This is a genomic window from Niallia oryzisoli, assembly GCF_043641075.1.
GTDB lineage: Bacteria > Bacillota > Bacilli > Bacillales > Cytobacillaceae > Bacillus_BD > Bacillus_BD oryzisoli_A.
On record NZ_JBHZRC010000001.1, the window covers coordinates 1,296,225 to 1,353,094 of the forward strand.

At 37.7% G+C, this 56,870-nt stretch carries 67 protein-coding genes and 1 riboswitch (2 of these 68 cut by a window edge); of the genes, 9 read left to right on the plus strand and 58 right to left on the minus strand.

Translation table 11 applies throughout. From position 1 onward, the window contains the following. The 7 genes from ACHUFV_RS06580 to ACHUFV_RS06610 form a co-directional block, all read right to left on the minus strand. Positions 1-383: the 5' portion of a hypothetical protein gene (locus ACHUFV_RS06580; protein ID WP_394232789.1), read on the minus strand. The gene continues 334 nt to the left of window position 1, outside the view; only the first 383 of its 717 coding nucleotides appear in the window; it begins with the start codon at positions 381-383; its stop codon lies beyond the left edge, outside the window. Between the two features lie 27 nt (positions 384-410). Continuing rightward, on the minus strand, positions 411-614 hold the full coding sequence (locus ACHUFV_RS06585; protein WP_394232790.1) for a DUF2768 domain-containing protein: 204 nt from the start codon (positions 612-614) through the stop codon (positions 411-413). Positions 615-869: 255 nt separating this feature from the next. Beyond that, positions 870-1,925 (minus strand): NAD(P)H-dependent glycerol-3-phosphate dehydrogenase, encoded by a 1,056-nt coding sequence (locus ACHUFV_RS06590; RefSeq protein WP_394232791.1) that lies wholly within the window; start codon positions 1,923-1,925, stop codon positions 870-872. Between the two features lie 25 nt (positions 1,926-1,950). After that, positions 1,951-3,261, minus strand: coding sequence for a ribosome biogenesis GTPase Der (der, locus tag ACHUFV_RS06595; RefSeq protein WP_394232792.1), 1,311 nt, complete (start codon positions 3,259-3,261; stop codon positions 1,951-1,953). A 109-nt stretch (positions 3,262-3,370) separates the two neighbouring features. Then, a complete protein-coding gene (locus ACHUFV_RS06600; RefSeq protein WP_394232793.1) occupies positions 3,371-3,556 on the minus strand; it encodes a capping complex subunit for YIEGIA in 186 nt (61 codons plus the stop codon). Then, positions 3,553-4,449 (minus strand): YIEGIA family protein, encoded by an 897-nt coding sequence (locus ACHUFV_RS06605; protein ID WP_394232794.1) that lies wholly within the window; start codon positions 4,447-4,449, stop codon positions 3,553-3,555. Before ACHUFV_RS06605 ends, ACHUFV_RS06600 begins: the two co-directional genes overlap by 4 nt. Further along, a complete protein-coding gene (locus ACHUFV_RS06610; RefSeq protein WP_394232795.1) occupies positions 4,446-5,054 on the minus strand; it encodes a YphA family membrane protein in 609 nt (202 codons plus the stop codon). The genes ACHUFV_RS06605 and ACHUFV_RS06610 overlap by 4 nt, the downstream gene beginning before the upstream one ends. A 157-nt stretch (positions 5,055-5,211) precedes the next feature. Here ACHUFV_RS06610 and ACHUFV_RS06615 point away from each other — a divergent pair, with 157 nt between their 5' ends. Continuing rightward, on the plus strand, positions 5,212-5,355 hold the full coding sequence (locus ACHUFV_RS06615) for a YpzI family protein (RefSeq protein ID WP_394232796.1): 144 nt from the start codon (positions 5,212-5,214) through the stop codon (positions 5,353-5,355). A gap of 16 nt (positions 5,356-5,371) precedes the next feature. Here ACHUFV_RS06615 and fni read toward each other — a convergent pair whose 3' ends face one another. From fni to prsW, 9 genes are all read right to left on the minus strand, one after another. Further along, a complete protein-coding gene (fni, locus tag ACHUFV_RS06620) occupies positions 5,372-6,445 on the minus strand; it encodes a type 2 isopentenyl-diphosphate Delta-isomerase (protein ID WP_394232797.1) in 1,074 nt (357 codons plus the stop codon). Between the two features lie 12 nt (positions 6,446-6,457). Then, positions 6,458-7,594 (minus strand): 30S ribosomal protein S1, encoded by a 1,137-nt coding sequence (gene rpsA, locus ACHUFV_RS06625; RefSeq protein ID WP_394232798.1) that lies wholly within the window; start codon positions 7,592-7,594, stop codon positions 6,458-6,460. Positions 7,595-7,753: 159 nt separating this feature from the next. Next, a complete protein-coding gene (locus ACHUFV_RS06630) occupies positions 7,754-8,320 on the minus strand; it encodes a lysophospholipid acyltransferase family protein (RefSeq protein WP_394232799.1) in 567 nt (188 codons plus the stop codon). Between the two features lie 17 nt (positions 8,321-8,337). Next, on the minus strand, positions 8,338-9,012 hold the full coding sequence (gene cmk / locus ACHUFV_RS06635; protein WP_394232800.1) for a (d)CMP kinase: 675 nt from the start codon (positions 9,010-9,012) through the stop codon (positions 8,338-8,340). Positions 9,013-9,157: 145 nt separating this feature from the next. After that, on the minus strand, positions 9,158-9,337 hold the full coding sequence (locus ACHUFV_RS06640) for a YpfB family protein (RefSeq protein WP_394232801.1): 180 nt from the start codon (positions 9,335-9,337) through the stop codon (positions 9,158-9,160). 57 nt (positions 9,338-9,394) lie between these two features. After that, positions 9,395-10,081 carry a flagellar brake protein gene (locus ACHUFV_RS06645; protein ID WP_394232802.1) on the minus strand — a complete coding sequence of 229 codons (687 nt, stop codon included), beginning with the start codon at positions 10,079-10,081 and terminating at the stop codon, positions 9,395-9,397. Between the two features lie 173 nt (positions 10,082-10,254). Further along, positions 10,255-11,607, minus strand: coding sequence for a germination protein YpeB (gene ypeB, locus ACHUFV_RS06650; RefSeq protein ID WP_394232803.1), 1,353 nt, complete (start codon positions 11,605-11,607; stop codon positions 10,255-10,257). A gap of 14 nt (positions 11,608-11,621) precedes the next feature. Further along, positions 11,622-12,554, minus strand: a complete 933-nt coding sequence (gene sleB, locus ACHUFV_RS06655) for a spore cortex-lytic enzyme (protein WP_394232804.1) — start codon at positions 12,552-12,554, stop codon at positions 11,622-11,624. 111 nt (positions 12,555-12,665) lie between these two features. Continuing rightward, on the minus strand, positions 12,666-13,349 hold the full coding sequence (gene prsW / locus ACHUFV_RS06660) for a glutamic-type intramembrane protease PrsW (protein WP_394232805.1): 684 nt from the start codon (positions 13,347-13,349) through the stop codon (positions 12,666-12,668). Between the two features lie 159 nt (positions 13,350-13,508). Between prsW and ACHUFV_RS06665 the strand changes: the two genes are divergently transcribed. Next, on the plus strand, positions 13,509-14,474 hold the full coding sequence (locus ACHUFV_RS06665) for an asparaginase (RefSeq protein WP_394232806.1): 966 nt from the start codon (positions 13,509-13,511) through the stop codon (positions 14,472-14,474). Positions 14,475-14,527: 53 nt separating this feature from the next. Here the strand turns inward: ACHUFV_RS06665 and ACHUFV_RS06670 are convergent, their stop codons facing one another. The 4 genes from ACHUFV_RS06670 to ACHUFV_RS06685 form a co-directional block, all read right to left on the minus strand. Then, the gene (locus ACHUFV_RS06670) at positions 14,528-15,505 is read right to left on the minus strand and encodes a YpdA family putative bacillithiol disulfide reductase (RefSeq protein ID WP_394232807.1); all 978 of its coding nucleotides are present in this window, start codon (positions 15,503-15,505) and stop codon (positions 14,528-14,530) included. Positions 15,506-15,669: 164 nt separating this feature from the next. Further along, entirely contained in the window at positions 15,670-16,947 is a 1,278-nt protein-coding gene (locus ACHUFV_RS06675) for a Glu/Leu/Phe/Val family dehydrogenase (RefSeq protein WP_394232808.1), read from the minus strand. A 252-nt stretch (positions 16,948-17,199) separates the two neighbouring features. Further along, on the minus strand, positions 17,200-17,775 hold the full coding sequence (locus ACHUFV_RS06680; protein ID WP_394232809.1) for a genetic competence negative regulator: 576 nt from the start codon (positions 17,773-17,775) through the stop codon (positions 17,200-17,202). Positions 17,776-17,898: 123 nt separating this feature from the next. Then, entirely contained in the window at positions 17,899-18,684 is a 786-nt protein-coding gene (locus tag ACHUFV_RS06685) for a metallophosphoesterase (protein WP_394232810.1), read from the minus strand. A gap of 174 nt (positions 18,685-18,858) precedes the next feature. Here ACHUFV_RS06685 and ACHUFV_RS06690 point away from each other — a divergent pair, with 174 nt between their 5' ends. The 3 genes from ACHUFV_RS06690 (at position 18,859) to ACHUFV_RS06700 (ending at position 20,012) form a co-directional block, all read left to right on the plus strand. Then, a complete protein-coding gene (locus tag ACHUFV_RS06690) occupies positions 18,859-19,089 on the plus strand; it encodes a spore coat associated protein CotJA (protein ID WP_394232811.1) in 231 nt (76 codons plus the stop codon). Next, complete coding sequence (locus ACHUFV_RS06695) at positions 19,086-19,346, plus strand: spore coat protein CotJB (protein ID WP_394232812.1); 261 nt, start codon at positions 19,086-19,088, stop codon at positions 19,344-19,346. The genes ACHUFV_RS06690 and ACHUFV_RS06695 overlap by 4 nt, the downstream gene beginning before the upstream one ends. A gap of 96 nt (positions 19,347-19,442) precedes the next feature. Then, a complete protein-coding gene (locus ACHUFV_RS06700; protein WP_394232813.1) occupies positions 19,443-20,012 on the plus strand; it encodes a manganese catalase family protein in 570 nt (189 codons plus the stop codon). 45 nt (positions 20,013-20,057) lie between these two features. Here ACHUFV_RS06700 and ACHUFV_RS06705 read toward each other — a convergent pair whose 3' ends face one another. The 5 genes from ACHUFV_RS06705 to ACHUFV_RS06725 all read right to left on the minus strand — a co-directional run bounded on the left by ACHUFV_RS06705 (position 20,058) and on the right by ACHUFV_RS06725 (position 24,498). Continuing rightward, a complete protein-coding gene (locus ACHUFV_RS06705) occupies positions 20,058-20,516 on the minus strand; it encodes a YpbF family protein (RefSeq protein ID WP_394232814.1) in 459 nt (152 codons plus the stop codon). A gap of 70 nt (positions 20,517-20,586) precedes the next feature. Further along, positions 20,587-21,297 carry a LysM peptidoglycan-binding domain-containing protein gene (locus ACHUFV_RS06710; RefSeq protein WP_394232815.1) on the minus strand — a complete coding sequence of 237 codons (711 nt, stop codon included), beginning with the start codon at positions 21,295-21,297 and terminating at the stop codon, positions 20,587-20,589. Between the two features lie 13 nt (positions 21,298-21,310). Beyond that, the gene (locus tag ACHUFV_RS06715; protein WP_394232816.1) at positions 21,311-21,901 is read right to left on the minus strand and encodes a CPBP family intramembrane glutamic endopeptidase; all 591 of its coding nucleotides are present in this window, start codon (positions 21,899-21,901) and stop codon (positions 21,311-21,313) included. A 51-nt stretch (positions 21,902-21,952) separates the two neighbouring features. Then, entirely contained in the window at positions 21,953-23,446 is a 1,494-nt protein-coding gene (locus ACHUFV_RS06720) for a RecQ family ATP-dependent DNA helicase (RefSeq protein ID WP_394232817.1), read from the minus strand. Further along, positions 23,443-24,498, minus strand: a complete 1,056-nt coding sequence (locus ACHUFV_RS06725; protein ID WP_394232818.1) for a YpbB family protein — start codon at positions 24,496-24,498, stop codon at positions 23,443-23,445. Before ACHUFV_RS06725 ends, ACHUFV_RS06720 begins: the two co-directional genes overlap by 4 nt. Before the next feature lie 284 nt (positions 24,499-24,782). Here ACHUFV_RS06725 and ACHUFV_RS06730 point away from each other — a divergent pair, with 284 nt between their 5' ends. Next, on the plus strand, positions 24,783-25,031 hold the full coding sequence (locus tag ACHUFV_RS06730; protein WP_394232819.1) for a ferredoxin: 249 nt from the start codon (positions 24,783-24,785) through the stop codon (positions 25,029-25,031). Positions 25,032-25,168: 137 nt separating this feature from the next. Here ACHUFV_RS06730 and ACHUFV_RS06735 read toward each other — a convergent pair whose 3' ends face one another. From ACHUFV_RS06735 to ACHUFV_RS06810, 16 genes are all read right to left on the minus strand, one after another. Next, positions 25,169-25,762 (minus strand): ECF transporter S component, encoded by a 594-nt coding sequence (locus ACHUFV_RS06735; RefSeq protein ID WP_394232820.1) that lies wholly within the window; start codon positions 25,760-25,762, stop codon positions 25,169-25,171. Positions 25,763-25,937: 175 nt separating this feature from the next. Then, positions 25,938-26,074: riboswitch (FMN riboswitch) on the minus strand. A gap of 174 nt (positions 26,075-26,248) precedes the next feature. Continuing rightward, the gene (locus ACHUFV_RS06740; RefSeq protein ID WP_394233411.1) at positions 26,249-26,926 is read right to left on the minus strand and encodes a peptidoglycan DD-metalloendopeptidase family protein; all 678 of its coding nucleotides are present in this window, start codon (positions 26,924-26,926) and stop codon (positions 26,249-26,251) included. 339 nt (positions 26,927-27,265) lie between these two features. Further along, positions 27,266-29,050 carry an ATP-binding protein gene (locus ACHUFV_RS06745; protein WP_394232821.1) on the minus strand — a complete coding sequence of 595 codons (1,785 nt, stop codon included), beginning with the start codon at positions 29,048-29,050 and terminating at the stop codon, positions 27,266-27,268. Beyond that, positions 29,047-29,763, minus strand: a complete 717-nt coding sequence (locus tag ACHUFV_RS06750; RefSeq protein WP_071395628.1) for a response regulator transcription factor — start codon at positions 29,761-29,763, stop codon at positions 29,047-29,049. Before ACHUFV_RS06750 ends, ACHUFV_RS06745 begins: the two co-directional genes overlap by 4 nt. Before the next feature lie 130 nt (positions 29,764-29,893). Continuing rightward, positions 29,894-31,078, minus strand: a complete 1,185-nt coding sequence (ccsB, locus tag ACHUFV_RS06755) for a c-type cytochrome biogenesis protein CcsB (RefSeq protein ID WP_394232822.1) — start codon at positions 31,076-31,078, stop codon at positions 29,894-29,896. Between the two features lie 12 nt (positions 31,079-31,090). Then, positions 31,091-32,716: a cytochrome c biogenesis protein ResB gene (gene resB, locus ACHUFV_RS06760; protein ID WP_394232823.1), complete on the minus strand. Its 1,626-nt coding sequence runs from the start codon at positions 32,714-32,716 to the stop codon at positions 31,091-31,093. Between the two features lie 19 nt (positions 32,717-32,735). Next, entirely contained in the window at positions 32,736-33,260 is a 525-nt protein-coding gene (resA, locus tag ACHUFV_RS06765) for a thiol-disulfide oxidoreductase ResA (protein WP_394232824.1), read from the minus strand. Between the two features lie 143 nt (positions 33,261-33,403). Next, on the minus strand, positions 33,404-34,126 hold the full coding sequence (gene rluB / locus ACHUFV_RS06770) for a 23S rRNA pseudouridine(2605) synthase RluB (protein ID WP_394232825.1): 723 nt from the start codon (positions 34,124-34,126) through the stop codon (positions 33,404-33,406). Positions 34,127-34,393: 267 nt separating this feature from the next. Further along, positions 34,394-34,921, minus strand: coding sequence for a spore maturation protein (locus ACHUFV_RS06775; RefSeq protein WP_394232826.1), 528 nt, complete (start codon positions 34,919-34,921; stop codon positions 34,394-34,396). Between the two features lie 6 nt (positions 34,922-34,927). Next, on the minus strand, positions 34,928-35,521 hold the full coding sequence (locus tag ACHUFV_RS06780; protein WP_394232827.1) for a nucleoside recognition domain-containing protein: 594 nt from the start codon (positions 35,519-35,521) through the stop codon (positions 34,928-34,930). Then, positions 35,514-36,665 (minus strand): D-alanyl-D-alanine carboxypeptidase family protein, encoded by a 1,152-nt coding sequence (locus tag ACHUFV_RS06785; RefSeq protein ID WP_394232828.1) that lies wholly within the window; start codon positions 36,663-36,665, stop codon positions 35,514-35,516. The genes ACHUFV_RS06780 and ACHUFV_RS06785 overlap by 8 nt, the downstream gene beginning before the upstream one ends. Before the next feature lie 122 nt (positions 36,666-36,787). Continuing rightward, positions 36,788-37,681 carry a superoxide dismutase gene (locus ACHUFV_RS06790; protein WP_394232829.1) on the minus strand — a complete coding sequence of 298 codons (894 nt, stop codon included), beginning with the start codon at positions 37,679-37,681 and terminating at the stop codon, positions 36,788-36,790. Positions 37,682-37,809: 128 nt separating this feature from the next. Then, the gene (locus ACHUFV_RS06795) at positions 37,810-38,298 is read right to left on the minus strand and encodes a YpuI family protein (protein ID WP_394232830.1); all 489 of its coding nucleotides are present in this window, start codon (positions 38,296-38,298) and stop codon (positions 37,810-37,812) included. A 28-nt stretch (positions 38,299-38,326) separates the two neighbouring features. Further along, positions 38,327-38,740 (minus strand): hypothetical protein, encoded by a 414-nt coding sequence (locus ACHUFV_RS06800; protein WP_394232831.1) that lies wholly within the window; start codon positions 38,738-38,740, stop codon positions 38,327-38,329. Between the two features lie 120 nt (positions 38,741-38,860). Then, positions 38,861-39,448 (minus strand): SMC-Scp complex subunit ScpB, encoded by a 588-nt coding sequence (scpB, locus tag ACHUFV_RS06805; protein WP_394232832.1) that lies wholly within the window; start codon positions 39,446-39,448, stop codon positions 38,861-38,863. 2 nt (positions 39,449-39,450) lie between these two features. After that, positions 39,451-40,203, minus strand: coding sequence for a segregation/condensation protein A (locus tag ACHUFV_RS06810; protein ID WP_394232833.1), 753 nt, complete (start codon positions 40,201-40,203; stop codon positions 39,451-39,453). Between the two features lie 195 nt (positions 40,204-40,398). On the opposite strand from ACHUFV_RS06810, the gene ACHUFV_RS06815 reads away from it, so the two are divergent. Continuing rightward, positions 40,399-40,926, plus strand: a complete 528-nt coding sequence (locus ACHUFV_RS06815) for a DUF309 domain-containing protein (protein WP_394232834.1) — start codon at positions 40,399-40,401, stop codon at positions 40,924-40,926. A gap of 21 nt (positions 40,927-40,947) precedes the next feature. On the opposite strand, the gene ACHUFV_RS06820 is transcribed toward ACHUFV_RS06815, so the two are convergent. Beyond that, positions 40,948-41,292: a GNAT family N-acetyltransferase gene (locus ACHUFV_RS06820; RefSeq protein WP_394232835.1), complete on the minus strand. Its 345-nt coding sequence runs from the start codon at positions 41,290-41,292 to the stop codon at positions 40,948-40,950. A gap of 409 nt (positions 41,293-41,701) precedes the next feature. Between ACHUFV_RS06820 and ACHUFV_RS06825 the strand changes: the two genes are divergently transcribed. Further along, positions 41,702-42,571, plus strand: a complete 870-nt coding sequence (locus ACHUFV_RS06825; RefSeq protein ID WP_394232836.1) for a DUF1002 domain-containing protein — start codon at positions 41,702-41,704, stop codon at positions 42,569-42,571. Positions 42,572-42,588: 17 nt separating this feature from the next. Here ACHUFV_RS06825 and lysA read toward each other — a convergent pair whose 3' ends face one another. The 16 genes from lysA to ACHUFV_RS06905 all read right to left on the minus strand — a co-directional run bounded on the left by lysA (position 42,589) and on the right by ACHUFV_RS06905 (position 56,221). Next, on the minus strand, positions 42,589-43,917 hold the full coding sequence (lysA, locus tag ACHUFV_RS06830; RefSeq protein ID WP_394232837.1) for a diaminopimelate decarboxylase: 1,329 nt from the start codon (positions 43,915-43,917) through the stop codon (positions 42,589-42,591). Positions 43,918-44,101: 184 nt separating this feature from the next. Continuing rightward, positions 44,102-45,580: a spore germination protein gene (locus tag ACHUFV_RS06835; protein WP_394232838.1), complete on the minus strand. Its 1,479-nt coding sequence runs from the start codon at positions 45,578-45,580 to the stop codon at positions 44,102-44,104. Next, entirely contained in the window at positions 45,543-46,145 is a 603-nt protein-coding gene (gene spoVAEA / locus ACHUFV_RS06840) for a stage V sporulation protein SpoVABEA (protein ID WP_394232839.1), read from the minus strand. The genes ACHUFV_RS06835 and spoVAEA overlap by 38 nt, the downstream gene beginning before the upstream one ends. 33 nt (positions 46,146-46,178) lie before the next feature. Beyond that, the gene (locus ACHUFV_RS06845) at positions 46,179-46,601 is read right to left on the minus strand and encodes a stage V sporulation protein AB (RefSeq protein ID WP_394232840.1); all 423 of its coding nucleotides are present in this window, start codon (positions 46,599-46,601) and stop codon (positions 46,179-46,181) included. After that, positions 46,591-47,211, minus strand: a complete 621-nt coding sequence (locus ACHUFV_RS06850; protein WP_394232841.1) for a stage V sporulation protein AA — start codon at positions 47,209-47,211, stop codon at positions 46,591-46,593. Before ACHUFV_RS06850 ends, ACHUFV_RS06845 begins: the two co-directional genes overlap by 11 nt. 275 nt (positions 47,212-47,486) lie before the next feature. Continuing rightward, the gene (sigF, locus tag ACHUFV_RS06855) at positions 47,487-48,245 is read right to left on the minus strand and encodes an RNA polymerase sporulation sigma factor SigF (protein WP_394232842.1); all 759 of its coding nucleotides are present in this window, start codon (positions 48,243-48,245) and stop codon (positions 47,487-47,489) included. A gap of 12 nt (positions 48,246-48,257) precedes the next feature. Next, the gene (gene spoIIAB, locus ACHUFV_RS06860; protein ID WP_394232843.1) at positions 48,258-48,698 is read right to left on the minus strand and encodes an anti-sigma F factor; all 441 of its coding nucleotides are present in this window, start codon (positions 48,696-48,698) and stop codon (positions 48,258-48,260) included. A gap of 2 nt (positions 48,699-48,700) precedes the next feature. Beyond that, entirely contained in the window at positions 48,701-49,051 is a 351-nt protein-coding gene (spoIIAA, locus tag ACHUFV_RS06865; protein WP_394232844.1) for an anti-sigma F factor antagonist, read from the minus strand. Positions 49,052-49,222: 171 nt separating this feature from the next. Then, complete coding sequence (locus ACHUFV_RS06870) at positions 49,223-50,386, minus strand: D-alanyl-D-alanine carboxypeptidase family protein (RefSeq protein WP_394232845.1); 1,164 nt, start codon at positions 50,384-50,386, stop codon at positions 49,223-49,225. 140 nt (positions 50,387-50,526) lie between these two features. Further along, positions 50,527-51,720, minus strand: coding sequence for a phosphopentomutase (deoB, locus tag ACHUFV_RS06875; protein ID WP_394232846.1), 1,194 nt, complete (start codon positions 51,718-51,720; stop codon positions 50,527-50,529). 192 nt (positions 51,721-51,912) lie between these two features. Further along, entirely contained in the window at positions 51,913-52,806 is an 894-nt protein-coding gene (gene xerD, locus ACHUFV_RS06880) for a site-specific tyrosine recombinase XerD (RefSeq protein WP_394232847.1), read from the minus strand. 7 nt (positions 52,807-52,813) lie between these two features. Then, positions 52,814-53,041 (minus strand): YqzK family protein, encoded by a 228-nt coding sequence (locus ACHUFV_RS06885; protein ID WP_394232848.1) that lies wholly within the window; start codon positions 53,039-53,041, stop codon positions 52,814-52,816. A 150-nt stretch (positions 53,042-53,191) separates the two neighbouring features. Further along, entirely contained in the window at positions 53,192-53,650 is a 459-nt protein-coding gene (fur, locus tag ACHUFV_RS06890; protein WP_394232849.1) for a ferric iron uptake transcriptional regulator, read from the minus strand. 127 nt (positions 53,651-53,777) lie between these two features. After that, positions 53,778-54,419, minus strand: a complete 642-nt coding sequence (gene spoIIM / locus ACHUFV_RS06895; protein ID WP_394232850.1) for a stage II sporulation protein M — start codon at positions 54,417-54,419, stop codon at positions 53,778-53,780. Positions 54,420-54,511: 92 nt separating this feature from the next. Beyond that, positions 54,512-55,669: an endonuclease Q family protein gene (locus tag ACHUFV_RS06900; RefSeq protein WP_394232851.1), complete on the minus strand. Its 1,158-nt coding sequence runs from the start codon at positions 55,667-55,669 to the stop codon at positions 54,512-54,514. Continuing rightward, on the minus strand, positions 55,670-56,221 hold the full coding sequence (locus ACHUFV_RS06905) for an NUDIX hydrolase (RefSeq protein WP_394232852.1): 552 nt from the start codon (positions 56,219-56,221) through the stop codon (positions 55,670-55,672). A 102-nt stretch (positions 56,222-56,323) separates the two neighbouring features. On the opposite strand from ACHUFV_RS06905, the gene ACHUFV_RS06910 reads away from it, so the two are divergent. Further along, positions 56,324-56,870, plus strand: partial view of an aldo/keto reductase gene (locus ACHUFV_RS06910; protein ID WP_394232853.1) — the 5' portion only. Its footprint extends 371 nt past the window's final position; only the first 547 of its 918 coding nucleotides appear in the window; the start codon lies at positions 56,324-56,326; its stop codon lies off the right edge, out of view.

Below are 56,870 nucleotides of genomic sequence, written 5' to 3' on the forward strand. Positions count from 1 at the left end.
CGCATATTCAATTCACTAATCAATTCAGAAACCCTTAGATCAAATATTTTCACCGTTGGGTCATTTTCTGCATTAACGATTACGTATTGAAATACACCACCACTTTCAAAGGCATTTCCCGGAGGTTCTGCCATATACTTTGGAGCAATTTTTTTAAAATCAATTAGATATTTTTGATAAATAGGAGTTGTCTCTTCAGAATTCTTTATTGGTAAAATTCCTCCGTTTTCATCCTTAAATTGTGTTACAGCCGCTTGTACTGATTCAACCTGATCTTGATAAGGCACTTGATTCTGTGCGAGCTTGTCCTCAGGATACATACACCCTGATAACATCACCATGACGAATACACTCAACAAAAAAACGACAAAACTTCTTTTCATATTATCAACCCTTTAAGTCTAAGAACTTTATGCATCTGTTGGTCCACTAAATACAACTAAAAACATGATAAGGCCAGATAACGCTAATAACATGTACGCAACTACAGCAGAAATAGCTTTTAGAACACCTTGTTTTAATTTATATCGGCTTAGAAAAATTAAAACAATAGAAACAAACATAAACCCCATTGAAGTAAGGGAAATCCACATCTTCATTAACGCAGGTGACATCGTATCCACTCCTTTATTCGAGAAGTATTATATCACAAGAACGAATTATTTTTATATATTTTTAGTTTTTTCTGTAATTTTAATAAAAGAAAAAAAGACCTGCATAAAGAATTGGGGCAAATTCTTTATGCAGGCTCTACTAGTGACTAAATGAAACCCACACACGCTTGTTCAATACACTAGGTTGCTTCGATTGCATTTTATTCGAGGCCAAGACGATTCGTATCCTCGAACGCCTAAAGAAGTGAAATATTATTATTCGTCTTGTAAACGTCCAACAAGAACATTTGCTAAATCTTCCATTTCATGTGTTTTCATTCTTCCCATTAAGGAATCAACCGCATCCTTGGCATCTACTCCGTTAAACAATACATCATAAAGAGCGTTTGCAATTGGCATATTTACATGATATTTCTGCGCTAACTGAAATGCTGCTTTTGTCGTTCTGACCCCTTCTACAACCATTCCCATATTATCCAGTACTTCCTGCAGGTTTTTACCTTTTCCTAACAGGTTTCCGGCACGCCAATTTCGTGAGTGGACACTTGTACACGTAACAATCAAATCACCAATCCCTGCTAAACCAGAAAAGGTCAAGGGACTTGCGCCCATTTTGGTTCCAAGTCGGGAAATTTCTGCAAGACCCCTCGTCATTAAGGCTGCCTTTGCATTATCACCATAACCGAGACCATCTGAAATACCTGCAGCAAGTGCAATAATATTTTTCAATGCTCCGCCTATTTCAACCCCGACAATATCTGGGTTCGTATAGACTCGGAAATGATGATTAATAAATAAATCTTGAATTTGTTCCGCTGCCTCCATATCCTTTGAGGAAACCGCAACTGTTGTAGGCTGCCTAACACTTACTTCCTCCGCATGACTTGGGCCGGATAACACAACTATATTACTGATTAAATGCGGCGGCATTTCTTGCTCAATCATCTCTGAGATTCTTAGTAATGTATCAGGTTCAATCCCTTTGCTTACATGGACAATGGTAAGCGGTCCACTCTGTATTTCACTAATATTTCTTAATACTTCACGAATCGCTTTCGTTGGAACTGCAAGCACCATAATGTCCACTTCGGACAAAGCTTCAGCCAAGCTGGAATATCCAATAATAGAATCCTGCAGGACCACTTCCGGAAGATATTTTTTATTTGTATGGAGTGTATTGATTTCTTCTATTTGAGCAGATTTATGCCCCCATAACCGAACTTCATGTCCGTTATCAGCAAGTACCATTGCCAAAGCAGTTCCCCAGCTTCCTGCTCCAATAACTGCTACCTTTTCATGTTTACGCTGCATATGCTCACAACCTTTAGATCAGTTTTTACTTTCTTTCACGAGGGTAAATTTTGATCGGCGTCCCTTCAAAGCCAAATGCATCCCTGATTCGATTCTCCAAGAATCGTTCATAAGAAAAATGAAGTAATTCAGGTTCATTTACAAAAACAACAAAAGTTGGGGGCTTTACAGCAACTTGAGTCGTATAATAAATCTTCAAACGTCTTCCTTTATCTGTAGGAGTCGGATTCATTGCAACAGCATCCATAATAACATCATTCAGAATACTTGTTTCGACTCGTCTAGCATGATTTTCACTCGCTAAATCAATCATTGGCATTAATGTATGAATCCGTTTTTTCGTTTTAGCTGACAAGAATACAATCGGTGCATAATCCAAGAACAGAAAATGTTCACGAATTTTCTGTTCAAAATCTTTCATTGTTTTTTCGTCTTTTTCAACAGCATCCCATTTATTCACAACAATTACTACAGCCCGTCCTGCTTCATGGGCATAACCGGCAATTTTTTTATCCTGCTCAATAATCCCTTCCTCTGCATTGATAACGACAAGGACTACATCGGATCGTTCAATGGCACGTAAGGCACGTAAAACACTGTATTTCTCCGTTGTTTCATAAACCTTACCCTTTTTCCTCATCCCAGCAGTATCAATGATGACATATTTCTGTCCGTTATAGGTTACAGAGGAATCAATTGCATCTCGTGTTGTTCCAGATATGTCACTGACAATTACACGCTCTTCACCCAAAATGGCATTAACCAGTGATGACTTTCCTACATTCGGTCGGCCAATTAAAGAAAAACAGATGGTATCATCTTCATAATCCTTTGTGTCTCTTTTTGGAAAATGCTTAGCCGCTTCATCCAATAAATCCCCCAAACCTAGCCCATGGGATCCAGAGATAGGAAATGGTTCCCCGAAGCCTAATGCATAAAAATCATAAATTTGATCACGCATTTCAGGATTGTCAATTTTATTCACAGCTAAAACAACAGGTTTTTTTGCTTTATATAGAATTTTCGCTACCTCTTCATCTGCTGAGGTAACCCCTTCTCTTCCATTAGTCAAAAAGATAATCACATCTGCCTCATCAATAGCTATTTCAGCCTGTTGACGAATTTGTTCTAAAAAGGGCTCATCCCCGAGATCGATACCACCTGTATCAATAATATTAAAATCATGATTTAACCACTCACCAGAGCTGTATATTCGATCTCTTGTTACACCCGGGATATCTTCTACAATCGAGATTCGCTCACCGACGATTCGGTTAAAAATAGTGGATTTACCAACGTTCGGACGTCCCACAATGGCAATAACCGGCTTTACCATAAATATCACCCTCCTCTATATGTTAAACTCCTATTTTTATGTATCGGAATATATTTCCATTAATTAGACAGGCTTAACTTTACTAGTTTATCAAAGGAAAAGTGTAATATCAATGTTTCACAATGATATAGACTTCATCTGTTATAGCATGTGCAATCCCATCCAGTATCGCTTCTAGATTTGCTGCATAATAATCCATTTCTTCTTTATTTTCGCAAACAAACACAGTTGCCCCACTTGGTACTCTTTTCGGGTTTGTTGTAACCACGGCCAGAATATATTTTTCAATATTCATACTGTATTACTTCCTTCCGTTTCCACTTTTCTCTCTTTTGGCATACGAATGGCATTCTCTAATGTTGGAACAGCTCCGATAATGGCTATCGCTTTTTGAATATCTTTTTCCTGCGGTAGGACAAAAATGGCGACTCTTCCATCATCCAAATCTCTTTTGGCAAGCGGAACTAACGCTGGTGTGCCTGAATCCCTGTAGACACCCAATGCGGTAGAAACATCATGAAGAATCGCCTGTCTTTGTCCTAAATTAGCAATCGTAGACCGTGAATTGAAATTTTTCGGTTTTAAAATAAAACCCATTCCATATCGAAGTACTTCCTCCTGCCTGGCAGGTAACCCAATGTTCATTATATAAATATTGTCCACGTAAAGCCCCGCTCCATCGAATCTTGGCTCAACATATGTAATATCTACAATGTCTTCAATCTTGCTTCCAGCCATTAATTTTCTTGAAATCAACAGCGAAATAAAGGCGACAATTAAACCAACCCAAATGTTAAATACTAAATAACCTAAAGTAGAGAGCAGCGAAGTGAAAATGACTAAATAGTTCCGGCTTTCAAAGGCAACGGCTATTCCTTCAATATAGGTTTTACCACGCGGAACCATTTCATAGCTGTCAAGCTCCGTTAATGTGTTTCGTTCCATATTGCGAACTTCACGGAATTGTGAAGCGGCTAAAGTTAAAAAGGTAATTGCAGCAAAATCCTCCTCCATTATAGAAGGTACCGCCACCGTACCCAATCCTGCAGCAATGAATCCAAGTGCAATGTGGATTATTTTTCCATGCAAATAGGTCGGATACTGACGATAGTCTGTTCGAAGCATATAGATTCTCGTCAATGTTCCAACGGTCATACCTAAGATAATCGGGTAAGTATATTCATTCATGTTAGTTTTTGTTTCTCCTTTTCTATAGAATGCATATTTCTTTCAAAATAACTCACAACAAATTCTAGCATGTTCCAGCCTACTAATAATGCTGCTGCCAAGGCCAATGCATCGAGTGCATATAATTCTGCAATCGGATATGAAAAGGAATAGCCCTTTAAGATAAAGGAATAAAGTATATCACTTTGAACCATTCCGAGCAGTACAGCAAGAATTCTTTGATGTTTATCGGAATGCAGGAGGATTGCTACACAAGCAACAAGGATAGCTAAAAGCCATTCTCGTTTAATGACGATCCAGATTGGATCAAACAGCTCGAATAAAAGAAAGCAAACAGATGTCAGCATTAAGATAAAGGAAGAAACAAAAAAGTAAAGCAGTTTTTTGGTTGGTAAATGGGCTGCCCAGATGTAAATTGACAGCACAATAAACAGCCCTGTCCCATTTATTTCATATCCCAATATGGTTATAGAAGCAGTTGAAAATATAATAGCTGTTAATATCCATGCTGAAAAAAGCAGGCGGTCAGGATGCGTTTTTGGATAAAAAAAGGTTGTAATAATCCATCCACACCAAAATAGCCAATAAAATAATAAACCATCCATTTTTTGCACCCCCTATCCTTTCCATTATGGCTAAAGTTGAACAACTTTAATCGTTTCTGTATTCGATTTCCCGCTATGCTATCGGAAAAGATTCATGTATACATGCATAATCCTAGAGACATGTACCATCTTAAAGAGAGGAGGTGTCAATTACATTATGGGAAGAGACCGTCAAGAGAAAAAATTAAAGAACAGTGGACGTGTTGAGTCTGATAGGGATCAAGCACTCCACTATCCTGGTGCAACAAAATTACAAAGTCCTGAAGAAGCAAGAAGATTGAACGACAATAAGGACCTATAAAGAAAACAAGCTCCCATCAATGGGAGCTTGTTTTCTTTATAAATCTTTGATTATATTGTTTCGTATCAATATTGCGTTCCACAAGCCAATGATGGGTTTTTCCACTGATTACAAGCGGTGCGTTTTGTAAGTCAGAAATGGTTTTCGCTCCAACAGCCGTCATAATAAGAGCCAATTCTTCATGAAGAAGCTTCATTTCTTCGAACAATCCCTCAAGCCCCTCTTTAACCAATATTTTAAGGAAATAGCCTGCTATCCCAACTAGATTGGCTCCAAGAGCAATCGATTTAGCAATATCCAGGCTGGTTTGGATTCCGCCGGAACTGATAATATCAATGGAGGTTCCGCTATTTTTTGCTTCAGCAAGAGCTGCTGCAGTTGGGATTCCCCAATCGTTAAAAAAGCTGAGCATTCTCTGCCTCCGCTCGTTTTCAATTTTAGCAAAGTTTGTTCCGCCAAACCCGCCAACATCCACGGCCTTTACCCCAATGGAGGCAAGACTTTTTACAACAGTCTGGTTCATGCCAAAACCAACTTCCTTGACGATTACAGGTAAGCCAATCCCCTTTACAATGGATTCAATCCGCTTGAGTGCACCGGTAAAATCCCGTTCTCCTTCTGGCATTGTCAGTTCCTGGATAACGTTTAGATGTATTTGAAGCATATTCGCTTCTATCATATCAACGGCTCTTTTAGCTTCTTCGACGGTTGCTTCACTGCCAAGATTTCCAATAATGATGCCCTTGGGATTTTCCTTTCGGACAATTGTGTAGGTTTTTTCCTCATCTGCATTTTTCAAGGCAGACATTTGTGAACCGACAGCCATAATCATCCCGAATTCCTTTGCAGCCACTGCCAAATCCCGATTAATTCGCATTGTTCTTTCACCGCCGCCGCCTGTCATAGCATTGATAAAAATTGGCGAACTTACAGTAAGTTCGCCAATTTTAGTATCCAATGAAATTTGACTGATTCCAGTATCAGGCAGACTTTGGTGAATAAAAACAATGTCGTCCAAACCGGTTACTCTTTCCTGCCCGGTCGTAAGGGCATGCTGAATATGATCCCATTTTCTTCTTGATCTGGACAATTTATATCACCATTATTTTTTCAGATTCTTTAACTGGTCACCAATCATATCACCTAATTGGAAACCTTTTGATTCTTCAGGAAGCTCATAATCAGTCACTTCCGCAACGTTTTCTTCTAATTCTTTAATGCTTAATGATAGACGCTGGTCTGCTTCGTTAACATCAAGGACTTTAACCTTTAGTTTCTCACCATCGCTTAATACTTCATGTGGTGAACCGATATGCTTATGGGAAATTTGTGAAATATGCACAAGCCCTTCCACACCAGGGAATACTTCAACAAATGCACCGTACGAAACAAGACGCTTCACTTCACCGTCTAAAATAGCTCCTTTCGGTGCTTTTTCAGCGATATTTGTCCAAGGTCCAGGCAATGTTTCTTTAATTGATAAGGAGATTCTTTCGTTGTCTTGATCAACACTCAATACTTTAACTTGAACCTTTTGTCCTTCCTCCACTACGTCTGATGGTTTCTCTACATGTTGATAGGATAATTGAGAAATATGAACAAGTCCATCAATACCGCCAATATCAACAAATGCACCAAAATCTGTAATTCTTTGTACAGTTCCTTCAAGCACTTGACCCGCCTGCAAAGAAGCTAATAACTGCTTCTTTTGTTTTCCTTTCTCTTCCTCTAATACAGCACGGTGGGATAGAATAATACGGTTTTTATCTTTATCAAGCTCAACAATTTTAAAAGTAAGTGTTCTCCCTTTATAGTCAGAAAAATCCTCTACGAAGTGTGATTCTACTAAAGAGGCTGGTACGAATCCGCGAACCCCAAGATCAACCACTAGTCCGCCTTTGACAACATCTTTAATTTCAGCTTCAAAAATTTCTCCTTTTTCAAACCTAACAACAAGCTGATCCCAGGCTTTTTCTGCATCTACTTTGCGTTTTGATAAAATTAAAGCCTCTTCTTCAACCTTTAATACTTGGAGATCAAGTGCATCACCTTCCGCTGCTACATCACTTGCTTTTTCGATATGAAGACTTGATAATTCACTGATTGGAATAATTCCATCGAGTTTACTTTCAGGAATTTCAACAATGACCTGTTTTTCTTCTACCTTTGTTACGATACCGCGAACAGTATCTCCAACCTCAAAATTCTTAACCTCTACTTGATTCATTTCCTCTGACATATGTATTCCTCCTTAGTCCGCAGAACTTGCTTTAGAATATTATTTTTCATTTTTGCTATCTGTCATAAAGAAGCACAAAAATTCCATCGAAAGAATTTTCAAAAAAAATCTCTTTTTATAAACTTCTTATAAATGACTCTTTTTGTCAAGCAAGATGAATTACGTATGGGCTGTGATGAGCTGTTTAATTTCATTCATAATTACTTCTGTGACTTGTTCAGCAGAAGCTTTATTATTTCTGTATTCATCCATCTGAATCGGTTTCCCATAAACTACTTTCAATCTTTTGAAAGGCTTATACGGTCCAATAATCGCACAAGGGACAATATGGGCTTGAGAGCGTAAAGCAAAAAAACCAGCTCCTGCAAGACCCTTACCTAATTCCCCAGTTTTACTTCTCGTACCTTCCGGAAAGAGACCTAAAACCTTCCCATCATTTAATACATCTAATCCTTTTCGTAAAGCACCCCGATCACTAAACCCTCTTTTAACAGGAAAAGCATTGATATGTGGAAGTATTTTACCAAGAACAGGGACAGAAAACAGCTCTTCTTTTGCCATAAAATGAATAGGTCTAGGTGAAGTAATTCCAACAACCTCTGGATCAAAATTATGAATATGATTACAACAAAGCAAAACACCGCCATCGGCAGGTACATTTTCTTTACCAATTACTTTAAACTGATAAATTGGAAACAAAACAATATTAACAATCGTGCGACCCAATGGATACAAATTCAACGCTATCTTATCCTTTCTTTTACCAGTTCCATGATCTTCTCGACAACCTGCTCAATCTCTAAAGATGTTGTATCAATCTCTATTGCATCAACTGCTTTCTTTAACGGAGCAATTTCCCTCTCTGAATCAAGCTTGTCCCGTTGTTCTATCTCCTTTTGCAGCTGCATTAAGTCAGATGGGTAACCTTTTGAAAGATTTTCTGCATGCCTTCTTTTAGCCCTTTCTTCTACAGATGCAAGTAAAAACACCTTTACCTCTGCATTCGGTAAAACATGTGTACCAATATCACGGCCATCCATAACAACTCCACCATTAGCTGCAAGTATTTGCTGTCTTTTAGTTAATTCATTTCGTACCAACTGATGACGCGCTACAATGGAAACTGAGTTGGTAACCTTTGAAGTCCGAATTTCCTCTGTTACATTTTCTCCATTTAAATAAATAGACTGGCCGCCCTTTTCTGGAATTAAGTCTATTTTGGTTTCAGCTAATAGTTGGCTCAGTTCATTCTCATTCTCAAGATCTACTTCAAGAAGAATTGCCTTATAGGTTAATGCTCTATACATCGCCCCAGTATCAATATATATATAAGACAGGTTTTCAGCTACTCTTTTAGCGACTGTACTTTTTCCTGCTGCAGCAGGGCCATCAATGGCGATTGATATTTTATCCTTCATATTTCCTCCTGTATGCTTTTGAACTAGTTACTAATTGAAGAACTTTATCTCCTTAACAATCCTATTTTACCATATGCAGATCATACCGTGTTGCCTAAGGACCCTTTGTTGGACAATTCAAAAAAGCAGGGAAAGCCCCTGCAATTTATTTACTGGAAAAGGTTTCTAAAAATTCGGTTAAGTCATCTTCTGAAACTCCTTCGTATTGCGCAATTTGCTGAAGCTCAGGAAATGAATTAAATTTATGAAAAAAAACCTGCGTTAAAAGCAAGAAGACAAGCTGTATGATAATCATTTTTAATAGCAATCTCTCAACTAGTTTCATCCTATACATCCCCACGTCTTGTTAATATATTTCTATTATGGGATTAACATAGGGCTATTATTCGCCTAGCTCTATTCCTTTTTTCTTCAAGGCTAATTGCCTGTCAAAAGTAAATCGAAGCAGCTGCTGTCTTTGCAGGGGTGTCACATCCTTAAATAAAATTGAAAATAAGTCCTGATTCGTCCCTTTCTTTTTTAAGACTCTTACAACAGTACTTACCATATCCATGTAATGAATATCACCATTTTGCATCGGTAAAACAAAAACGGTCCTAATTTTCATTCCCGGATTCATATTTACTGAATGATTTAAAACAACCAATGAACCGCCGGCACTAATATCCTCCGTTATTGTCGTAAAGGGCTGGAATTCCTTATCAAGAGGATGGATAGCAACATCTACAGACGTATCGATCCTGACAAATTCACGTCTTTGAACTTTTATCACAAGGTCATCACCGGGATAAAGAAGCATCATCATGGGAATTCCCTGTACCATTCTGCCTAGTATCTCTGTTTCAAACTGATAGCCGGATTTTCCTTCTACAAATGAAACCCGTAGCTGTGTTCCATCAACTAGAAATGTAGTCCGGTTAGTCTTAACATTTATCGGATAATCAATATAAAGAATATTATCCTTTCTCTCAACTAGTCTGCACTTATATTTTTCCATTTTCTCTGAATATTTCGGTTCTAACATGAGTGAGTTCCCTATTGTTAACATATGATCACTCTTTCTTTCCATACTATCCAATATGTAAATTATGCCATGCTCTATTATGTTGGTGCAATAAAAAGAATACGTTTCATCAGTTAAAATCTAAAACAAAAAAATTGCGTACTCCATTCATCCTTTACATATGCTTTAAGCATCCTGAAAGAAATAATCGGAGCACGCAGCTTCTTCTTGTGTGCTTTTTATACTACTTTTTCATATATAGGCTCTGCATTTTTCATTTTCTCAACTTTTTCTTCTATACCCGATTCCGCATTTATAAAAATTCGATACGTATCCGAGTCAAGTGTCCCCATAAATTCATAGCATAACACTTCTTTGTTCATATCATTCATAATGACAGCTAAGCCATCGTTCATTACTTTTACCTGTGGATTTATTTTCTTCCTAGCATCGTCCATCGTAAGTGTCGGTTTTGCTATATTTCGCTTTTCATTAACCGATTTTAAATAATCTTCTTCCGAAACACCAACAATTTGACCGTTATCAAGTGCAACCTTCATTTTCACCGATTCAGGATAAATTCTAACTCCATTTTCAGCTTTCACAAACGTGAACACTCCAAGATTTTCATATTGAGCACTTTCAAACAGTTCCAAGTTCTTGAAGCCATTATCCTTTAGAAATTGAAGCGCCTTATTTGCTGCTTCATTCAAGCTGATTTTTTGTTCATTTACATCCCTTGACAGGATATACCAAATTGGATATCCGCCTTTTTTCGTTATATCCATATTGGCTATTTGATTTGTCTTTTTATCTTCAAGAGAGACACTGTAAAACTCATAATGAGAACCATCACCGTTTTTTGTTACGTCAACTTTTACATTATCTCCTAAATTGGCATACTTTTTTGCGATTTTGACGGCTTCTTCTTTAGAGATATTTTTGCCCTCTAATTTATTAAAACCGTCATCATTCTTTTGCATATTGACAAACGCAGGACCAAAATCAGTTTCACCATAGCTGTCCACCGCTTTTTCAACCGTTTTAAAGCCATCAATAATCGTATTATCTGCCGTTTCTTTCCCTGTTGCTAAAGCCAGCTCCACATCCATCCAGCGCAGATTATTTTCCAACGCCATATGCTGCACATTTCTTAATTCATTTTGGATTTCTTCTGATTGACCATATAATTCCTTCAGCGCTTTGTACTCTTCATCGTTTAACGGATCCTTATTGAGGTCGCGTATAGTAGCCTGGTAGCTAAAATCACCAATTTTTGATAAAAACTCTTCTGTTTTATTGAACGGAAGAAGGGTTAATGGCAGTTGCCCGACATCATTATGCGCTTGGGAGGTTATTTTCCATACCTCTGCAAGGGCCGGCGATAAAGACTCACGTGAATTCATCGCCAGTGTAGTGCCAATCTTATCATGTAATAAATCCACTTGATAGGATAAATCATGGAATGCTCTTTGATAGTTATTCTCTGCATTTAGTAATACAGCATTTTTCTCCCGATGCTCCTGATAACCCCATAATGCAGTACCTGCAACACCTAATGATAATACTCCGATCAGAATTCCTCTAAACAATGTACTCACCTCTTTTATTTGCAGAATATATGCTTACCAATCTGTTTAATTTGCGGTCGTGACCAAATCCATCCGCTTGTCGCCGTTGCAGGATTAAAATAATAAATCGCATTACCAGTTGGATCCCAGCCATTAATAGCATCTAGCACTGCCTTTTTGGCAGTCTCATTTGGTGTAAGCCATATTTGTCCATCTGCAACAGCTGTAAATGCACGCGGTTCAAAAATGACGCCGGATACAGTATTAGGGAAAGATGCACTGTTCACCCTGTTCAAAATTACCGAAGCAACTGCCACTTGGCCGATATACGGCTCACCTCTTGCTTCTCCGTAAACAGCATTGGCCATTAACTGAATATCATTTTGAGAGAAACCGTTCGGAACATTTGTCGCTGTCGGTTTATTACCACCCTGTGGTGCCGCCGGTTTTGGCTGTGTGTTTTGTTGTGTATTTGCTTGTGGTTTCGGCTGTGCCTGAGGCTTAGGTGACGGCTGGGCAGGTGTCTGCTTAGCCGGTGCTTGATTTTCTTGTTTATTCCCTGCAGGCGCTTTAGCCGGTTGTTTTTGTTTATTTAAATCTGTTCCACCGTAGTGCGTAAATTTATTTCCCTTATTAATTTGCTCTTTTACAAATTGCTGATTGTATTTGGAAGCTTTAACAAGTTTATTTTTTGTATCCTTTCCAGCTAGCCCGTCAATTGGAAGACCAAACTCATATTGAAAATTCCTTAATGCCCAATATGTACCCCATCCAAAGACGCCATCAATTTTGCCGTTATAGAAGCCTAAAAATTGCAGACGAGATTGGAGCTCGATCACGTCATCCCCAACTGCCCCTTGTTGAATGACTTGATTGGAAAAAGCATGTACTTTGTCTTGAGACGGGACAATAAATAAGAATATAGAGAAAAGGACAATGAGCTTTGATTGTAATATTATTCTTTTCATAGTTCTACTACCCCCAGTTGTAAATCATTCTCATATTAGTCGTATTTTTTGTATTAATTGGATTTTTATACAGTAAATTTACTTTAAGGTGAAAAAATACAAAAAAACCCTTCATTCACAGGAATGAAAGGCTTTTTGCATCTCAGCATATTTTGCACTTAATGTATGAGCTTTTTTTACTTTCCTTAAACCTAGCCACCAAAGAAATATCATAAACGGAAGCATAATATACACCCAGTTAGCTTGTGAAAGGAGAATATAATCATAGATTCCATGTAACAAAAAGGGTATGAGAAAGGATAGGATGAGCCATTTTCGGTTAGAGGAGAGTGAAAACTTTCCTTTTCCTAAATAATAACCCATAATAACACCGAACAGAGCATGGCTTGAAACAGGCAGCAGCGCACGACCAAGAGCAAATTCAAGCCCATTCGCAACCAAATATAAAATATTCTCAGTGGTTGCGAATCCAAGTGAAACGGAAGCACCATATACAATTCCATCATATGGCTCATCAAAATGAAAGTGGAGAAATGCTGTATAGTAGACAATAAACCATTTAAAAAACTCTTCAAGCAAACTTGTCGATAGGAATGCATCAACTAAGCTAGAATGGATTATATTTTCCGTTTCCAGTACATATTGAATAAACATTATGGGAAATACAAGAAGTGAGCCGAATAAAAATGTCCTAATAACCATCGAGATGGGTTCGACACCAAAGCGGTCCTTTAAGTAAAAATAACATAATAAGGCTAAACCAGGTGCAATCCCGGCTGATAATATTCCCAGCATTAGCCGTCCTCTTTTCAATCTATTTTCCTTAATCCTATCATGATATGATCATATTGAAAATGACCTATTTCACTCAATAGGAATATTTTGTAAAAATATTAATACTTACACCATTCGTTTATTGGAGTTTATACCATCATTACTTTGGAGGCTTTTTTTATGTCTAAAAAAATCTTAATTATTCACACCGGCGGTACTATTTCGATGAGCGAGGATGAAACCGGTGTTGTTAAACCAACAGGTCATAATCCGATTACACAGCATACGAAGGAATTAACCGATTTAGGAGAACTAATTATCGAAGAACCGTTTCAATTACCATCTCCACATATTACCATAAAAGAAATGCTGCTCTTAAAAGCAATGATCGAGCAATATAGCGAACGGGGGATTGATGGAGTTGTCATTACTCACGGAACCGATACACTGGAAGAAACCGCCTATTTCCTTGATTTAACGACTGAATCAACCTTTCCAATCATTGTCACCGGGGCTATGAGATCTAGTAATGAAATTGGCTCAGATGGGTTATATAATGTCATTTCTTCCATCAGAGTGGCCTCCTGCGATGATGCAAAAAATAAAGGAGTACTAGTAGTATTAAATGATGAAATACATACGGCAAGCAATGTGACTAAAACTCATACGAGCAATGTCTCTACTTTCCAAAGCCCGCAATATGGTCCTATCGGCATTGTCACAAAACGAGGAATCATTTTTCACCATTCTCCTCTAGAACTGGAATATTACCAGATTGATGATATTTCCAAGCGCGTAGCCTTATTAAAAGCCCATGCAGGAATGGACTCCTCCCTATTTTATGCTATTAAAGAGCTTAAGTATGACGGAATTGTAATTGAAGCCCTTGGCCAAGGAAATCTCCCTCCTGCAACCATTGATGGAATCATGAGCCTGCTGCAGGAAAATATCCCAATTGTTCTTGTTTCACGCTGCTTTAATGGAATTGTAGAGGATACTTATTCCTATGAAGGTGGAGGATCTAATTTAAAACAGCTTGGAGTCATTTTTTCAAACGGCCTAAATGGTCAAAAAGCAAGAATTAAACTATTGATTGCCTTAGCCGTTACAGATGATATCAAAAAAATTGAGTATATGTTTCAATAAAAATAAGATAACAAAAAAGGTCCTTTTCCATAAAAGGACCTTTTTTTAATCATTTACGACATCGATTGGGATTCCATTTTCTTTAATGCTTCGGCAATTTTCCCGCCATGAAAACGTCCATTTTCAATAAAAATCTCATTAGCTTCATTTCCTGCAGCAATCACACCTGCGATAAATATACCTTCTACATTCGTTTCCATCGTTTCCTCATTATAGTGAGGACGTCCGGTTTCAGAATCAATCATTACACCCATCTTTTTCAAAAAGTCCTTGTCAGGATGGTACCCTGTCATAGCAAATACGAAATCATTTTTGATGGTGTATTCCTTACCATCTTTCACATATGTCAACGTAGTTTCTGTTATTTCTTTTACAACGGACTCCCACACCATTTGAATCCGCTCATTACGAACATGCCCTTCAAATTCCGGCAGAATCCATGGCTTGATCTTAGGTGAATATTCACTGCCACGGTATAAGACTGTCACTCTTGCGCCAGCCTTTACAAGTTCGAGCGTTGCGTCGACACCAGAGTTCTTTAATCCAATAACAACGACGTCTTTATCAAAGTATGGGTGTGCTTCTTTAAAATAGTGGGAGACCTTTGGTAGTTCTTCCCCTGGCACTCTCATAAAATTAGGATGGTCATAATAACCTGTTGCGATTACCACGGATGACGTTTCATATTGTTCCTTATCAGTTGATACAAAAAATCCGGAATGATTTTTTTTAACATCCAACACTTTTTCAAACGCATTTACACGAACCTTTTTTCTTTTTACAACCTCTCGATAATAAGCGAGGGCTTGACTTCGATTCGCTTTACGTGTTTCGGTGATAAATGCTACATCACCGATTTCTAATTTATCACTAGAGCTAAAAAACGTTTGATGTGTCGGATAATGATAAATAGCATTCACAATATTTCCTTTTTCTATAACCAGCGGTGTGATCCCCACTTCTTGTAACGCAATGGCTGCAGCCAATCCACATGGACCGCCGCCTATAACAATAACCTCTTCCTGCTTCATCCTTTGTTCACTCCTAAACAAACATATCCAATAAATAATATGGTAATAAAATAAACTCCTATCTTTATTATGATAGGAGTTTTAATGAAAAGTTTCAATATTATATCATTATTTATCATTCAATCCTGCCTGGGTGAAGCTGAGAAGGTCAACCACGTTTTTTATTAGACCCATCCACGATATCTGGAGGCTTCAGCCATTTTTCTTACACCTACCATGTAGGCAGCCAGCCTCATATCGATACGACGATTTTGAGCCGTTTCATATATATTCGTAAAGGCTTTTACCATTACTTTTTCTAGCCTTTCAGCCACTTCTTCTTCAGTCCAATAAAAGCCCTGATTATTTTGAACCCATTCAAAGTACGATACTGTCACACCCCCAGATGACGCTAACACATCTGGAACAAGAAGGATCCCTCGATTGGTTAAAATTTCGGTAGCTTCTAAAGTTGTGGGTCCGTTTGCAGCCTCGACCACAATTTTCGCATGAATATTATGTGCATTCTGTTCAGTAATTTGATTTTCTATTGCTGCTGGAACAAGAATATCACAATCCTTTTCCAATAATTCCTGATTGGTAATTGTATGGTTAAACAGCTTTGTTACGGTGCCAAAACTATCTCTACGGTCAAGTAAATAATCTATATCAAGACCATCCGGATCGTAAAGCGCCCCATATGCGTCAGAAATTCCAATTACTTTCGCACCTGCATCATTCATAAACTTTGATAGAAAACTTCCGGCGTTTCCAAAGCCCTGTACAATTACGCGGGCACCGTTTAATTCTATTCCTTTTTTCTTTGCTGCTTCACGAATGCAAATCGTAACTCCTTTTGCAGTAGCAGATTCACGCCCATGTGATCCTCCCAGTACAAGCGGTTTCCCTGTTATAAATCCCGGTGAATTAAATTCGTCAATTCGACTATATTCATCCATCATCCAGGCCATAATTTGCGAGTTTGTAAATACATCTGGGGCTGGAATATCCTTTGTCGGGCCGACAATCTGACTGATTGCTCTTACATAGCCACGGCTCAGACGTTCCAATTCCCGAAATGACATATCCCTGGGATCACATACAATTCCCCCTTTTCCACCGCCATAAGGAAGATCAACAATTCCACATTTTAAACTCATCCATATCGAAAGTGCTTTTACTTCATTTTCCGATACAGTTGGATGAAAACGGATACCACCCTTTGTCGGACCTACTGCATCATTATGCTGGGCCCGGTAGCCTGTAAAGATTTTCGTTGAACCATCATCCATACGCACCGGAATCTTGACAGTCATCATGCGAATGGGTTCCTTTAGAAGCTCAAATACCTCTTCGGGATATCCAAGCTTTTCAAGAGCTTTGTGAATGACAGTTTGCGTGGATTTTAATATGTCATGTTTCTCTTCTTGTATTCTATTTTCTTTACTATTATCGGCTACCATTTGTAAACCTCCTAAAAAGCAAACAATTGTTGTTATCTTAAAAAAATAGTATATCCTTTGTACCGTTTATGCAAGAAGAAAAATTGTTTATTTTAAATTTTATGAATTTTTTCAATATACCCTTACCTATGTACTGAATACCTATACGATAAATCCCCCACTTTCTGAAAGATTAACCAGAACACAAGTGGGGGATTTTAAACCTTTACCATCGTTATCATGAAGGAAAAACCCCCCTAAATGGAAGTTTGTTTAAGGAAAGTACGTCATAATTTGACTTACGGCATTTTCCTTCATGATCATTTTCCCATATTCCTGAATAACATGAATACTTATAAAAGATGGGTTTCCAAATTCCGCCATTATCGCTACAATTTGAGTCTGAATGTCTGAACAAACATTATCAACTAAAAAATAATAAGCATTGTTCATTGAGTATAAAGTTCCACCCGAAAAACCGATGATTGCTAATCGTTTGGCCAATTGAATAACATGCTCAAAATCTTCTATTTCAAACAGAATCTCAACATTCCCCTCCATTGTCACTTGCATATCAATAAAGCTGTCTCCGAAGACATCTTCCTCCTGTTCTTCCACGGTTACAATCATAACCATACCTTGTGACTGCATTGAAAAAATTTCTACCGCAACAGAACCTTGTATATCGACATCAAAGGTTTCACTTGCTTCCTCAAGCATATCATGAAAAAGCTGGTGCCATTTTAGTGAATCCTTCCATATATCATCTTTTGTTAAACCTCTGTCAAATAAGTCATCAAGAGATAAAAATATTTTAATTTTATTAGCATTCAATCGTTCTAAGCGCATGATTATGCCCCCTACCGTGAACAAACTCTTAATGTAGTGTATGAAAAAATGCACCTTTTGTGAGTCGTCTACTTTTATTGAAGCATAATAATATCTAACTCCAAATAAAAAATCATTTCGAAATCATTTGGCTTTGCCGCAGTGTTGAATGGTTAAAAGATGTGTTTCTGCTTTTGCACCTAAGCGAAGCGGAACCCCTGTAGTCCCATAACCATTACTAATTAAACTAACGCGGTTCTTCTCTTTTTTTAGTCTACCTTTCTCGTACAGGCTAAAACCAAGGATGTGAATCTGTCCACCATGTGTATGCCCTGATAACATGAGACTAATTCCATGATTTGATTGAATCTTCCTTGCTATATCCGGATTATGGCTCACTAAAATTTTAAAGCTATTCTTATCTGTTTCAATTAACGCTTGATCAATATCTGCTCGATTGGTGCTTAAATCATCCACACCAAGAATGAAAAAACGCTCTCCCTGCTCTGACTCAAAGAAAAGGGAACGATTAACAAGTACCTTTACATCAAGACTAGTAAATAGTGAGTTTAAAAGCGGAATGTCCATTTCATAATCATTATTTCCCCACACAAAAATAACCGGTCCAAGTTTTTTTAATAGAAGAATGTTTTCCTTTACTCTATCTAGTGGAACACCCTTTTCCGTTATATCACCACCGATAATAACAATATCTACTTTTCCTTGGACCTGTTCAATTATTTTTTCAGATATCTTTCTACGATGGACATCGGAAATAAAGAAAAGGTTAACTTTACCAAAACTCTCAGGAAAATCAGCAAACTCTAACTGATGGCAGACCACTCTATTTGCAAATGCCTCTCTGTACATATACAGTAGCAGTCCTAATCCTAGTAAAAAACATAATAGTATTACAATAATTATTACCATAAATCCCCCAACCGTATTGAATCTGTATTCCAGCACGTCTATTCCAATCATTTGAAATCATACCATAAATGACGATAAATACTAAAAAAATTGATTGCGGCTGACTAACAAAAAAGGTACATAGAATCAGTTATCCTTCATATGATTTAAAGACGCATACGAAGGAGGGATTGTATGTTCACAAACACAAAGTTTTATCATCCATATATAAGCCCGTTTGACCCATGTAAGCCAATGATAACTAAAAGATATTCTACTCCTCCTCAATTATATATTGGATTTCAGCCCCCAGGTCTAGAGCAGTTTACACCTATGGAGGCATTGCGTGCAGGAACACTTTGGAAGGCTTTTTATGACCCCTACTACAGCCCATATGAAATCGCTAAAGGAGGATTTAAAGGATGAAACAATTGCCTCCGGAATATTATCAATTACTTGAACAACTTCAAGCTGTTGATTTTGTTCTCGTTGAGCTTACTTTGTATTTAGATACTCATAATGATGATGTAGAGGCGATAAATCAATTTAATCAATGTGCTTCAGAACGGAAGAGGTTAAAAAAGGCCATTGAAAGTAAATATGGACCACTACAGCAATTTGGGAACAGCTATTCCGGATGTCCCTGGAACTGGGATGACCCACCATGGCCATGGCAAGTCTAGGAAGTGGAGACGCCTTGCCCCCGCAGCTCGTTTATTTAGGAAGTGGAGACGCCTTGCGCAGATTGTGAATCTCGCACAAAGGAGGAATCAAATAGAATGTGGATTTACGAAAAAAAATTACAATATCCAGTCCGGGTAAGTACATGTAATCCCATGCTGGCGAAATTTTTAATTGAGCAATACGGCGGTGCAGACGGTGAATTAGCTGCTGCTCTTCGCTACTTAAACCAACGATACTCTATTCCAGATAAAGTGGTTGGTCTCCTAACCGATATTGGTACCGAGGAATTTGCCCATTTAGAAATGATTGCTACAATGGTCTACAAACTAACGAAAGATGCCACCCCTGAGCAAATGAAGGCCGCTGGTTTAGATGGCCATTATGCAGACCATGACAAGGCACTTTTTTATCATAATGCAGCAGGAATTCCATGGACTGCGACCTATATTCAAGCAAAAGGAGATCCTATAGCGGATCTTTATGAAGATATTGCCGCCGAAGAAAAGGCAAGAGCAACCTATCAGTGGCTTATCAATATGAGTGATGATCCTGATATAAATGATAGTCTCCGCTTTCTAAGAGAAAGGGAAGTAGTTCATTCCCAACGTTTCCGTGAAGCAGTAGAAATCCTTAAAGACGAGAGAAATCAAAAGAAAATATTCTAACGTATCGTGTTAAAGCTGAAAACAAATAAGAGCAGATATCTGCTCTTATTTGTTTTCATGATATAAATTAATATCATAATTCTGTTTCATCATTTCAAATACAAGATGCCGATTATTCCATGCATCTTCCTTCTTCCACAGGTCTTTACTCTTATCAATAATTTCACAGCGCAATGCATGAAATTCCTTTTCTGCTTTATCTCGCTTCTGCCTGTATACATTCATCAGCCCATACAAACCGAAAATAACGATAAGCATGAATAAATTACTTGAATGATTGACAAAATTTGAGAAAAGCGCAGCAAAAGAATAGGAAAAAGGACTAATCGTTGTGAAATAAAGAAAAACAAAATAGATAAAGGTGATCAGTACTGTACTCCACATAACCATTAAGTGTAAGCGTGTTAAGTAATCAAATTTTTGTTTTCTCTCTACTACCTTTTGCAGCATCTTCCTTGTCGCTTGATCCGTTCTTTCATCAAGCATCCTAATTGATGACTCCATACGATCCCCGCCTTCCCATAACAATCTATGAACTTGTCCGGAGATATATGAATAAAAAAGCTCAACCAGTTTACTTGTTAAACGGAATCGTAAGGACCTGCCCAACTTTTATTTCATTTGAGGAAAGACCATTCGTCTCCCTTATTGTATCAATACCTTCTTTCGACTTGTAATACATCATTGAAATTCTGAAAATAGTTTCACCTGGTTTTACAGTATGATAAACCGTATCCTTTTGATTAGAATGATTTGCATCGTTCCTACTCTCTTCCAACAAAGAAGAAATATCTGTTGTTGGCTCATTACTATCCTGTTGTCTTAGGCTTTCATCCATTTCACCGGCTTTTGGATCAGCTTCAAGTGATTCGGAATCCTCCCCTTCTCCCTCATCAGCTGTTTGACTGTTTTCTTCCTCTTTAGGGGATTCCTCTTTAGGAGATACCTCGTTAGTACTTTTCGTATCTTCTGGATTATCTATATCAATAAACTCAAAACCATCCGTAGATTCACCGACAGCCGGCTCTGTATGACCAATTTTATTTTTTGCCACTGTTGAGTATATACTAAAGATGGTAATCGGCAGCAGAATGAAGAAAAGCACAAGTAAACGAATGACTGGATATTTTAGCTTCCATTTGGTCTTTTTTCTTTTTTGTTGATGAACCCGGCTTCTTGGAGGCAACTCCTCTCTATCGACAGCCTTTCCCTCTTCAAATCCCACCGGTTTTATCCTTTGCCGCAGCCTTTCTGCCTGATCTCTGTATGGATCTTCTTTATTCATTGAATGTCCCTTCCTATTCAGTTTGTTTCTTTGCAAAATTGTATTTAATGACACATCCCAGTAAAAAATCAATAATAAAGTGCATAAAAATCGTTACGAGAATATTTTCTGTACGGAGATAAAGATAACCAATCAAAAAGCTTAATCCTGTTACATTGACAAAGAGAAACCAATTAAATAAATAGCGGTAATGAACAAGTGCGAAAACAAGGCTTGATACAATCAAACCAAAATGTGTTTGGATGACACCACGAAATAAGATTTCTTCAGTTATTGAAACAACAGCAGCTATGAAGGCCACTTGATATAGCGGTCTGCCTTGAAAAAGCCGGCTATTTAATCCGCCATCATCGTAATACTTAGTTGATAAAACTTTCATTAAAAATAAATCCAAGAAAAATACAGAAAGTCCTGCTGTACCACCAATCCAATAAATATTTGGATCATTCCAACTAAATAGCTCGAAAAAATCAGAAAGGCTATCAAATAAAAAAAAACCGAAAATAAATGAGCACAGTAATAGTAGAATCTGTGTTAAGAATAAAGATTGAAACAACTGCTTATCTGTAACCTCTTCAATAAGATCATGATACTTTTTATTCATCTTTTCAGCTCTCTTATAGCTTTTTAATGTATATAGATTTCGCTATTTCTATTAATTTAATAATATATCAGTCAACCGCTGTTTCCAACTAAATTCGCCATTATTCTTGGCGGAAATTGGCGATTTATCAAATTTACTCCATTCCAATCCACAAATATCACAACAGCTCTCCGGCTTTTGGCCTACATGCTCATCTTCTCCAAAATATTCCAGGATTTTCTCTCTTCTGCAGCTTTTAGAGTTGCTCCAGCTGGTCATGGATAAAATCCTATTCCGCTTTAGCTGTCTTCTCTTATCTAACTCTTCTTTATAGTCAATGAACACCTGATCCAGATCATTTGTTTCCTCAGTCTTTAATAGGTAATCACACAGCATCCGCCATTGAATTTCCGTAAATCCGCCCATCCGTTGCCATTCATCCTCAAATGGTATCTGATAAATGGATCGTTCCTTTGAGTCTTTTATCATCTCAGCTAACCAATTAATTTGTTCGGGTGAGGGAATTTCTGACTCCGCTAGCTGATATGCCAGTTGCTCATCTCCAGCGGAATATAAAAGCACAGCAATACTTGGTCTTCCATCTCTTCCGGCCCGACCTATTTCCTGCAGATAGGACTCCATTTGCTGCGGCATATGAAAATGGATAACAAAACGAATATTTTCTTTATTTATGCCCATCCCAAATGCACTTGTTGCACAGATAATATCAAGCTGATTATGCAGGAATTGCTGCTGAATTAATATTCTGGACTCTTGATCCATTCCTCCATGATAGGCCATCACCTTAGAGATTCCTTTATTCTGCAAAAAAGCAACCGCTTGCTCTGCCATTCTTTTACTTGAAAAATAAACAATACCTGGGTTTTCGAATTTCGAAACATATTCATATAATAATTCCCATTTTTCCTGATAACGTTCAAGATTTCGAACTGCTAAAGCAATATTAGGCCGATCAACCGAAGACAGCACTTTTTTACAATGGTCAAGCTCCAGCGTTTGGATAATATCTTGAATTACTTTTTTGGTTGCGGTTGCCGTTAAGGCCAATGTCAACGGCTGACCGAGGCTTTTGCGAACAGTACCGAGTTTGATATAATCCGGGCGAAAATCATACCCCCACTGTGAAATACAATGAGCTTCATCAATGACAAATAAAGAAATGTTTAAACGCTTTAGGCTATTAATCATGTGGTCATTCGCTAATGTTTCAGGTGAAATAAAGATAAATTTATACTGTTCTAATTGGTTTAAGACTTTTTTTCTTTCTATGCCGGAAAGAAAAGAATTAATCGCAACCACACTTTTTTCACCATTCATTTTCATCTGCTCCACTTGGTCCTGCATTAAAGATAATAGCGGGGAAACAACCAGTACCTGCCCTGGCAGAAGATATCCCGGCAATTGATAACATAGTGATTTACCTGTACCGGTTGGCAGCATGGCCATCGTATGAAAACCATCAAGAACTGAACTTATGACTTCCTTTTGACCCGGACGAAACGAGGAGTATTGAAAATATTTTGTTAAATAATTTTCCAACATCATAATTCTTCACCATACTTTGCCAATACAAGTCTTATTTCGAAGTAATCAGCATTTTCAACAACGCTGCGAATCTGCTTTAGCTGCTTTGTTTGTTTTAGTATGGCAGCTTTTTTGATTAATTCCTGTTTTTCAATTGATACATAAGGATCAATTGAAAAGCTTTGTAAATTTAACGCTAATTCAACAAGATGATCTTCAATTGTGCTTTTTTTTAAGCCGCGAATGGCCATAATATCAGTAACGGATTTTCCTTGTCTTAATAAGGCATAGGTTTTTTCCGTTGAATTGGTTAAGTTATGTTTCTGTTGATTAACCAAAAAGGAATGCAGAATTGGGTATTGCTTCGGATTAGCTTCAATACGTTCGATTATAAAATGAAGAATACTCAAAAAATGATAATGGTAATAGGCTAATTCCATTCGGAAATGTTGTGCAGCCTGTGATTCAGTTAAACCGATGGAACGAAACCCACTCAGTCTTATGACTAGGTAATCAGGCACTATTGAAGTTTCGCTTTCTAAGCACATAACCAATTCTTCATACAGCTGTGTTCCGAGCAAATCTCTATTCAAACTGTTTTGTTGGAGAAAACTTTTCATCCACAAAAGTGTATCTTCTTTTCTTTGAACAGGGATATATTTTGAATCACGTTTCTTTAAATACGAGATAACCTGAACAGCTAGGGATAATCTTTCCCAAAAAACAATCGCAGTTCTTTGGCATTTCCATCCATTTACATGCTGTGGAATAGGTGTTTCCGCTAGCGATTCTATTAGCTGCCGTTCGCCTTCTGGTGTTACTGCATAATGCTGATCTGCTATCTCAGTAATTAGCTGCACATGCAACAATTCGGCTACTGTCTTTTCTAATTGTTGTCTGCTCAAATTCGTATCTGTTTGGAATAAAGCGGTTAAATGAAATAGATGGGCATCCTGAATGGTTTGCGATGACTTTTTTCCATGTAATAAATGATAAATGGAATATATTGTGCGTTCGCCCTGTAGTTTATGTAAACAAAATAGAATAATCATTTGTTTAAAGGTCAGCTTCATTACATCACCATATTTTTTCTTTTTCTGACATTTTTCTGAGTCATGTAATCCAAATCACAGAATTATGTCCTTTTTCATCATATCATGAAATAGTGGAACTAGTTATTATAATATATGTTCCGCATTTTTCATAATAAAAAAGCTTAAATGGTATTCTCAATATTTTTTCTATTGAAAAGTTTTTCATACAGCTTTACAATAGGGAATAGAAAAAGTTTATCGTTGAAATATTTCGTTTAGACGATAACAATAAAAAAGCTTAAATTTTTTGGGAGGTTTTATTAATGGCAAAATATACTATCGTAGACAAAGAAACATGTATTGCATGTGGAGCATGTGGAGCAGCAGCACCAGACATTTATGATTATGATGATGAAGGTATTGCATTCGTAACACTTGATGACAACCAAGGTGTTGTCGAAATTCCTGATGTATTAATTGATGATATGATGGATGCATTTGATGGCTGTCCTACAGATTCAATTAAAGTTGCAGATGAGCCATTTGAGGGAGACGCAACTAAATTCGAATAATAATAATAATACAAAAAAGCCCCCTGATTTTCAGGTGGGCTTTTTTTGATAGCGGTTTAATCCTCCGTCTTATCTCCCTTTTATTTACATAATAAAAAGCACCCAAAAAGGTGCTTTTTTCATCTATACTAATTTATTTAAATTTTATACTCATTATAGGAGGCTTGTTTCTTTAACCATGTGCCCATTTTTGTGAATAGAAGCATAAATACGATTGACATTGCCAATCCCTTTATTAAATTAAACGGGAGGATACCCGCAACTATATATTGACGTATTTCTGTTGCACTCATTGCCGGCCAATTAAGGAAAAATGTATAGGCCGGTAAGATAATATAATAGTTCAGAACACTCATGATAGCTGACATTAATACTGACCCTACAATTAAGGCAACTGTCATACCTTTTTTCGTTTTCATTTTACTATAGATATAATAGGTTGGAAGAATAAAGAGTAGTCCCGCAATAAAGTTTGCCAAATGTCCAACAGGGACACCTGTTTCACTGCCTGTCATAAAGTAATCAAGGACATTTTTAAGTAATTCAACTAATATACCTGCCATCGGTCCAAAAATTAATGCTCCAATCAATGCTGGAAGATCACTGAAGTCAATTTTCAAAAAGTTTGGAAATGGAGGAATTGGAAAATTCACCAACATTAAAACGTACGCTATGCTGCTTAACATAGCAATTGACACTAATGCTTTTACCTTGTTCTGACTTTTACCCATTTTACTTTCTCTCCTTCTTTTGGATCCATCATCTCCAAAGAAGCAGGTTTAGCCAGTATACCTGTTAAAAATTCCATTAAAAAACCCCAAGTGTTAATCACTTGAGGGAGAATTTTTGTTAGAAGGTATGCTTAATAGGCATTCAAATATATTAATTTTTTGAATGCTGCCAAACCTCCATCTTCTCCCATCCAGACTGTACTGTCGGCTTTGGAATTGCACCAAATCCTGCCTAAAAATCAGGCTCACGGGCTTAGAGAATGTAATCTCATCACCGTCGGTCGGGAATTTCACCCTGCCCCGAAGATAGATCTTATTTAATTTTTACAACTCAATTATACTAAGGGATTGCTCCCTTGTGAATATGCCAGCATAAATTTTGCAATTAAAACTTTATTACCGCCACTTTTTCGACAAAATTCTCTATAAAGGGTGAACAACATGAAAAAGAACAAAAAGACAGCTTGTCCTTTTGTTCTTTTCGTTTTATTTCAGATTTAACTTCTGCTGCGGCATAATTAGGTCATTTCTAAGACCATTTTTTGCTTTCAAATCTGTAACACTCATATTTAGTTTTTTTGCTATCGAATATAATGTATCACCTGCTTGGACGACATAGGCAGTGTTTGTATCATCCAGTAGACGTCCAGCTGTTTCAATTGCCTGCTGATCCCTATGAACCGCAGCAACTGCTTGTCCAATCTTTACCTCTCCCAATGCCAGCATAGGATTAACGGCATTTTTTTTATCAATGGTCCAATGTGATTGATGCACTTCAAAATGAAGGTGCACACCCGATGAATCTCCTGTACTGCCCATTTGACCGATGATATCACCCTTTGTTACCTTTGAACCCTCTTGAACTGTTCTTGCTTGCAGGTGAGCATATACTGTCTCAAAGTCATTATCATGCTTAATGAACACAACATTTCCATATGTATCAGAGTAGTACGATTTAGAGACAATCCCATTTTCAACTGCATGGATGGAAGTGCCTGGGGATGATGCAATATCAATCCCCATATGCTGTCCCTGCCTTGTACCAAAAGAATCGGTAATGACGCCATCAGACGACCACATCCAATCTGCTGTCATCTCGTTAATGCTGCCGGCAGCTTCCGCGTGTCTAATACCTAAAAATAATAAACTAACACACACAGCCATTATTCCAGCAATCAAAAAACGTTTTATGTATTCTCGCAATTCTTTTCCTCCTTGTTCTTGTACCTCTTTTCACACTATGAAATTACTGCTGGATTTAGAACTACGTATAAATGTCACTCCTTTATTATGTCCATTCGCGACATATTGGTTTTGATTGAATGAAACCACAGGAAAAACACATCTATTAGAATACGGCGAAAAAGAGTCTTTTATACAAAAAAACTTGATTATTTTACTAATCAAGTTTTTTAATAGACAAAATCAACATTATTGATAAAAAAAGGAAGGAGCAGCTCCTTCCTTTTTGTTTCTTGTGAATCAAGAGTAATCGGCAAATTTTTAGCTTTTTTTCACATTTCGCGGGAGGTTAAATGTAAAAGTCGTCCCTTTTCCAAGAATACTTTGTACAGTTATATGCCCATTGTGTGCTTCAATGATATTTTTCGCTATGGCTAACCCAAGTCCTGTTCCCGAACGACCACGTGTTCTTGCTTTATCTGCCTTATAAAATCGCTCGAAAACAAACGGTAAATCTTCTTCAGGGATACCCGCTCCATTATCTTTTACTTCAAAATAAAGCCCTCTTTCATCACTACGTTCGATAATCGCAACGGAGCCGCCTTCAGGTGTATGACGAATCGCATTATCAATTAGATTCGTTAATACCTGCTCAATTCGATCTGAATCAAATTCAAAGCTTTCTTCATCATTATCTCGATCAAACAATAAAGAAATATTCCTTTCTTTTGCTAAACCTTGAAACTTTCGATTGATTTTATCCATAAATGGTTCAATTTCCACCTGATCTAACATTAAATTGAAATATCCCGATTCCATTCTTGCAAGATCAAGCAGTTCATTCACAAGTCTTCCCATTCGCAATGATTCGTCATAGATAATCTTAGCCATCTCTCTTTTCTCTTCATGAGACTCCGCAATATCATCGACTATCGCTTCACTGTATCCCTGCATCATGGCAATGGGAGTTCTCAGTTCATGAGAAACATTGGCAATAAAATCACTTTTCATTTTTTCGAGTGTTCGTTCTTCCGTCATATCTCTTACCACAGCAACAGCCCCGCGGATATTCTTATGACTGTATAGCGGGCTCACAATCATCACCCAGTAGCGCCCCTGCAGTGTGATTTCACCAATCTGCTCTTTCTCGGTGCTAACGGCTAATTCAAACAACTCCATTACTTTCGTTGGCACTGCGTCCGAGCTGTTTTCTTGATTTTTCTTCTCAAAATACCAGCTTTGTAAAAATAATTCAGCTGGTGGATTCGTCATTAGGATTGTCCCATCACGATTAAACGTGATGACTCCATCAACCATTCCGCTTAATATACTGGACAGAAGTTCTTTTTCCTGACTTAAAGCGTTAAGATTAAACTTCAGCTGTCTGCCCATTTGATTAAAAGCAGTAGCTAATTCCCCAATTTCGTCTCGGGTTAGTATAGGGACTTTTGTATCAAATTTGCCTCGTGCTACCTCAAACGCAGCCTGCTTCATCTTCCTTAACGGCGCGTTGATCCTTGTTGATAAGAAGAAAGCAAAAAAGGTGGTTAAGATAATGGCCACTCCTGCAGCCAGTAAAATAAATTTTGTTGTTTCTCTTGCTGTTTCTTCTCCAACTTCTACCGACTGATAAATATAGACAGCACCGTTTTGACCATCCTGGCGGTGTAAAGGAACACCAATGATGACAAGCTGGGTGGCATCTGACTTTTGAGAACCTTCAGAATAAGTAGTCACAATACTTTTTGTTTTATTCTCTTTCATCACCTGGGCTAAATCGTTATGCTCAAAAAAGTATGTAACAGGAAGACTTACTGAATTATCCTTTTCAGGTGATATGTAATATTCCTCGGGACTCAGGACTATCGTAGCATTTGTAACATCATCAACAAATTCCCATGAAATTTCCAACGCTGTAGAAAGATCGTATTTTTCGACAATTTCCGCAATTTTCTCAGCATTATTGACCAGGTTCTCTTCATTTTGTGATGAGGAATAATTTTGTAAAAACTCCATGATCATAATGGAAACGATAAAAAGTATAAAACAAACAAGGAGAAGAATGGTAAACCAAAGCTTAACAACGACACTCCGCCAAAACATCATTCATTTATTACCTCAAACTTATAACCAACACCCCAGACAGTAATAATCATTTTAGCTGCCTGCTCAGAAACTTTATTTAATTTTTCGCGTAAGCGTTTTACATGTGTATCAACGGTACGTAAATCGCCAAAGAATTCATAATGCCACACTTCTTTTAACAATTGTTCACGATCAAATACTTTATCAGGTGATTTCGCAAGGAAAAAGAGCAGCTCATATTCTTTAGGAGTTAAGCTGACTTCTTGACCATTCGCAATTACCCGATGCGCATCATTATCAATGGTTAAGTGCTGAAAAACAATGATATCTTTTGTAACAGGTTCCGTTTGAATATAGTTTGTTTTTACAGAACGTCTTAACAATGCCTTTACCCGTAAAACAACTTCCCGAGGACTAAATGGTTTCACGATATAATCGTCAGTACCTACCTCAAAGCCTTGAACTCTGTTTACCTCTTCGCCTTTGGCCGTCAGCATAATGACAGGTGTACCTTTCTTTTCTCGTAATTCACGGCATACCTCAATCCCATCCTTGCCGGGCATCATTAAATCAAGGAGAATCACATCATAATCATTAGCCAATGCCTTTGACAACGCTTCATTCCCATCTTCTGCTTCTTCAATTACATAGTTTTCTCTTTCCAAATACATTTTTAATAAGCGTCTGATTCTTTCTTCATCATCAACAACTAATATCTTCACGTTTTTATCCAAAAGAATACCCTCCTAGCAAGTCTATTGTACATAAAGAATTGGGTTTTTTCTATGATTTCATGCGCTTTCACGAAAAATTTATTTAAAAAAAAGCCTGCACTAAAAAGTGAGGCAAGAATATTTTTTATTATTAACCTGCATATGAATGTAAACCAACAATCACTAGATTTACGGCTACAAGGTTAAACATAATAATAACAAATCCGATAACGGCTAACCAAGCAGATTTTTCACCATGCCAGCCTTTTGAAAGCCGCAAATGTAAAAACGCTGCGTAAAACAGCCAGGTAACCAATGCCCAAACTTCTTTTGGATCCCATCCCCAAAAGCGTGTCCAAGCAATCTGTGCCCAAATCATGGCAAATATTAAGGCACCTAACGTAAATACAGGGAAACCGATTAATACTGACCGATAGCTAATCTCATCAACAAGATCTGAATTAATATTTTTCGTTAACGGTTTCAACAGCTCACCAATACGTTTTCTAACAATTAGTCTGATGAGACCATATAATATTAGTCCCGCAGAAAGAGACCAAATAACTGTATTTAATTTTTTCGCATCGATAATGGCAGGCATATCTAGAAGCGGTTCAAACTTCCCTTTTGTCAAGAGCTCTCCTTCATGAGGACCCACCAGTGCCGGCATTGGATATTCAACTTCTGCCTCCGCACCGCCCTTGTCAATCCAATGGAAACCTGCTTTGTAGTCCATCAATGAAAAGGTAGTTGTTACCGAAATAAATCCAACTACACAAATTAGCCCCAGCATAACCATTTCAAGCCAAAATGTACTTTTACTCTTTTTCGTTTGGTCAACATGTTTCACAAGATAAATCAAACCTGCAGCAAAGCTAATCGCGAGAATCGCTTCACCTAAAGCAGCAGTTGTAACGTGAATATGTAGCCAATCACTCTGTAATGAAGGAATTAACGGTGTAATATTTCTGTTAAACATACTTGCATATGCTATGACGAGAATTCCAATCGGCAATGTAAATAAACCAAGTAATGGAGTTTTATAAATAAAGAAAATGACAATAAAAGCGCCAATAAGTGCCATACCAAAAAAGGTTGTAAACTCGAATAAATTACTGACAGGTGCGTGCCCCGAAGCAATCCAGCGCGTAATAAAATACCCCAGCTGCGCTGCAAACCCAATAATGGTAAGGATAATACCTATTTTTGCCCAACGATTTAAGCTTTTCTTGCCTTGAAGACTTCTCTTGTCCCTAATCGCCCCTCCAAAAAAAACAAGAGCAACTAAATAGAGAACGAAAGCCGTATATAATAAATTACTACTTAGGTTAACCAACCTATTTCCCCCTTATCCGTTCTTTTCTTTATCTAGTTGATCAGCAGGCTCTGAAATATCAGTTCCCTCTAACACTGTTGCAATTTCCTTTTTAAGTCCATACCAATTTTTATTTGTATGCCCGGCTACCCATATTTCCTTGCCTACTTTTCGAATCCAAATTCGACGATGGTTCCAGTAGGATCCCTGAATAACGCCAAGCATAAAAATGGCACCGCCGAGAGCAAGTATCCAAAGGGTTAGATCCTTTCTGATTGTCAACCCTGTTACGTTTTTCGTTTCAACACCCCTAAAGGACATTTTATATTGATTGTCACCAAAAGGTTCAATATTTTGACGGATAGCTACAAAACTAACTTCCCCTTCGGGTTTATCCGGTGTGACCATTTTAAAAACAAAGCCAGGATTATTTGGGACACTAGACTTTGTCGAGGGTTCGCCATCTTCATTAAATTGAAAATCAGGAAAATAGCTTAACATTTCAACATAATAATTTTCTGACAGATCATATTTCTCTTTAGGATGTAATAAGTCTACCGTCATTGTTCCATACTCTTCATTTGTTTCTTTATTTGTTAAAGCAAACGTCATTTTATCAAATTGGTTTAGTTTATATTCAGATTGATAGACAGCAAACTTTTCGAATTTTAAAGGTTCGTTCACTCGGATCTGTTCATCCTTCACTTTTTCAAGCTCAGGTGTCTCACCTGGAATCGTATCACCTTTCTTTTTATACAGTGTTACATTTGACTGATAATTTTTAGCTACCATGCCATTCTGTTTTAGCGCAGCGTCAAAAACCTTCCCATCCTTCTCGGCATCGTACACCTCAAGAACAAATTTATCATTTTTTAAATAGTACTCGCCTTTTGTTTCCGGGATAACCTTTGTCTCGCCTTCACGGAGCCAGAGAACTTTGTCAACATACATCCCTGGTACGAAACGAAGCATTCCGCCGATTAAGAAGATGATAAGTCCAATATGGTTAACATATGGTCCCCATCTAGAGAATCGGCCTTTTTCAGCGAGGATATTGCCATTTTCCTCCCTGATGCGGTATCGCTTCGATTTTAATTTTTCTTTTATTTTATTAAATTTTTCATCTGTGCCTTCCCCATTTGAAATGCCAAATAAGCGCTGACGTCTCAAAAATCCTTCATGCCTTGTAACATTTTGTGTTTTCAACGCCCGATAAAGTGGTACGACACGGTCTAATGAACAAATGACAAGTGAGACCCCTATCGATGCAATGAGCAATAAATACCACCATGAACTGTATAAATTATGGAATCCAAGTTCATAATATAGTTGTCCAAGTGACCCATACTGATCCTTGTAATACTGCGAGGCTGGGATTGTAGGTGGAATATACATCTCCTGCGGAAAAAGTGTCCCGAGTGCTGATGCAATCAACGTTACAATAATCAAGGTTACGCCTACTTTAACCGATGAGAAGAAGTTCCATATCTTATCAATTATTGTCTTATTATAGGTCTGAGAGCGCCGTGCACTGCCCTCATACCTCATATCCAGCAGCTGCTGATCTGTCTCCAATTCATTAAGCAGTTTTCCGCACGCCTCACACAGCAATGTTCCGTGCGGATTGACGTGCCCACACTCACATTTTACCTCATTCATATCTTAAAACTCCCCATGTTCAAGGTTGTATTTGTTTCATAAACTTGTGTATCATTGCTTCGGTTAATTGTCCCGTATGGGATTTTACGACTTTACCTTCTTTGTCGATTAAGAAGGTAATCGGTAATGGATTTATCCCATAAGCCGTTTGAACATCGCCTGTTTTATCGATGACGGTAGGAAAAGTTAAATTATGTCGCTGCATAAATTGATTGACGGCAAAATCTGTTTCCCCCACATTTACAGCTAATACTTGAACCCCTTGATTTTTAAATTGCGCATACTGATGATCAATATATGGAAATTCTTCCTCACACGGTTTGCAAAATGTACCCCAGAAATTCAAAAATACCCCCTGACCTTTGTAGTCTGATAATCGATGTGTTTCACCATTAAGGTCAACTAGTTCAAAATCAGGGGCTTTTTCTCCAATTTCTACTTTTTGGACTTTATCTTTTGTTGCATTTGCATATAATGAATATCCGACAGCCACAACCAACAAGGATAGAATAATTGTCCTTATCCATAAGCGCCGTTTCTTCATATATATTTCCCCTCCCCAAGCAGCTCGATTTAACAAGTTAAACGCTTTACTAGTATAATATCAGAAAATTTTGTAGTTTGAAATTATTATATCATTTTCAACATCTCTATGTTGTTTTTCCGACAAAAACAATTGTGACACTTCTATGAATTTTCTGCCATCACACGGAGCTGCTTTACTTCATGTGCAGTCAACTCTCTTGCTTCCCCAGCTTTCAGTCCATGAAGCGTCAAAAATGCGTACCTTTCTCGTCGAAGCTTCATAACTGGGCAGCCGATAGCCTCAAACATTCTGCGGACTTGTCTGTTTCTTCCTTCGTGAATGGTTAATTGTATAATTGAGGTTCCTTTTCGTTTATCAAGCGAGAGCATCTTGGCACGTGCAGGAGCTGTTTTTCCGTCCTCAAGCATGATTCCCTTTTCCAAACTCCTAACTTGTTCCCTTGTTGGGATACCTTTAATTTTTGCAATATATTCTTTTTCAATTTCATTCCTTGGATGCATAAGAAGATTGGCAAATTCTCCATCATTCGTTAGCAGTAATAAGCCTGATGTATCGTAATCTAATCTGCCCACCGGATAAATCCGCTGTTTTATCTCTGGAAAGTAATCTGTAACGGCTTTTCTTCCCTTCTCATCCTGGACACTAGAAATAACCCCGCGCGGCTTATAAAATAGAAAATATACCGGCTCTTCCTTTTCCACCGGTATCCCTTCTACTTCAATTCGATCCGATGGGGACACCTTTATCCCTAGCTCTCTCACTACTTTCCCGTTTACCTTTACTTTCCCCTCAAGAATCATTTCTTCCGCTTTTCTTCGTGATGCAAAACCAGCATGCGCAATTACTTTTTGAAGCCTTTCCATCTAGTCACCTCTAATATATTCCTTCAATTATTTTTCAAATCTTTCATCTTGAATTATGCCATAATATATTATTTTTTCAAAATAAAAGTGATAAATAGTACAGACAAAACGACAAATTATCACATGAGCTCTGTAATATGGTTGTTGATTTCCGTTCCGGGCACTTCGCTGCAATCAACCTGCTTAAAAAATCAAGATTATGTCTTAACACAGCCAACATTAAAAAAGCACTGACACTAATTTAATGAAATTAGCGTCAGTGCTTTTTTAAAATACTAGAATAACTACAAGAATAGCTGCAATAATACCGACTAAATCGGCAAGAAGTCCGACTTTTAGGGCATCACCCATTTTTTTAATTCCGATTGCCCCGAAATAAACGGTTAACACATAAAAAGTAGTATCGGTACTTCCCTGTAAAACAGCTGCTAATCTTCCGATAAAGGAATCTGGTCCGTGTGCAGCAATTAGGTCACTTGTCATCCCAAGTGCCGCATTCCCAGAAATGGGACGAATTAGTGCAAGTGGAGCGATTTCCGCTGGAACTCCGATTGCTTCTAAAAACGGACGAACAAAGTTCATAAAATATTCGAGCGCTCCTGATGCACGGAAAATGGAAATAGCCACTAGCATCCCAACTAAAAAGGGAATAATGGATACGGCAATTTTAATACCCTCTTTCCCGCCTTCAACAAAACTTTCATATGTTGGCACTCGTTTAAACGTTCCATAGAGGAGAATAAAGCCTATCAAAATAGGAATAAACCATAAGGATATTATCGACACAATTTCCATTACACATCATCCTTTTCGCTTCCGGGATCTTCGATAATAAAAATATCGGTCAATTAATATACCACCAACAGCAGAGATGCATGTAGCTATAAGAGTTGGACCAACAATATCTGTTGGAGAAGCCGCATTATAATTCATGCGTATTGCAATAACCGTTGTTGGAATCAATGTAATACTTGATGTGTTGACAGCAAGGAACGTAACCATTGATCTGCTTGCCTCATTTTTCCCGCCGTTTAATTCCTTCAATTCCTCCATTGCCTTAATCCCTAACGGTGTCGCTGCATTTCCAAGCCCAAATAGGTTTGCCATCATATTCGATAAAATATATCCCATTGCAGGGTGATCTTTCGGGACCTCTGGAAATATTTTGGTTACAATTGGACGGAATAGAAGCGACAGTTTTGTCAGCAACCCCGCTTCTTCTGCGATTCTCATTATGCCGAGCCAGAATACCAATACACTTATTAAGCCTATGCACAGCGTCACTGCTTCAGATGCACCTTTAAATATTGCTTCATTTACTTCTTCCATTGTTCCATGTATCATAGCAAACACAAGCCCAATGAGCGTTAGCAAAACCCAAATAATGTTAACCATCTGATTTCACACCTATGTGAATAAGAAATAGTTTACGAAAGATATCAAAAAATGATTCTTTATCTTTTCTTATTGACTGCTTATAGTACAGATGGACTTCTTCAATTGGCTTATTCTCAAAATAAATAATCGCTTTGCCAACTACATCCGGTTCCGTTTCCTTCTCACGCCATTCTCTTTTTGGCTTCTGAAGCTTATATTCAATCTTGAAGGAATCACGTTCGTCTGCTTTCACTGGATAAAAAATATCCTGTTTTACATACACCTTCTTTTTATAAAATGGATCATCAATATCTTTTATTGTTCCTTCCTTTAACACCTTCACTAGCTTATACTGTTTAAATCCATGCTCATACATGTTGATATGATCGTTCCAATCATCCGGTCCATTTAATGTCACTGCAATTAAATCAAGACCGTCTTTTGATGCAGTTGACACTAGCGTTCTTTTAGCCCTTTTTGTGTAACCTGTCTTCCCTCCAGTTGTATACTCATATAATTCAGTCAAAAGACGATTTTTGTTTTTCCAAACCCTGTCCCAGTTTTCCGTCGGATTTGGGGCTCGATGTACTTTTGTTCCCGAAATCTTTTTATATGTATCATTCATCATCGCATATCTCGTTAACAAAGCCATATCATAAGCAGTCGAGTAGTGATCCTCATGATCATCAAGACCATGCGGATTGGAAAAGTGCGTGTTCTCCATTCCTATTTCAGCTGCCTTTTGATTCATTAAATAGACGAAACCGTCGAGACTTCCGCCGACATGTTCAGCAATGGCAACAGCAGAATCATTTCCAGAGCGCAGCATTAATCCATAAACGAGATCCTCCAGTTTTATTTTTTCCCCTGGTTTCAAATAAATCGACGAGCCCTCGGCACGCACGGCTTTCTCACTTACGGTTGCTGTTTCATTTAACTTTCCAGATTCAATCGCTAAAATGGCTGTCATGATTTTCGTAATACTGGCAATTCTCCTTACTTGATGTGCCTTTTTTTCATATAAAACCCTTCCTGACTGTTGCTCCATTAAAACAGCACTGCTAGCACTCGCGTAAGCAGATGCCTCCGTTTTAAAGGGAAGATACAGTAGGATGGTTGAGGTGACAAGGATAAAAACGAGTATGATTTTTAACAATTTCATTCCACAATCCCTCTTCTCCTTAATCGTTAGTACAAGTCTATGCTAGGCCAGTCCCTTTATATGACAAAAAAGAGCCCAAACATAACAGGGCTCTTTTCACCTTTGTCTAGAAAATGTGTCTCTTAATAAGGCTTCCATTTTAGCAGCTTTGCCTTTGAAAAACGTTCTTGTACATTTGTCCAGCTGACAATATTCCACCATTTATCAACGTACTCTGGCCTGTTATTCTTATATTGGAGATAATAAGCATGCTCCCAAACATCTAATACTAGAAGTGGAATCGTATCCCATTGTGTTAGGAGCATATGTCTTTCCGATTGGAGAATTTCTAAATGCCGTGACCTCGGTGACCAAACTAGAATGGCCCAGCCTACTCCTTCTACTTGTTTTGCTGCTTCACTAAAATGTTTCTTGAATGCTTCAAAGCTTCCAAAATACTTTTCAATCTCCTTTAATAAATCCCCTTTTGGAGCTCCGCCACCTTTTGGACTCATATTGTGCCAAAAAATAGTATGGAGGTAATGGCCGGAACCATGAAAGGCCAACTCCCTTGACCAATGCTTAACAAGGGAAAAGTCTCCATTTTTTCTTGCCTTTTCAAGGTTCTTCTCCGCTTTGTTTAAACCATCAACATATGATTGATGATGTTTTGTATGGTGTAATTTCATAATTTCTTCGGATATATAGGGCTCGAGTGCATCATATGCATAAGGAAGAGGGGGTAGTATATGGTTTCCGATTTCTATAAAAGGTTCATTCGTATAAACCATTCCAACTTCCTGACGCTTGTTAAAATATCTTTCCATTTCATGATGAAGTTCTTCCACTTCACTCTGAATCTTCTCTAGTTCCTCTTGACTCAAGTTTCTTTGAGAAATGCTTCCCATAATATTGGTAAAGTTATCTAAACGACTCCATATTTCAGCATCCTTTTCCACTTGCTCTGATTCTAAGAATTGTACTAAATCACCATTCCACTTCATCACATTTTTAATGTAATCATTGAACTGTCCCACAGGCATCCCCCACTTCCTTAATATGCTCCGTGACTATCCTATGAATAGAAAAGGAGATTATTGCCTGCTTTTTATGGAAGGTTCTAAATCAAAAAAGAAAACCACCCTAAGGGTGGCTTCCTTACACTCTATTTAGATTGAATCATTTTCGTACGGTAGTCAGTTTCGTAATACTCCAGCTCTTCGCGAATCTTTTGGAATTGACCTTCTAAATTTCTAAATATCGCTTTTATGCTCTCAGGTGTCTCTTGTCTGAATTTGATTGAGTTTTTCCCTGTATAAGCAGAACGGCTGTCCTCAAACCAAGCATCACTTTTTGGTGCAAAAAACTCTTCGATACACTGATGATAAATCCGATAAAGCGTTTTTTCTGCCGCTGCCTTTGCAAATGGTTCATTTTTCACAATGATCCCGCATGCTTCCAAGCCTTCCTCGCAAAAAACAAGCAGTTTACGTAAATTGGAAAGAATATTTTTATAATAATCGATATTTCCTTCTTTTTCTCGGATAAGCCCACTCAATGTTGCTTCGTTCAAAAAAGATTCAAATTCAATTATTGCCGTTTCAAGAAATTTCTTCACGTCTATCATTTGAGACTGTACAAGTGTATTTCCCAATGAATTCACCTCTATTAAATGACTTTCGTTAATTCTTAATAAATTCGAGTGGAGACTGAAGAACACTTGATTTATTTTCCTCGAGCTTTTGAAAAAAACCAATCAGTTTGTCAACATCCAATCCTTCAAAGCAAAAGGAGAATTCAGCAGGTTCTTTGATATAGACCCGCTTCCGATTGCGATATTCAGGATGTTTAATAAAACAAGCTAAAGCAACAATATCCTTTAACTCAACGTCTCTCGTTCCAGCATTAAAAATTGGATTCTGTTGAAACGGTGTGAATTCTTGAATATTTTCTTCAAAATATCGAAGATATAAAACATGAAAAACACGTTCTTTTCCATTTTCTTCAATCACTAATTCACTTCGATTGAAGAAGTCTTCTGAGGTATTGGGCTTCTCCTTTTGCAATTCATATCCACTACTGCCTTTGATGAGCAAGTAACCACTCCTCCCCATCTTTCCGTTTCCGAAAGATATTTTATGTAATATAATGAATAATGGGAAAATAATTAATTTTTATTTCATTTTACCATATATCCGGAAAAATGGTTAGCAAAACTAAGCTTCAAATTTGCTTTCAAATCGCTCGAAGAATAGATCTGCTTCTTCTTGAACATATTCATCATCTACTTTTTCGGGTAGCGGCGGAAGCTCTTCAATGCTTTTTAATCCAAAATAATCAAGAAATTCCTTCGTCGTTCCATATAAATAAGCTCTCCCAGCTCCCTCTGCTCTACCTACCTCTTTTATCAACGCTTTCGAAGTCAGCGTGTGAAGAGGTCTTTCTGTTTTCACACCGCGAATTTCTTCAATTTCAATTCGTGTAATCGGTTGTTTGTAAGCAATTATCGCTAAAGTTTCAAGAGCAGCCTGTGACAATGCCGTTGTGTGCGGGGACTCGACCAGTTTTTTTAAATAAACAGCATGCTCCTTCTTCGTTGCTAATTGAAAGGTGCCTGCAAGTTGAACAAGCGTAATCCCTCTATTTTTATTTCCATTGTATTCATCAATTAATTCCTGTAATACCTGGTCAGCAAGTATTTCATCAATTTCAAGAACTTGAGATATCTGCTTGATAGTCAGTCCTTCGTCACCAGCTGCAAACAACAAGCTTTCTACGATACCTTTCCAATTAATTAACTCCACTATTATCTGCTCCTTTTCGCTTCAACAAAGATTTCAGCGAAATTGTTCTCCTGTTCAACAACAATTTCATTTAGTTTCATTAACTCTAAAACCGCCAAAAAAGTCACAACAATATGTTCCTTGTGTGGAATAGGAAATAAATCATCAAACCGTATCCGACCTTTTGTATTCCTTAAGTCACTGATAATTTCCTTCATTCTTTGTTCAATAGGTATCTCCTGACGGGTTATTTTCGTTAGCAATGGTTTTTGCAGTCTTTTTCGCCGTAGTAGCTTTTGCAGAGCCCCTAGCATATCATACAAGGAAACATTTAATTCAGGCTTCATTTCAACTTCAACATCTTTGGCATACTCGGTTAAATCGCTCGGCGGTTTTGTAAACATCAAGCCCCGTTCTTGTTCGAGTGATTTTAAGTCATCAGCTACGTCTTTATATTTTCTATATTCAATCAGTCGTTCCACCAGTTCTTCGCGTGGATCTTGCTCCATTTCCAATGCTAGATCATCGTCCAAGCCATCTTGATTATGGTTTGGAAGCAGCATTTTACTTTTAATTTCTAATAAGGTCGCTGCCATTACAAGAAATTCACTAGCAACATCCAGCTGCAGTTCTTTCATTGTATGAATGTATATTAAATATTGCTCGGTGATTTCTGCAACCGGTATATCATAAATATCAATTTCAAGATGGTTGATAAGATGCAGAAGTAAATCGAGCGGTCCTTCAAATGCATCAATCTTTACATTATATTGCATGAGTTCCACCAATACTTTTCATTATTGTTATATCACTATTAGCTGATAAGCATACGTTCTAACAAGGGTCTGTCATTTCTTACGATAAGCTACTAATTAGTATAGTGGATACATAGAATGAATCCAATAGTAAATTCGGTAAGCTGTTACGATAAACCTGTGATACACTTATACTTGGGGAGGGGAGCAAAGCATATGACATTTCCACAGGAATATATTGATTTCATGGTACATTTCCATGGGAATCGCGACTATTTTGAATGCCATGAAATATTAGAAGACTATTGGAAGGAAGTTGACAGCAGAAATAAAGACTCTGTCTGGGTTGGGCTTATCCAGCTGGCTGTTGCCAATTATCATCATAGACGCGGCAATTTTAACGGTGCACTTCGCACATTGAAAAAGGCTTTTCAAATTATCTCTTCAAATGAGGTACTTATCCAACAACTCGGACTTGATTCAAACCTTCTCCTTACTCAAATAAGAGCTCGGGTAGCCGATATTGAAAAAAGACACGAATACCAAAGTATGAATCTTCCTATTCAGTCCAATCAATTACTAGAGCAATGCAAAAAACGCAGCCAAGAGTTACAAATGGCGTGGCTGTTAGAAAGTGACTTAACGAATAACCAAATCGTGCACCGTCATAAGGAAAGAGATCGGACAAACGTAATCGAAGAACGTAATCAGGCCAAACAGAAAAAAACAAATAGAAGGCAGTGAGCATACGCCACTACCTTCTTTTTATTCACATTTATGAAAGAAATCCTTCGTTTCTTCATTTGCTGTTATATGCTTATTTGGATATAACTCCTTTAACGCCTTCACCATATTCTTTCCGATTCCTTGACTGCGGTGTGATGGATTAACAGAGATATGATGAATGATGATTGTGGCTTCATCAATCCATATTCCACCTAGAAGGCCGATGATATCTTCGTCTTCCTTCCATAAGAACAAGCGCCAATTCTCATCTGATTCATACTGTTTAATGGTTTGCTGCAGCTTTTTTATATCCTTTTCATTTGGCATAAAAGATAATAAGCCCATAGCAATTTTTTCAAAAGTTTTTTTATAACGAATTAGCATCATTAATCCCTCATTAATAAAACATTAAATCTAGTTTTACCATTTCAAAAGATTTTTAAACTACTTTCCCCGATACGAATCAATACTCTATTTTTTTATACTATAATATCATACATAATTTAACTTCATCTTTCAATCATTAATCGATACAGAAATATTACGTTTCCATTAAATTAACTTCATTAACCCATATGTTTCCTACAATAATAAATAATTCCTGCTTCTATGTCCAATTTCAAATAATTCCTTTTCTTTCACGTAAAAGTTTCGTATGATTGTGTTGCATTACTGTAAACTGGATATCCTACAGATAGGCATTTTTGATAATTAATCATGTAAAGCTGAAACTGTTATGCCTAAGGCCTCGTCTATTTAATGGATCATCCTGATTAAACAAGGAGAAGATATCATGAAAAACTTAAAGATTACGACTCTACTCATTTTTTTCCTGCTTATTTTTCCATTTCGCGGATTTGCTGATGTCGCAGTAGGTGATGTAATTATCACGCTTGGAGAAAACTTAACAGAAGAACAGAAAAATATGCTTCTGTCAGAAATGAATGCACCGGATAACGCGACAATTATTACTGTTTCAAATGCAGAGGAACATCAGTATTTAGGAAACTATGTATCTAAATCACTTATCGGAACTAGGGCTATTTCCTCTTCCGCTATTACAGTAGCCAAAAAAAACTCGGGATTAGAGGTTGAAACCAATAATATTAACTGGGTAACAGACGAAATGTATATAAACTCCCTCATTACTGCAGGGGTTAAGGACGCAAAAATCTATATTACTGCTCCATTTGAGGTTTCCGGTACTGCTGCATTAACAGGTATTATTAAAGCATACGAAGTATCAGCAGATACAGCCATCCCCGAGGATGTCAAACAAGCTGCAAACGAAGAAATGGTCAAATCCGCAGAATTAGGTGACGAAATCGGTACCGATAAGGCAACTGCCCTCATCACAAAAATCAAAGAAGAAATGGCTAATAACCCGCCAGAATCGGAAGCTGACCTAAGAACGATTATTGAAAATGCAGCTAAAGAGCTTGGCATTACGTTAACTGATGCTCAATTTCAGAGCTTACTTGATCTTTTTAACAAGTTAAAGGAATTAAATATTGACTGGAATCAAGTCGGAGATCAATTGACAGTGGCTAAGGACAAACTGACAAATTATCTTGAAAGCGAAGAAGGACAAGGTTTTCTTGAAAGTCTAAAACAGTTCTTTATTAATATTATTGATGCCATTAAAGCCATTTTCTCTAAATAAAATAAACGCTAAGCATCCTACAGATGCTTAGCGTTTATTTTTTCGTTTAGAGACAGGTCCAGCCTTACTAAATCTTCATAAGTTTCTCTTTTCACAACTAAAGTAGATTTACCATTTTCAACAAATACAACAGGCGGTCTTGGAATTCGGTTATAGTTGTTTGCCATTGAATAGCCGTACGCTCCTGTACAGAACACAGCCAATATATCCTGATCATCTGTTTCCGGCAATGGTAAATCCCAAATCAGCATATCGCCTGATTCACAGCATTTACCAGCAATGGAAACAACTTCTGTCGGTTTTTCAAGCGGTTTATTTGCCAAAACAGCCTCATATTTCGCCTGATATAGAGCAGGTCTGATATTATCAGTCATTCCTCCGTCTACTGCCAGATACTTTCGTACATTTGGCACTTCTTTTCTTGATCCAATTTTGTATAGTGTAATGCCGGCATCCCCAACCAATGAACGGCCTGGCTCGATTCCAATTTCAGGTACATCCATTGCATATTTTTCAGCCTGCTTTTTCACTTCAGCAATAATTTCAACTACATAATCCGCAGCTGCTTTTGGATCGTCCTCACTTGTATAACGGATACCAAAGCCTCCACCAAGGTTTAATATAGCCGGTTCAAAGGAAAAATTAGTTTTCCATTCATTTAGCTTTTCGAAAATCTTCTGGACGGCAAGTGTAAAGCCTGTCGTTTCAAATATTTGTGAACCAATATGACAGTGAATACCAGCTGCAACTAACCATGAAGATTGTATCACTTTTCGTAAAGCTTCTTCTGTTTGTCCATTTTGCAGACCAAATCCAAATTTTGAATCTTCCTGTCCAGTTAATATATAATCATGTGTATGTGCTTCAATCCCAGGGGTTACCCTTAGCACAACATCCATTTTTTGTTTCTTTTCAGCACATAATTCCTCAAGCCTGCTTAGTTCATAAAAGTTATCAACAACAATATAGCCAATCTTATATTGAAGGGCCATTTCCAGTTCTTCTCTGCTTTTATTATTTCCATGAAAATGTACACGTTCCATTGGAAAATCAGCTGCTGCTGCTGTGAATAGTTCTCCACCGGATACAACATCTAATGACAGTCCTTCTTCCTCTGCCAATTGAACCATCGCTACAGTTGAAAAAGCCTTACTAGCGAATGAAACCTGTGCATTGATTCCATTCGTAACAAATGCTTCACGAAAACTTCTGGCTCTTTGTCTGATTAATGCCACATCGTAAACATAAACCGGTGTTCCATATTCCTTCACCAATTCTACTGTATCTACACCGCCTATTTCTAAATGGCCTTTATCATTTACTGCGGTGGTTCCATAATAGTACATAACCGTCCCTCGTTCCTATAACTTAGCTGTATCAATGCGTATCTATATCTACATTCCACACTATTTTAAAAAATACTTTATCATAACATAGTTTAAATCGCAATATGTTAAATAATCTAATAATTATAGCAATATTGTCCAGACTTGAGCAGCAATAAACAGAAGCATGCCTGCTTCTGTTTCATCACTGACGCGGCTGTCTGATTCGGTTCTGCGTTTTAATAATACTAGGTCTAATTTGCGAACCAGGTATAGCCCTGCGGACTATTATTTGCATAAACGCCTTTGGATGAAAAGGAAGCAAAGGCCACAAATACGGTGTATTGAAGGATCTAATTCTAGAAAGAAAAATTAAATAAATCGTGACTCCTACCACTAAACCAAGGGTATGGAATATTGCAACCAAGATAAGAATAAACAGCCGTGCGAGCTTATTTGCAATACTTAGCTCATAGCTTGGTGTCGCAAAATTCCCTATCGCTACTACCGCTATGTATAATATAACTTCCGGTACAAACAGCCCGACATCAATAGCAATTTGTCCGATTAAAACTGCTGCAACTAAACCCATTGCATTTGACAAAGCTGTCGGTGTATGGATGGCAGCCATTCGTAAAAATTCAATTCCGATATCAGCTAAAAAGATTTGTGCAACAACTGGAATGTTTGTTAACTTATTTGGTCCAATAAATGATATTTTTTCAGGTAATAGATGCGGTTCCAAAATAAATAAAAACCATATAGGCAATAGAAAAAGGGATGAGGCAATTCCTAAAAACCTTACCCAGCGGACAAATGTCCCCACACCGGGAGATTGACGAAATTCCTCTGCATGCTGCATATGATGAAAAATCGTTGTTGGTGTAATGATGACACTTGGAGAGGTATCTACATAAATAATGACATGCCCCTCTAAGAGATGTGTTGCTGCAACATCTGCACGCTCGGTATAGCGGACTAGCGGATAAGGATTATAGCCTTGTTTTAACAGAAACTCCTCAATGGTTTTATCTGCCATTGTCAATCCATCAATCTTAATAGCCTGGAGTTCCTTTCTAATAATTTCAACCAGATTTTGATCTGCAATTCCGTCAATATAACCGATGGCTATATCCGTTTTGCCTCTTTCACCGACGCGCATAATTTCAAACCGTAAGCGCTCATCTCTTATTCTTCTTCTTGTTAGAGCAGTATTGATAATGATATTTTCAACAAAGCCATCTCGTGACCCACGGACGACTTTTTCAGTATCAGGCTCTGTCGGCGTGCGCCCAGGATAAGAGCGGACATCAACCACAAGTCCTTTACCAACACCGTCTACAACAACACAAATTAAGCCGGAAAGAACCTGATCAACTAATTCATCCATTGTCTTAATCTGTGTAACGGATTGGTGAACGAGCCTGTTTTCAACAATATCGAATAAATTTGTTGAAAGCTTCTCATTATCATTTATTTTTACCAGCTGTTCGGTTATTTCAATAATAAAACTTGTATCACATAAACCATTCACATAATAGAAGTGAACATCCTTTTTTAGTATTTTTAACTTTCTAACCCCTAAGTCGAAGCTTTTTCCCAGCCCGACGTTTTCCTTCATAAACCTTTCAATTTCCTGTACTGATTCAGAAATTGGTGTTTTGTCCTTTGTTTCTGTTCCCATCATAACCACTCCTTTCCAGAATGAGTTCTACTGCTTTTCGGGTAATAGGAGAACCCTTTTCAAAGTGATCCTTTCCAGCCATTTTTCCAATATCCCCAATCCCAACAATTATCGGAACCTTTAATTCATCAAGACAATAAACGGTATCTCCATAAATTTTCCCCATTTCCATTTCTTGTATTCCATATTTATCTACTCCATTAGCAGTTATTTCTCCATCACGATCAATGCATACATCAACCCTCGTCCACTCTTCATGCCTTGGATTTGCTGCAACAGCAATAACACCCAGCACCTCGATATCCTCATGTTCTGCAACATATTTTAATGCCCTTTCGCCAGAACCCTCACCAATAAAACCGCTATCATCAAACATGACAAGGACTGGGTCATGGGCTGTTTTTTTGATTTGCTTTACAATAACAGGACCATCCAATACAGATGGATTCCCATTTGAAATAGAGAGACATCGGCCGCCAATTTCCTTTGCTACAATTTCAAGTGACTTACGAGCATACTTATCTCCATCTGTAATTAAAATAACGCGTCGTTTTGCACTATCCATATTTTGATGTCCTTTCGGGTAAAAGTATCTATGCTATTGATCCACAAAATACATCCAATGAAATAATGAACCTAATATTTTTCCAAATACAAGCGCCATTAATAAAATCGCAATTTTATCGTCTACTCCTATTCTTTTCGCTAAAATAGGCCAGACATTGAGTACTTCTGTTAATGCTCCTGCCATCATACCCACAAAGATACCGCCTGCTAGACCAAAAATGATTAAAATGTAAGGAAAAAAGTGAAAATGCGGGTTTTGTAATACTGCTACTGTTCCTGCAATAGCACCAACCACGACACTCCATTCATACAGTTGAATCATTTTCATCGTTTTCGTTAATTGTGTAAGGCGTGGTATAATGCCAAGCACGGTTAAAAAGGCAACATATCCAGCCCCTACTGATAATCCCCCTGCAAAGCCGAGAAAGATGATAAACAATGGTTTAATGATCATGGAGCTTCTTCATACTCTCCTTATTTTCATGCATAATTACGTATTGATCGAGATCCTGTTGATAGTTAAACATTTCAACTTCGAGGGGGCTTGGTTCTTCATTGAGCCTTTTCTTAAAGACATGATTAAAGAAAATAATCATCCCAAGACCTAATCCTATCGAATAGGGAATTTGAAACAGAAGCGGCTTTTCATTATCTTGACCTGTAATCATTTTATAGAGCTTTTGGTGTACACTTTGCATACTCACATCCTCATGAAAATTCATAATGGTCAGCATTGAACCAAAGAATAATAAAAACCATGTGAGTACAAATAAAAAAAGAGACACTTTCTTTTTCTTAAAGATTACCTCCACAATTGTTTGTGATGGTCCAACTACCTGAACCTCAATGGATGCATCAAATTTGGCTATCTCAGCAATTACCTTCATTACATCAATAATGATAATATTTCTGTCTTGATCAGATATGCTGTAAATAAGGAGTTGATTTAACTGTCTTTGCAGCACATCTTCGGCAATGATTTGAGTGATATCCTTCAAATATATCTTCTCATTCGGTCGAACAAATACACGGTTACGAAGCCGAATATAAACCGTTTTTTCCAACTCGCTCACATCCCACACAGCAATTTCCTTTACTCATTAGTATTTCTTACAAATTAATCCTCATTACCTCCAATAATTGGTATATCTTTGTTAGGAAGGATTTTTGACTCATCCGTGTGAAATGTATTTCACACGCCTTTCAGCACAGCTGAAAGGTGCTGAATAGAAATGAAAAGGCAGGAGAAAACTCGTTTTCTCCTGCCTTTTCATTTCTATTCAGCTTAGATGAGTCAAAAATCAACAATGTATATATTATTACGAAAAACCGTATGGAGCTAAATATCCATACGGTCTTTCATTTGCTGCAATATTTTCTTTTCAAGCCTGGATACCTGGACCTGTGATATCCCGAGTCTTACCGCAACTTCTGATTGCGTTTGATCCTTGTAGTAACGCAAATAAACGATTAAACGTTCGCGATCCTCCAATTCTCGAATCGCTTCTTTAAGTGCAATTTTATCAAACCATTTCCCTTCATTTCCATCATCAATTTGATCAAGTAATGTAATGGGGTCCCCATCATTCTCATAAACAGTTTCGTGAATGGAGGAAGGTGTACGGCTTGCTTCTTGAGCCATGATAATATCCTCAGCCGGAATTGATAAAAAGTCAGATATCTCATTTACAGTTGGTACCCGGCCTAAGTTTTTTGATAATTCATCCTTTGCCTTACGAATTTTATTTCCCATTTCCTTCAATGAACGACTTACTTTAACTGTACCATCATCACGAATAAAACGTTGAATTTCTCCAATAATCATCGGAACGGCATAGGTTGAGAATTTTACATCATACGATAAATCAAATTTATCAACAGATTTTAACAAACCAATACAACCAATTTGAAAGAGATCATCCGGTTCATATCCCCGATTTAAAAAACGCTGCACGACAGACCAGACAAGCCGCATATTTTTCTGGACAATCATGTCTCTTGCACTTTGGTCCCCATCTTGGCTTTTTTTGATCAATTCCTTCACTTCATGGTCTTTTAAATAAGGTTGTTTCTTTTCTGATTTAACCTCCACATCCATAGGCAGGACTCCTTAATTACAAAGCATTTTGCTTGTTGATAAATGCTTCCTTAATCGGATCTCGGTACCTTTACCTGGCTGCGATTTAACTTCGATGTCGTCCATAAAATTTTCCATAATCGTAAACCCCATTCCAGACCTTTCTAATTCAGGCTTTGTTGTAAAAAGGGGCTGGCGCGCCTCTTCTACATCCTGTATTCCTATGCCTTCATCTTTGATACTTAACTCGACATATGCATCCTCAAGCGAGACAGAAATATAGACAATTCCATTTGGATCACTCTCATAACCATGAATAATCGCATTTGTAACAGCTTCGGATACGACCGTTTTAATTTCTGTCAATTCATCCATTGTTGGATCAAGCTGCGCAACAAAGGATGCCACTGTTACTCGAGCAAACGATTCATTTTGGCTGAGTGCACTAAATTGAAGCTGCATCATATTTTTCATTTTCAGGCAACCCCCAATCTTTGCAAAGCGTTTTCTTCTGTAGGCTCAAGACGAATAATTTTAAATAAGCCTGACATATCAAATAATCTTTGAACAGACGGGGAGATTGCACAAACGACCATCTCGCCATGCAGCTGTTTTATTTGTTTATAACGTCCCAGTATGACACCCAAACCAGAACTATCCATAAAAGACAAATGTTCTAAATTCAAAATAATATGATGGATATCATGATCTTCTATTGCGTTTATTGCCTGTTTACGGAGCTCATCTGCTGAATGGTGATCCAGTTCTCCGGACAATCGAATACATAAGACGTCTTGCTTCACTTCCAAATCAATGTTCAGACTCACTATTCGTTAGCCTCCTTATTTATGTGCTCTTTCCTAGTGAGTCAATTCGATATATGCTTCTTTATTTCCTTCACCAAAACAAAACTAGTGACCATTCGCTAAAAAAAGTACGCTTCCCTTTTCTTTTCGACACTGAACCGTATCGCTCAATTCAGCTGCTAAACTTTGTGCTTACTCACTCTTCGTAAAGATACCAAACGAACGCTTAAATAAGACCCACCATCCAGCTTCATTAATATCTTCTTTGGCTACCAGCGGACTCTTAACCAATGTCTCGCCATTTTTCTTTATCGTCAGCGTGCCAATTTGGTCGCCTTTTTTAATAGGAGCCTTTAAATCCTTTTTCAGGCTTACCTTTTGCTTGATATCCTCAATCGTTTCACCTTTTTTCGTTAATATAGAAATAGACTCACTTGTTACCATTTCTACTTTCTTCTTTTGACCCTTGCTAACCTTTGTGGCACCCATTACATGATTTCGTTCGAAAATAGGATGTGTTTTATATTGATTAAAAGCATAATCAAGCATTTTCGTTACTTGTGCATTACGATCCTTAGAGGTAGGAGCCCCAAACACAACCGCAATGACACGCATTCCATCCTTTTCAGCTGTAGCTGTTAAACAATACATGGCTTCTCTTGTAAATCCTGTTTTTAACCCGTCTACACCTGGATAAAAGCGAACAAGCTTATTTGTATTAACAAGCCAGAACTTTTTATCCGTATTTTCTCGTAAATATGCTTCATAGGTTCCGGTGAATTTTGTGATATCTTCATACTTCAGTAATTCTTTTGCCATTAAAGCCATATCGTGGGCCGTACTGAAATGATCCTCAACAGGCAGACCCGTCGTGTTTTGAAACCTTGTATCTTTTAGTCCTAGTTCTTTGGCTTTTTTATTCATCATGTCAACAAAGGCATCTTCTGAACCCGCAATTCTTTCAGCCATTGCAACAGATGCATCATTACCTGAACCGATGGCAATTCCCTTTAACATTTCTTTTACAGTCATTTCCTCGCCGGGCTCCAAGAAGATTTGCGAACCACCCATGGATGCAGCATATTCGCTCGCTCGAACTTTCTCATTCATGGTGAGCTTCCCTTCATCCAGCGCCTCCATAATCAATAGCATTGTCATTATCTTCGTCATACTAGCGGGCGGCAACTGCTCATTACTATTTTTCTCATATAAAACCTTGCCTGTATCACGTTCTATTAAGATAGCTGACTTTACATTTTCTGCTAATTGAACACCCTTTTCTTCCGCGGAAGCAAACGGTACGGCAACTGCTGTTAACATCATAATTGTAAGCAAAATAGAAACAAGTCGTTTCATCACAAACCCCTCCATTCTTCTATAAATTTCATTTTTTCCATAAAAACCAAATTTATACAAAAGGAGTAAAATGATGGAAGTTTTTTTGGCGAAAAATAAAAAAACACAAAGGAATCCTATTCCTTTGTGCGAGTCATCTCCTATTTAATTAATTCTTTATAAAAGCTCGTTCCAAATTGAGGGAGTCTAACAGCAAAATTCTCTGCTATCGTTGCCCCAATATCAGCAAAGGTATCTCGTAATGGAAGCTCTCTTCCCGCTTTCATTTGCTTGTTGTACACAATCAGCGGTACATATTCACGGGTATGGTCTGTTCCTGCGTGGGTTGGATCATTTCCATGATCTGCTGTAATAATCAGCAAATCATCATCACGCATGCTATCAAACACTTCCGGAAGACGAAGATCAAATTCTTCAAGAGCTTTTCCATAGCCAATTGGATCACGTCTATGTCCATATAAAGCATCAAAGTCAACTAAGTTAACAAAGCTCAAGCCAGTAAAATCGATCTGGAACGACTCAAGCAGTTTATCCATGCCATCCATATTCGAAACGGTACGAAAATGCTTGGTAACTCCCTCACCATCGTAAATATCATTTATTTTCCCAATGGCAATAACGTCAAGATCTGCATCCTTTAATTCATTCATAACTGTCCGGCCGAACGGCTTTAATGCATAGTCATGACGATTTGCCGTTCTTTGAAAATCACCCGGCTGCCCTACAAATGGTCGGGCAATGATACGTCCAACCATGTATTTTTCGTCGAGAGTCAACTCGCGGGCAATCTTGCAAATTTCATATAATTCTTCAAGCGGGATAATTTCTTCATGTGCCGCAATTTGCAGGACTGAGTCTGCCGATGTATAAACAATCATTGCTCCCGACTTCATATGCTCTTCCCCAAGCTCCACGAGTATCTCTGTTCCACTTGCCGGCTTGTTCCCAATGATTTTCCTGCCTGTCTTTTCCTCTAATGCTGATAGCAATTCTGCAGGAAAACCGTTTGGAAAAACGCGGAATGGTGTTTCAATATGAAGGCCCATAATTTCCCAGTGTCCTGTCATCGTATCTTTTCCGTTCGACGCTTCTTTCATCTTTGTATAAAGGCTGAGCGGCGTCTCCACCTTTTTAATTCCTTTAATTTCTTCGATCAATCCGAGGCCAAGCTTCTCCATATTTGGCATGTTTAAACCATTCATTTTCTCAGCAATATGACCTAATGTATGTGAACCTTTATCACCAAATTGTGCAGCATCCGGTGCCTCTCCAATTCCCACTGAATCCATTACAATTAAAAAGATTCGCTTATACTTAAATGAAGCCGTTGACATTCTAATACCTCCATATGTGAATTTATTCCTTTTTCTGAACCTGTTTATTTACAGGAATCGTATACTTAGGATTCCCCCTTTTTCCAGCAATAACCTTTCAATTGCTTAGTTACTATGATTCATTAATCAGTAAAGAAAAAGCCGCCATTTCTTCTGGCAGCCTACGTAACATTTGCAAACTCTTTCAATCTATTAAGCACGTGGATGGAACTGACTATAAACATCCTTTAACCTCGTTTTTGTTACATGTGTATAGATTTGCGTAGTAGAAATATCCGCATGACCAAGCATCTCTTGAACTGCGCGGATATCTGCACCATTTTCTAATAAATGAGTAGCAAATGAATGTCTTAACGTATGCGGTGTCAATTCTTTCTCTATTCCTGCTTCACGGACAATCTTTTTTAATATTTTCCAAAAGCCCTGCCTTGTTAATTGTCTGCCATGATGATTCAAAAATAAAGCACTATCCTGTTGTTTTTTTGAAATGAAATGGTGTCTGCCTTTTTGTATGTATTGTTCAAGTGCATCAATCGCTGTTTTCCCAATCGGAATTATACGTTCCTTATTCCCTTTTCCAATACAGCGTACAAACCCCATGGTTAAATGGACATCTTCCATCTGTAAGCCTATTAACTCGCTGACACGAATCCCTGTTGCATACAATAATTCCAGCATCGCCTTATCTCTTATTCCATAATGTTCACTTGTATTGGGTGAATCAAGCAGAATTTCTACTTCCTCAAGACTCAAAACTTTTGGAAGTGTCCTTTCTAACTGTGGTGTCTCAATGTGAACAGATGGGTCATGATCGCATACTTTTTCGCGAAGTAAAAATTGATGGAAGGCTCTAATGGAAGCAACATGCCTTGCCAGTGTTCTTGATGATTTACCCTGTTCCTTTAAATGCCCTAAAAAGTGAACAATGTGAACACGCTGTACATCATTAAAGCTTTTCAACTGCTCAACCTTCATTATATAGTGCATGTAGCTCTTTAAATCCCGTTCATATGAAACAATGGTATTTTGCGCCAGACCTTTTTCTACAATTAAAAAATGGGTAAAATCCCTTAACTGGTCTTCCATTTATACATTACTCCCCATTTAGATAGAACAAAACTAGCCGGTCTAACCAGCCTGAATTGTCATTATCTTCTACAGTTGTCACCTTAATGGCTGAGCCTTTTGGCTCATCGTAGCGATGGTACTCTGCATATTCCTCATTTAACCACATAATAGCATAATAAAAAAGAATTGTGCATCCTGTAAATAAGACAAATACCTTCAAAGTTTTTAGCAGCATTTTAAACCAAGTTTTCATGTTTTTCCTCTTCCTCCACCAATAATAGCTTATGTGAATTTCAGTTTGACTAAAATATTCATATTCATACATATGCCATGTTGGACAGGTTTTATACATTAGAAAAAACAAAAACCTCTTCTATTAACCGAAATAGAAAAGGTTTTACAATTATTTTTGGCTTGGCTGCTTTTTTTCCTGACAACGATAACAAATACCATGAAACGTAAGACGGTGATCTTTTATCTTAAATTTCCAGTCACGCTCTACCAATTGCTCTACATCATCCAATAGATCCTGTTGAATTTCGTCTACTGATCCACATTCAATACAAACAAGGTGATGATGAAAATGCGCTGCTCCTTCTGTACGAAGATCGTAACGAGAAACACCATCGCCAAAATTAATTTTATCTACTATTTTTAATTCTGTTAGCAATTCTAATGTACGATAAACAGTTGCTAAACCTATCTCAGGCGACTTTTCTTTTACTAGGAGGTAGACATCTTCAGCACTTAAATGATCTTCTTCATGCTCCAATAAAACACAAACGGTCGCTTCACGTTGTGGTGTTAATTTATAGCTAGATGAGTGCAGCTGCTTCTTAATTCTTTCTATTCTAGTTTCCATATCGAAGGTCCCTCCTCGCCACGTTCATTCTCATTATAGCAGATGAGGGCATGGAGTCAAACTAAAATTATTACAATCTATACACAAAAATTATTATAATATAACAATTAATATAGACTACCTTTTTCTATCCTACTGAATCAATAACCGTCTTCATTAATGCAGGAGATAAATAGGCTTCGATTCCAGCAGCGACGGCAAGTAAAAAGCCAACTGCGATAAACAGCATGACATATTTCCCCAGCAATGGTAAAATAGGTTCGCTAATTTTCTTCATAAATTGCCGTTTTATCATTTTCAACGAGATGGTAACCGCGACAGTCGCAGTGACAATAAAGACAGGGATAATGAGAAAGTTTTGTGGCAGCACTGAAACAAACGAAAGAAGAAATCCATTCCAGCCCATCTGATTCACAAGAAATCCGACCGTAAAACCAACAACCATCCCTTTCATAAATAATAGTATCAAAATGATAGGAAGCCCAATAATTGAAATTCCCAGAAGACCTATTAAACCGATATATTTACTGTTATGCATAAAGCTCTGCAGAAATAAATCATTTGATGTCGCTATTTTTCCATTTGAAACTTGTCCAAAAAATTGCGACAAATAATAATACAGATCTTCCTTCTGACTAAAGCTCAAACTGTTGACAACTACAGCACCAAAAATAACTCCCATTAAAAATAATACAATCACAAAAAGATAGATTGAGGAATGCTCGCGTAAATGTGTGACAACAACGTTCTGGTACATTTTTTTCTTCATTATTTGCTTCCTCCTGCCAATCAATTACTACATTGTATGCAGGAGGCTGCAATCTATGACGATGATTCTATTGAAATTTACTAGAGATGACCCTAGATAATTTTTCCATATTTTCCAGCTCCGCCAGCAGCAAGCTGTATGGTACCTGTACGGGCAGCTATAATTCGCTCAGCCATCGCAGTCGGGACAACCTGTTGCAAATGCTCACTGGATACTTCGTGTAAAATAGCCATTTCAGTTCCAAAATGGTCTAGTAATTTTCCCATTATTTTCGGTCCAAGCCCTGGAATAAATTCCAACGGAACTTGGTGAATATATGGCGGGCGGTCTGGCCTTTTCGAATCTTGAGAGAGCTCTGCTATCCGATCTGCTACTCCTTTTATATACTTATGATGACCACAGTTTGCACATTTTTCATCATTTGGATCAAAAGGATACTGACATTTTTCACAGGCCGTTTGGTGGTACTTCCCGAGCAAAGGATCTAATCCATAGTTTGCCACTATTTCCCTGCCCTGCTGATTGGAAAGTGCCTTCTTTAGTTCCTCAAAGGTCGGTTCATTCATAGCAATTGTTTGATACTCTCGAGCAATTTTCCCTAGTGAATGTGCATCTGAATTCGATAAAAATGTATAGGAATGAAGCTCTTTAATACCGTCTGCCATATATGTATCAGAGCTTAATCCGAGCTCTATTGCATCAATCAATTCAGGATCAAATACCTCTGTTAAGGATTCTTGAACACCTTTTCCATACAGACTTTTAAACGGTGTAAATACATGTGCTGGAATAAACAATCCACCCATTTCCTTTACTGTGTACTGCAGCTCTTTCCCACTTACATAGATTCGTTGTGAACTGAGATGAATATTTTTCAGATGATTGCTTAACCAATCAGAGAAACGTTTCATTGTAGGAATATCTGAGAAAAAACACAGGACATGAATGGGGCCATGACAGGTCTCATCGTAAATTTCCAGCTCAGACCCTGGAATAATTGTTAAACCTCCATAGCTAAGCCCACCACCAGGTAACTCGATTAATTCTTCTGCTTCCATATGCTCTTCCATTTCCAAAATCACTTCCGGTGAATGACAGTCGATTATCCCAATCATATTTAGACCCTTTTTATCTCTAGCATGAGCAATTATATTAGAAAAGGTTAAGCTCTTCGCTCCAGTAATCTTCACTGCTCTTCCGCTTTTTGTCCTGCCTATATGTATATGAAGATCAGTATAATAATGATTCATCTAGTTTTTCAACACCTCTTGAAGCTGTAAGTATTGAACGGCAAATACCGTTTTGGCATCACAAATTCGTTCTTCCTTAATTGCTAACTGAGCTTGATCCAAGGTCAATTCCATAAGGTTTACAAATTCATCCTCATCAAGACCTGCAGCATTTTCTTTCTTCGTTAATCCTTTTGCAAGATAAACATGGACAATTTCATCAGCAAAGCCCGGAGATGTGTAGAAAGAATTTAATCGTTCTATACTCTCGCAATCATAGCCTGTCTCTTCCTCTAATTCACGCTTAGCACAAGCAAGAGGCTCTTCCCCTTTTTCCAGCTTTCCGGCTGGAATTTCAATTATCGTCTTTTCAAGTGCTTTGCGAAATTGCTCAACCATCACAATTTTATTTTCATCTGTTACAGCAATAATCGCGACAGCACCGGGATGCTTAATTATTTCCCGTTTAGCTGTTTTCCCATTTGGCAGTTTTACTTCATCTACCTGTAAATTGATCACCTTCCCGGAAAATATTTTTTCTGTTGTTAACGTTTTTTCTTCTAGGAGACTCATCTTTTTAAACCCCTGTTCTATTTTAAATTTAGCAGTACCTATAGTTATCATACTCTATTTAGAGGAAAAAAATATGTTATAAATAGATGGGAGGTGTTTAATTTGCAGAAAAGACGTTTAGGTAAATCGGATTTATTCGTATCAACACTCGGTTTAGGTTGCATGTCGTTAGGAACAGAACCAAATAAGGCTGAAACAATCATAAGAGCGGCTTTTGAGGAAGGGATTAATTACTTTGACACAGCTGATTTATATGATTTCGGTGAAAATGAAAAAATCATCGGCACTTCACTCAAATCTGTCCGTGAACAAGTAGTGATTGCAACAAAGGTGGGAAACCACTGGAATGAAGCAAAGGATGGATGGCGATGGGATCCGTCAAAAGAGTACATAAAGGAAGCTGTCAAAAAAAGTCTAACAAGACTGAATACGGAATATATCGATTTATATCAGCTGCACGGTGGGACAATTGATGATCCTATTGACGAAACCATTGAAGCATTTGAAGAATTAAAAAAGGAAGGATCTATCCGTTATTACGGGATTTCTTCCATTCGGCCAAATGTGATTCGAGAATATGCATCCAAATCAACGATTGACTCTGTCATGATGCAATACAGCCTTCTCGACAGACGACCTGAGGAAGAGG

Excerpts from the sequence above, each read along its gene's own strand:
- ACHUFV_RS06835 (WP_394232838.1), bottom strand. The coding sequence starts at position 45,580 with ATGGGAACAGAAACAAAGGACAAAACACCAATTTCTGAATCAGTACAG.
- ACHUFV_RS06705 (WP_394232814.1), bottom strand. The coding sequence starts at position 20,516 with ATGGAGTCATCAATTAGGATGCTTGATGAAAGAACGGATCAAGCGACA.
- deoB (WP_394232846.1), bottom strand. The coding sequence starts at position 51,720 with ATGTCAACGGCTTCATTTAAGTATAAGCGAATCTTTTTAATTGTAATG.
- sigF (WP_394232842.1), bottom strand. The coding sequence starts at position 48,245 with ATGGATGTGGAGGTTAAATCAGAAAAGAAACAACCTTATTTAAAAGAC.
- ACHUFV_RS06900 (WP_394232851.1), bottom strand. The coding sequence starts at position 55,669 with ATGAATCATTATTATACTGATCTTCATATACATATAGGCAGGACAAAA.
- ACHUFV_RS06810 (WP_394232833.1), bottom strand. The coding sequence starts at position 40,203 with ATGCAATATAATGTAAAGATTGATGCATTTGAAGGACCGCTCGATTTA.
- ACHUFV_RS06645 (WP_394232802.1), bottom strand. The coding sequence starts at position 10,081 with ATGGAAAGAAAGAGTGATCATATGTTAACAATAGGGAACTCACTCATG.
- ACHUFV_RS06825 (WP_394232836.1), top strand. The coding sequence starts at position 41,702 with ATGAAAAACTTAAAGATTACGACTCTACTCATTTTTTTCCTGCTTATT.
- ACHUFV_RS06710 (WP_394232815.1), bottom strand. The coding sequence starts at position 21,297 with ATGAATAAAGAAGATCCATACAGAGATCAGGCAGAAAGGCTGCGGCAA.
- ACHUFV_RS06665 (WP_394232806.1), top strand. The coding sequence starts at position 13,509 with ATGTCTAAAAAAATCTTAATTATTCACACCGGCGGTACTATTTCGATG.
- sleB (WP_394232804.1), bottom strand. The coding sequence starts at position 12,554 with ATGAAAAGAATAATATTACAATCAAAGCTCATTGTCCTTTTCTCTATA.
- ACHUFV_RS06780 (WP_394232827.1), bottom strand. The coding sequence starts at position 35,521 with ATGGTTAACATTATTTGGGTTTTGCTAACGCTCATTGGGCTTGTGTTT.
- prsW (WP_394232805.1), bottom strand. The coding sequence starts at position 13,349 with ATGCTGGGAATATTATCAGCCGGGATTGCACCTGGTTTAGCCTTATTA.
- spoVAEA (WP_394232839.1), bottom strand. The coding sequence starts at position 46,145 with ATGGATAGTGCAAAACGACGCGTTATTTTAATTACAGATGGAGATAAG.
- rluB (WP_394232825.1), bottom strand. The coding sequence starts at position 34,126 with ATGGAAAGGCTTCAAAAAGTAATTGCGCATGCTGGTTTTGCATCACGA.
- ACHUFV_RS06605 (WP_394232794.1), bottom strand. The coding sequence starts at position 4,449 with ATGAATGAATATACTTACCCGATTATCTTAGGTATGACCGTTGGAACA.
- spoIIM (WP_394232850.1), bottom strand. The coding sequence starts at position 54,419 with ATGAAGAAAAAAATGTACCAGAACGTTGTTGTCACACATTTACGCGAG.
- ACHUFV_RS06690 (WP_394232811.1), top strand. The coding sequence starts at position 18,859 with ATGTTCACAAACACAAAGTTTTATCATCCATATATAAGCCCGTTTGAC.
- rpsA (WP_394232798.1), bottom strand. The coding sequence starts at position 7,594 with ATGTCAGAGGAAATGAATCAAGTAGAGGTTAAGAATTTTGAGGTTGGA.
- ACHUFV_RS06585 (WP_394232790.1), bottom strand. The coding sequence starts at position 614 with ATGTCACCTGCGTTAATGAAGATGTGGATTTCCCTTACTTCAATGGGG.
- cmk (WP_394232800.1), bottom strand. The coding sequence starts at position 9,012 with ATGAAGGATAAAATATCAATCGCCATTGATGGCCCTGCTGCAGCAGGA.
- spoIIAB (WP_394232843.1), bottom strand. The coding sequence starts at position 48,698 with ATGAAAAATATGATGCAGCTTCAATTTAGTGCACTCAGCCAAAATGAA.
- ACHUFV_RS06740 (WP_394233411.1), bottom strand. The coding sequence starts at position 26,926 with ATGGCTGTGTGTGTTAGTTTATTATTTTTAGGTATTAGACACGCGGAA.
- ACHUFV_RS06675 (WP_394232808.1), bottom strand. The coding sequence starts at position 16,947 with ATGGTAGCCGATAATAGTAAAGAAAATAGAATACAAGAAGAGAAACAT.
- ACHUFV_RS06735 (WP_394232820.1), bottom strand. The coding sequence starts at position 25,762 with ATGGGTAAAAGTCAGAACAAGGTAAAAGCATTAGTGTCAATTGCTATG.
- ACHUFV_RS06640 (WP_394232801.1), bottom strand. The coding sequence starts at position 9,337 with ATGAAACTAGTTGAGAGATTGCTATTAAAAATGATTATCATACAGCTT.
- ACHUFV_RS06885 (WP_394232848.1), bottom strand. The coding sequence starts at position 53,041 with ATGAAAACTTGGTTTAAAATGCTGCTAAAAACTTTGAAGGTATTTGTC.
- ACHUFV_RS06615 (WP_394232796.1), top strand. The coding sequence starts at position 5,212 with ATGGGAAGAGACCGTCAAGAGAAAAAATTAAAGAACAGTGGACGTGTT.
- ACHUFV_RS06725 (WP_394232818.1), bottom strand. The coding sequence starts at position 24,498 with ATGAAGCTGACCTTTAAACAAATGATTATTCTATTTTGTTTACATAAA.
- lysA (WP_394232837.1), bottom strand. The coding sequence starts at position 43,917 with ATGTACTATTATGGAACCACCGCAGTAAATGATAAAGGCCATTTAGAA.
- ACHUFV_RS06745 (WP_394232821.1), bottom strand. The coding sequence starts at position 29,050 with ATGATGTTTTGGCGGAGTGTCGTTGTTAAGCTTTGGTTTACCATTCTT.
- ACHUFV_RS06700 (WP_394232813.1), top strand. The coding sequence starts at position 19,443 with ATGTGGATTTACGAAAAAAAATTACAATATCCAGTCCGGGTAAGTACA.
- ACHUFV_RS06685 (WP_394232810.1), bottom strand. The coding sequence starts at position 18,684 with ATGGTAATAATTATTGTAATACTATTATGTTTTTTACTAGGATTAGGA.
- fur (WP_394232849.1), bottom strand. The coding sequence starts at position 53,650 with ATGGAAACTAGAATAGAAAGAATTAAGAAGCAGCTGCACTCATCTAGC.
- ACHUFV_RS06680 (WP_394232809.1), bottom strand. The coding sequence starts at position 17,775 with ATGCGCTTAGAACGATTGAATGCTAATAAAATTAAAATATTTTTATCT.
- ACHUFV_RS06730 (WP_394232819.1), top strand. The coding sequence starts at position 24,783 with ATGGCAAAATATACTATCGTAGACAAAGAAACATGTATTGCATGTGGA.
- ACHUFV_RS06670 (WP_394232807.1), bottom strand. The coding sequence starts at position 15,505 with ATGAAGCAGGAAGAGGTTATTGTTATAGGCGGCGGTCCATGTGGATTG.
- ACHUFV_RS06845 (WP_394232840.1), bottom strand. The coding sequence starts at position 46,601 with ATGATCATTAAACCATTGTTTATCATCTTTCTCGGCTTTGCAGGGGGA.
- ACHUFV_RS06820 (WP_394232835.1), bottom strand. The coding sequence starts at position 41,292 with ATGCTAATTCGTTATAAAAAAACTTTTGAAAAAATTGCTATGGGCTTA.
- der (WP_394232792.1), bottom strand. The coding sequence starts at position 3,261 with ATGGTAAAGCCGGTTATTGCCATTGTGGGACGTCCGAACGTTGGTAAA.
- resA (WP_394232824.1), bottom strand. The coding sequence starts at position 33,260 with ATGAAGAAACGGCGCTTATGGATAAGGACAATTATTCTATCCTTGTTG.
- ACHUFV_RS06815 (WP_394232834.1), top strand. The coding sequence starts at position 40,399 with ATGACATTTCCACAGGAATATATTGATTTCATGGTACATTTCCATGGG.
- ACHUFV_RS06870 (WP_394232845.1), bottom strand. The coding sequence starts at position 50,386 with ATGAAACGACTTGTTTCTATTTTGCTTACAATTATGATGTTAACAGCA.
- resB (WP_394232823.1), bottom strand. The coding sequence starts at position 32,716 with ATGAATGAGGTAAAATGTGAGTGTGGGCACGTCAATCCGCACGGAACA.
- ACHUFV_RS06590 (WP_394232791.1), bottom strand. The coding sequence starts at position 1,925 with ATGCAGCGTAAACATGAAAAGGTAGCAGTTATTGGAGCAGGAAGCTGG.
- ACHUFV_RS06720 (WP_394232817.1), bottom strand. The coding sequence starts at position 23,446 with ATGATGTTGGAAAATTATTTAACAAAATATTTTCAATACTCCTCGTTT.
- xerD (WP_394232847.1), bottom strand. The coding sequence starts at position 52,806 with ATGGAAGACCAGTTAAGGGATTTTACCCATTTTTTAATTGTAGAAAAA.
- ACHUFV_RS06715 (WP_394232816.1), bottom strand. The coding sequence starts at position 21,901 with ATGAATAAAAAGTATCATGATCTTATTGAAGAGGTTACAGATAAGCAG.
- ACHUFV_RS06785 (WP_394232828.1), bottom strand. The coding sequence starts at position 36,665 with ATGAAATTGTTAAAAATCATACTCGTTTTTATCCTTGTCACCTCAACC.
- ACHUFV_RS06775 (WP_394232826.1), bottom strand. The coding sequence starts at position 34,921 with ATGGAAATTGTGTCGATAATATCCTTATGGTTTATTCCTATTTTGATA.
- ACHUFV_RS06695 (WP_394232812.1), top strand. The coding sequence starts at position 19,086 with ATGAAACAATTGCCTCCGGAATATTATCAATTACTTGAACAACTTCAA.
- ACHUFV_RS06600 (WP_394232793.1), bottom strand. The coding sequence starts at position 3,556 with ATGAATATTGAAAAATATATTCTGGCCGTGGTTACAACAAACCCGAAA.
- ACHUFV_RS06610 (WP_394232795.1), bottom strand. The coding sequence starts at position 5,054 with ATGGATGGTTTATTATTTTATTGGCTATTTTGGTGTGGATGGATTATT.
- ACHUFV_RS06905 (WP_394232852.1), bottom strand. The coding sequence starts at position 56,221 with ATGAGTCTCCTAGAAGAAAAAACGTTAACAACAGAAAAAATATTTTCC.